Annotated in this window: 41 protein-coding genes (1 of these 41 running past the window's edge); 30 read left to right on the plus strand and 11 right to left on the minus strand. The window is 58.7% G+C overall.

The genetic code is table 11. The annotated features are described in order from the left end of the window. Positions 1-62 precede the first annotated feature (62 nt). On the minus strand, positions 63-4016 hold the full coding sequence (gene putA / locus VD17_RS26480) for a trifunctional transcriptional regulator/proline dehydrogenase/L-glutamate gamma-semialdehyde dehydrogenase (protein WP_046056414.1): 3954 nt from the start codon (positions 4014-4016) through the stop codon (positions 63-65). A gap of 464 nt (positions 4017-4480) precedes the next feature. On the opposite strand from putA, the gene putP reads away from it, so the two are divergent. The 9 genes from putP to VD17_RS26530 all read left to right on the plus strand — a co-directional run bounded on the left by putP (position 4481) and on the right by VD17_RS26530 (position 17561). Continuing rightward, positions 4481-5965 (plus strand): sodium/proline symporter PutP, encoded by a 1485-nt coding sequence (gene putP / locus VD17_RS26485; protein ID WP_046056415.1) that lies wholly within the window; start codon positions 4481-4483, stop codon positions 5963-5965. A 365-nt stretch (positions 5966-6330) separates the two neighbouring features. Next, positions 6331-8349 (plus strand): type VI secretion system Vgr family protein, encoded by a 2019-nt coding sequence (locus VD17_RS26490; protein ID WP_046056416.1) that lies wholly within the window; start codon positions 6331-6333, stop codon positions 8347-8349. Next, on the plus strand, positions 8339-9076 hold the full coding sequence (locus tag VD17_RS26495) for a DUF4123 domain-containing protein (protein WP_046056417.1): 738 nt from the start codon (positions 8339-8341) through the stop codon (positions 9074-9076). Before VD17_RS26490 ends, VD17_RS26495 begins: the two co-directional genes overlap by 11 nt. Next, complete coding sequence (locus VD17_RS26500) at positions 9076-13833, plus strand: RHS repeat-associated core domain-containing protein (RefSeq protein ID WP_046056418.1); 4758 nt, start codon at positions 9076-9078, stop codon at positions 13831-13833. Before VD17_RS26495 ends, VD17_RS26500 begins: the two co-directional genes overlap by 1 nt. Before the next feature lie 8 nt (positions 13834-13841). Beyond that, positions 13842-14252: a hypothetical protein gene (locus VD17_RS26505; protein ID WP_046056419.1), complete on the plus strand. Its 411-nt coding sequence runs from the start codon at positions 13842-13844 to the stop codon at positions 14250-14252. A 194-nt stretch (positions 14253-14446) separates the two neighbouring features. Beyond that, on the plus strand, positions 14447-14851 hold the full coding sequence (locus tag VD17_RS32760; RefSeq protein WP_259674598.1) for a hypothetical protein: 405 nt from the start codon (positions 14447-14449) through the stop codon (positions 14849-14851). Then, positions 14851-15267 (plus strand): hypothetical protein, encoded by a 417-nt coding sequence (locus VD17_RS26515; RefSeq protein WP_046056420.1) that lies wholly within the window; start codon positions 14851-14853, stop codon positions 15265-15267. Before VD17_RS32760 ends, VD17_RS26515 begins: the two co-directional genes overlap by 1 nt. A gap of 877 nt (positions 15268-16144) precedes the next feature. Further along, entirely contained in the window at positions 16145-16468 is a 324-nt protein-coding gene (locus VD17_RS26525) for a hypothetical protein (protein WP_046056422.1), read from the plus strand. Positions 16469-16724: 256 nt separating this feature from the next. Then, entirely contained in the window at positions 16725-17561 is an 837-nt protein-coding gene (locus VD17_RS26530; RefSeq protein WP_033055449.1) for a 23S rRNA (adenine(2030)-N(6))-methyltransferase RlmJ, read from the plus strand. Positions 17562-17685: 124 nt separating this feature from the next. Here the strand turns inward: VD17_RS26530 and msrA are convergent, their stop codons facing one another. The 5 genes from msrA to aceE all read right to left on the minus strand — a co-directional run bounded on the left by msrA (position 17686) and on the right by aceE (position 27830). After that, on the minus strand, positions 17686-18333 hold the full coding sequence (msrA, locus tag VD17_RS26535; RefSeq protein ID WP_033055450.1) for a peptide-methionine (S)-S-oxide reductase MsrA: 648 nt from the start codon (positions 18331-18333) through the stop codon (positions 17686-17688). A 214-nt stretch (positions 18334-18547) separates the two neighbouring features. After that, positions 18548-21241: a putative bifunctional diguanylate cyclase/phosphodiesterase gene (locus tag VD17_RS26540; RefSeq protein ID WP_046056423.1), complete on the minus strand. Its 2694-nt coding sequence runs from the start codon at positions 21239-21241 to the stop codon at positions 18548-18550. Positions 21242-21530: 289 nt separating this feature from the next. Then, the gene (locus VD17_RS26545) at positions 21531-22925 is read right to left on the minus strand and encodes an alkaline phosphatase D family protein (RefSeq protein ID WP_046056424.1); all 1395 of its coding nucleotides are present in this window, start codon (positions 22923-22925) and stop codon (positions 21531-21533) included. A gap of 280 nt (positions 22926-23205) precedes the next feature. Then, complete coding sequence (gene aceF, locus VD17_RS26550) at positions 23206-25173, minus strand: dihydrolipoyllysine-residue acetyltransferase (protein ID WP_046056425.1); 1968 nt, start codon at positions 25171-25173, stop codon at positions 23206-23208. A gap of 11 nt (positions 25174-25184) precedes the next feature. Next, a complete protein-coding gene (gene aceE / locus VD17_RS26555) occupies positions 25185-27830 on the minus strand; it encodes a pyruvate dehydrogenase (acetyl-transferring), homodimeric type (RefSeq protein ID WP_033055454.1) in 2646 nt (881 codons plus the stop codon). Positions 27831-28213: 383 nt separating this feature from the next. Here aceE and glnE point away from each other — a divergent pair, with 383 nt between their 5' ends. The 17 genes from glnE to VD17_RS26640 all read left to right on the plus strand — a co-directional run bounded on the left by glnE (position 28214) and on the right by VD17_RS26640 (position 48304). Then, on the plus strand, positions 28214-31153 hold the full coding sequence (gene glnE, locus VD17_RS26560) for a bifunctional [glutamate--ammonia ligase]-adenylyl-L-tyrosine phosphorylase/[glutamate--ammonia-ligase] adenylyltransferase (protein ID WP_046056426.1): 2940 nt from the start codon (positions 28214-28216) through the stop codon (positions 31151-31153). A gap of 349 nt (positions 31154-31502) precedes the next feature. After that, positions 31503-32537, plus strand: a complete 1035-nt coding sequence (gene waaF / locus VD17_RS26565; RefSeq protein ID WP_046056427.1) for a lipopolysaccharide heptosyltransferase II — start codon at positions 31503-31505, stop codon at positions 32535-32537. A gap of 1 nt (position 32538) precedes the next feature. After that, positions 32539-33600 carry a lipopolysaccharide heptosyltransferase RfaC gene (gene rfaC, locus VD17_RS26570; RefSeq protein ID WP_046056428.1) on the plus strand — a complete coding sequence of 354 codons (1062 nt, stop codon included), beginning with the start codon at positions 32539-32541 and terminating at the stop codon, positions 33598-33600. Continuing rightward, positions 33600-34721: a glycosyltransferase family 4 protein gene (locus VD17_RS26575; RefSeq protein WP_046056429.1), complete on the plus strand. Its 1122-nt coding sequence runs from the start codon at positions 33600-33602 to the stop codon at positions 34719-34721. The genes rfaC and VD17_RS26575 overlap by 1 nt, the downstream gene beginning before the upstream one ends. Beyond that, complete coding sequence (gene rfaP / locus VD17_RS26580; RefSeq protein WP_046056430.1) at positions 34721-35527, plus strand: lipopolysaccharide core heptose(I) kinase RfaP; 807 nt, start codon at positions 34721-34723, stop codon at positions 35525-35527. The genes VD17_RS26575 and rfaP overlap by 1 nt, the downstream gene beginning before the upstream one ends. After that, positions 35527-36261 (plus strand): lipopolysaccharide kinase InaA family protein, encoded by a 735-nt coding sequence (locus VD17_RS26585; RefSeq protein WP_046056431.1) that lies wholly within the window; start codon positions 35527-35529, stop codon positions 36259-36261. The genes rfaP and VD17_RS26585 overlap by 1 nt, the downstream gene beginning before the upstream one ends. Beyond that, positions 36258-37010, plus strand: coding sequence for a lipopolysaccharide kinase InaA family protein (locus tag VD17_RS26590; RefSeq protein ID WP_046056432.1), 753 nt, complete (start codon positions 36258-36260; stop codon positions 37008-37010). The genes VD17_RS26585 and VD17_RS26590 overlap by 4 nt, the downstream gene beginning before the upstream one ends. After that, positions 37010-38461, plus strand: a complete 1452-nt coding sequence (locus VD17_RS26595) for a lipopolysaccharide kinase InaA family protein (protein WP_046056433.1) — start codon at positions 37010-37012, stop codon at positions 38459-38461. Before VD17_RS26590 ends, VD17_RS26595 begins: the two co-directional genes overlap by 1 nt. Positions 38462-38672: 211 nt before the next feature. Beyond that, positions 38673-39008, plus strand: coding sequence for a YceK/YidQ family lipoprotein (locus tag VD17_RS26600; protein ID WP_080932079.1), 336 nt, complete (start codon positions 38673-38675; stop codon positions 39006-39008). Between the two features lie 71 nt (positions 39009-39079). Then, the gene (locus VD17_RS26605) at positions 39080-39958 is read left to right on the plus strand and encodes a DUF3800 domain-containing protein (RefSeq protein WP_046056435.1); all 879 of its coding nucleotides are present in this window, start codon (positions 39080-39082) and stop codon (positions 39956-39958) included. A 226-nt stretch (positions 39959-40184) separates the two neighbouring features. Next, entirely contained in the window at positions 40185-41942 is a 1758-nt protein-coding gene (locus tag VD17_RS26610; protein WP_008146248.1) for a carbamoyltransferase family protein, read from the plus strand. Further along, entirely contained in the window at positions 41926-43056 is a 1131-nt protein-coding gene (locus tag VD17_RS26615; RefSeq protein WP_046056436.1) for a glycosyltransferase, read from the plus strand. Before VD17_RS26610 ends, VD17_RS26615 begins: the two co-directional genes overlap by 17 nt. After that, positions 43056-43952: an antimicrobial resistance protein Mig-14 gene (locus tag VD17_RS26620; protein ID WP_046056437.1), complete on the plus strand. Its 897-nt coding sequence runs from the start codon at positions 43056-43058 to the stop codon at positions 43950-43952. Before VD17_RS26615 ends, VD17_RS26620 begins: the two co-directional genes overlap by 1 nt. An 8-nt stretch (positions 43953-43960) precedes the next feature. Beyond that, entirely contained in the window at positions 43961-45391 is a 1431-nt protein-coding gene (locus tag VD17_RS26625) for a PIG-L deacetylase family protein (RefSeq protein ID WP_046056438.1), read from the plus strand. Then, positions 45388-46344: a glycosyltransferase family protein gene (locus tag VD17_RS26630; RefSeq protein WP_046056439.1), complete on the plus strand. Its 957-nt coding sequence runs from the start codon at positions 45388-45390 to the stop codon at positions 46342-46344. Before VD17_RS26625 ends, VD17_RS26630 begins: the two co-directional genes overlap by 4 nt. A gap of 39 nt (positions 46345-46383) precedes the next feature. Beyond that, positions 46384-47151 (plus strand): glycosyltransferase family A protein, encoded by a 768-nt coding sequence (locus VD17_RS26635; RefSeq protein ID WP_046056440.1) that lies wholly within the window; start codon positions 46384-46386, stop codon positions 47149-47151. 4 nt (positions 47152-47155) lie between these two features. Continuing rightward, entirely contained in the window at positions 47156-48304 is a 1149-nt protein-coding gene (locus tag VD17_RS26640; RefSeq protein ID WP_080932078.1) for a hypothetical protein, read from the plus strand. 42 nt (positions 48305-48346) lie between these two features. Here VD17_RS26640 and VD17_RS26645 read toward each other — a convergent pair whose 3' ends face one another. Beyond that, entirely contained in the window at positions 48347-48988 is a 642-nt protein-coding gene (locus VD17_RS26645; RefSeq protein ID WP_046056442.1) for a toluene tolerance protein, read from the minus strand. Between the two features lie 115 nt (positions 48989-49103). On the opposite strand from VD17_RS26645, the gene msbA reads away from it, so the two are divergent. Both msbA and hldE read left to right on the plus strand, forming a co-directional pair. Then, the gene (msbA, locus tag VD17_RS26650; RefSeq protein ID WP_046056443.1) at positions 49104-50903 is read left to right on the plus strand and encodes a lipid A export permease/ATP-binding protein MsbA; all 1800 of its coding nucleotides are present in this window, start codon (positions 49104-49106) and stop codon (positions 50901-50903) included. Positions 50904-51149: 246 nt separating this feature from the next. After that, positions 51150-52574: a bifunctional D-glycero-beta-D-manno-heptose-7-phosphate kinase/D-glycero-beta-D-manno-heptose 1-phosphate adenylyltransferase HldE gene (gene hldE / locus VD17_RS26655; RefSeq protein WP_033055483.1), complete on the plus strand. Its 1425-nt coding sequence runs from the start codon at positions 51150-51152 to the stop codon at positions 52572-52574. Positions 52575-52683: 109 nt separating this feature from the next. Here hldE and VD17_RS26660 read toward each other — a convergent pair whose 3' ends face one another. The 4 genes from VD17_RS26660 to VD17_RS26675 all read right to left on the minus strand — a co-directional run bounded on the left by VD17_RS26660 (position 52684) and on the right by VD17_RS26675 (position 56202). Then, entirely contained in the window at positions 52684-53652 is a 969-nt protein-coding gene (locus VD17_RS26660; protein ID WP_046056444.1) for a hypothetical protein, read from the minus strand. Positions 53653-53684: 32 nt separating this feature from the next. After that, positions 53685-54497 (minus strand): aldo/keto reductase, encoded by an 813-nt coding sequence (locus VD17_RS26665; RefSeq protein ID WP_046056445.1) that lies wholly within the window; start codon positions 54495-54497, stop codon positions 53685-53687. Beyond that, the gene (locus VD17_RS26670; RefSeq protein ID WP_046056446.1) at positions 54494-55669 is read right to left on the minus strand and encodes an NAD(P)/FAD-dependent oxidoreductase; all 1176 of its coding nucleotides are present in this window, start codon (positions 55667-55669) and stop codon (positions 54494-54496) included. The genes VD17_RS26665 and VD17_RS26670 overlap by 4 nt, the downstream gene beginning before the upstream one ends. Positions 55670-55869: 200 nt before the next feature. Next, on the minus strand, positions 55870-56202 hold the full coding sequence (locus VD17_RS26675; RefSeq protein ID WP_008027887.1) for a DMT family transporter: 333 nt from the start codon (positions 56200-56202) through the stop codon (positions 55870-55872). Positions 56203-56305: 103 nt separating this feature from the next. Between VD17_RS26675 and VD17_RS26680 the strand changes: the two genes are divergently transcribed. Beyond that, positions 56306-57208: a LysR family transcriptional regulator gene (locus tag VD17_RS26680; RefSeq protein WP_046056447.1), complete on the plus strand. Its 903-nt coding sequence runs from the start codon at positions 56306-56308 to the stop codon at positions 57206-57208. A gap of 11 nt (positions 57209-57219) precedes the next feature. After that, a protein-coding gene (gene waaA, locus VD17_RS26685) for a lipid IV(A) 3-deoxy-D-manno-octulosonic acid transferase (RefSeq protein ID WP_046056448.1) crosses the window boundary here: on the plus strand, positions 57220-57671 show its beginning. The gene runs 826 nt beyond the window's last position; 452 of the gene's 1278 nt are visible here — the first part of the coding sequence; it begins with the start codon at positions 57220-57222; the stop codon falls past the right edge of the window.

The following is a 57671-nucleotide window of genomic DNA, read 5'->3' on the forward strand; positions in this document are numbered from 1 at the left end:
GCTCACTCCTACAGGGTTTTGCATTCCAGGCACCCATTGCGGATGCCCGGTCTTGTTGTGGTTTAGCCGATAGTCATCAAGCTCGCATTACCACCCGCCGCCGCAGTGTTAACGCTCAACGCCCGCTCGATCACCAGACGCTCCAGTGCAATGTTGGTTTCGCCTTGCGACAAGCCATGAACCCCAACAATTGCGCCAACACGCTTGGCCACTTGCTGGCAGACCGCACGCAGCTGATCGGAATGGCCGTGATGCAGAGCCGCATCAAACAGCACTTCGTCCTTGCTCCAGTCGGAAACCAGCTTGATCTTCGCCTGAACTTCCTTCGGCAGACGTGCGAACAATGCCTTGGTCAATTCAGCTTCCGGCCATACCGCCGAACCGCCGACGGCCAATACCGCCGCCAGTTGCGTCAGCAGATCGCCTTCGACTTCCGCCAGGCACAGCACGTGTTCGCGCGGCAGGATGGCGTAGCTGTTGCGCTCGCCGGTCGGGCCCGCCAGAACACGGGTGATCCCGCTTTGCGACTGCGCTGCGAACTGCACACACAGGGTGCTCAGGTCGGCAAACTTGTTGCTGTCAGCCCAGGCTTGCAGAGCCTTCAGCGGTTTGCTCATGGCATCACGCAGACGAACGTCCGGTGCCGTAATGGCATCACCGCGAGCGAAGGATTGTTCGATTGCATCGGTAGGGCGCGTCGACAGCAGGCGGTACAGGTACAACGGACCACCTGCTTTCGGGCCAGTACCCGACAGGCCTTCGCCACCGAACGGCTGCACGCCGACCACAGCACCCACGATGTTGCGGTTCACGTAGACGTTACCGGCGTTGACGTTGTCGATCACCTTGGCGATGGTCTCGTCGATGCGAGTGTGCACGCCCAACGTCAGGCCGTAACCGGACGCGTTGATCTGACCGATCAGTTGATCGATGTCTTTGCGCTTGTAGCGAACCACGTGCAGCACCGGGCCGAAGATCTCCCGTTGCAGCTCGTCGAAGCTTTCCAGTTCGATCAGGGTTGGCATCACGAAGGTGCCGCGTTTGACTTCTTCGGTGTTGGCGATTGCCACCTGGTACACGCTGCGACCTTTGTCACGCATGGCCTGGATGTGCTTCTCGATGCCGGCCTTAGCTTCGGCGTCGATCACCGGGCCGATGTCCACGGACAGGCGCTCTGGATTACCAAGACGGCATTCAGCCATGGCACCTTTGAGCATTTCGATGACACGGTCAGCGGAATCTTCCTGCAAGCACAGTACGCGCAGTGCCGAGCAACGTTGACCGGCGCTGTCGAAGGCCGAGGACACCACGTCGATCACAACTTGTTCAGTCAGTGCCGAGGAGTCGACGATCATCGCGTTCTGGCCACCGGTTTCGGCGATCAGTGGAATAGGGCGACCCTGAGCATCCAGACGACCCGCGACGTTGCGTTGCAGCAAGCGGGCGACTTCGGTGGAGCCAGTGAACATCACGCCTTTAACCCGATCGTCACCGACCAGACGAGCGCCAACGGTTTCGCCACGGCCCGGCAGCAGTTGCAGCACGCCTTCCGGAATCCCGGCTTCGAGCAGCAAACGCACGGCTTGAGCGGCCACCAGCGGGGTTTGTTCCGCAGGTTTGGCCAGGACCGGGTTACCGGCAGCCAGGGCAGCAGCGACTTGGCCGCTGAAGATTGCCAGCGGGAAGTTCCATGGGCTGATGCACACCACCGGACCCAATGGGCGGTGGGCGTCGTTGGTGAAATCGTTGCGAGCCTGAACTGCGTAGTAACGCAGGAAGTCCACGGCTTCACGCACTTCGGCGATGGCGTTGGCGAAAGTCTTGCCGGCTTCGCGAGCCAACAGGCCCATCAGCGGCTGGATCTCGCCTTCCATCAAATCGGCGGCACGTTCCAGAATCGCGGCACGCTCGGCGGGCGGAGTTGCCTGCCAGATCGGTGCAGCATTCAGGGCGCACTGGATCGCGTTGTCGACGTCTTCGACGGTCGCTTCCTGTACATGCCCAACCACGTCACGCAGATCGGACGGGTTCAAAACCGGCGCAGGGGTTTCGGTGCTGGACGCGCAACCGAGCATCGGCGCGGCTTTCCAGTTGTTATGAGCGGTGGCCAGCAAGGCGCAGGACAGCGAAGCCAGACGATGTTCGTTGGCCATGTCGATGCCGCTGGAGTTGGCGCGCTCGGTACCATAAAGATCACGCGGCAGCGGAATACGCGGGTGCGGCAGGCCGAAGCCGCCTTCCAGCGTCGCCATCTGCTCGATGCTGGCCACTGGATCGGCCACCAGCTCCTGAATCGAAATAGACTGGTCGGCGATGCGGTTGACGAACGAAGTGTTCGCGCCATTTTCCAGCAGACGACGTACCAGGTACGCCAACAGCGTTTCGTGAGTACCGACCGGTGCGTACACGCGGCACGGACGGTTCAGCTTGCCTTCGGAAACTTTACCTACAACCTGTTCGTACAGCGGTTCGCCCATGCCGTGCAGGCACTGGAACTCGTACTGACCGGGGTAATAGTTCTGACCGGCGATGTGGTAAATGGCCGACAGGGTGTGGGCGTTGTGCGTGGCGAATTGCGGGTAGATGACTTCCGGCACCGACAGCAGTTTGCGGGCGCAAGCGATGTAGGAAACGTCGGTGTAAACCTTGCGGGTGTAGACCGGATAGCCTTCCAGGCCTTCGACTTGGGCGCGTTTGATTTCGCTGTCCCAGTACGCGCCTTTTACCAGGCGGATCATCAGGCGATGACGGCTGCGACGAGCCAGGTCGATCACGTAGTCGATCACGTACGGGCAACGCTTTTGATAAGCCTGGATCACGAAACCGATGCCGTTCCAGCCGGTCAGTTGCGGCTCGAAGCACAGGCGCTCCAGCAGATCCAGCGACAGCTCGAGGCGGTCAGCTTCTTCGGCGTCGATGTTCAGGCCGATGTCGTATTGCTTGGCCAGCAGGGTCAGCGACAGCAGGCGCGGGTACAACTCGTCCATCACGCGCTCGTACTGGGCGCGGCTGTAACGCGGGTGCAGTGCCGACAGCTTGATCGAAATGCCCGGGCCTTCATAAATCCCACGACCGTGGGACGCTTTGCCGATCGAGTGGATGGCTTGTTCGTACGAGGCCAGGTACTTCTGGGCGTCGTGCTCGGTGAGTGCGGCTTCACCCAGCATGTCGTAGGAATAGCGGAAGCCTTTGGCTTCGAACTTGCTGGCGTTGGCCAGGGCTTCGGCGATGGTTTCGCCGGTCACGAACTGCTCGCCCATCAGGCGCATGGCCATGTCGACGCCCTTGCGGATCATCGGCTCGCCGCTCTTGCCGATGATGCGGCTCAAGGACGAAGTCAGGCCGGCTTCGTTGTGGGTGGCGACCAGTTTGCCGGTCAGCAGCAAGCCCCAAGTGGCGGCGTTGACGAACAGCGACGGGCTGTTGCCCAAGTGCGGGTGCCAGTTGCCGGTGCTGATCTTGTCGCGGATCAGGGCGTCACGAGTGCCTTTGTCCGGGATGCGCAGCAGCGCTTCGGCCAGGCACATCAGCGCCACGCCTTCCTGGGACGACAAGGAAAATTCCTGCAACAGGCCCTGAACAATCCCGGCACGGCCGCCGGCGCTCTTCTGATTGCGCAGTTTCTCGGCAATCGAGGCGGCGAGCTTGTTGGTGGCTTCAGCCATGGCGACCGGCAGGCGAGCCTGCTCGATCAGCATCGGCACCACTTCCGGCTCAGGGCGACGGTAAGCAGCGGTGATCGAAGCGCGCAGCACCGATTGCGGCAGGATGCTTTCAGCGAACTCCAAGAAGCACTGGTGCGCGTGGTCAGCGTGGACTTCGCCGGCGTCGTCAGCGTCTTTGCTGATCAAACCGCTCAGCTCGGTCAGGGTTGCACCACCCTCGAGTTTTTCCAGGTAATTGAAAATTGCCTGCTTGATCAGCCAGTGCGGCGTGCGATCAATCGAGGTCGCGGCAGCCTTGAGGCGCTCGCGGGTCGGGTCGTCAAGTTTGACCCCTAGGGTGGTGGTCGCCATATTTTTATCCTCATGTTTGCCACGACCGCGTGGCATCAGCTGGCGGCAAGATTAGCCGTGCAACCGTCGAGGTGCAACCGGGTGCAACCCTTTTTTTGTCGGAATTATAAGCAGCTCGTCAGGAAATAAATTCCGGTACGAACGTACCGCTCTTGCTTGGTGCTTTTGCTTCTAGCAAACCGATGGTACTGCCCTAAAAGGGAGCAAAAACAGGCTTATTTCAGGTAAATCCGACTAGGTGCAACTTATTCTCAAGAAACTGGTTGCACCTTATTTGCTTTGTTGAATAGCATTCGCGCCCAAGGTGCAACCGGTCAAAAAAGACAGGTGCACCGGCTGATGGCTTTCCTGGGGAAACATCAGTCATAAATGCGCGGACCCCGAAATCGTCTGAACAAACGTTGTCGTTTGTCGGCGGTTTCACACTCTGCCGCTACATAAAAACAAAGCCAGGGCATCACTTAATGAGCGTAAGCAATCCAACACTGATCACGTTCGTGATCTACATCGCAGCAATGGTGCTGATCGGCTTCATGGCCTATCGCTCCACCAACAACCTTTCTGACTACATTCTGGGCGGTCGCAGCCTGGGCAGCGTCGTGACTGCATTGTCCGCTGGCGCCTCCGACATGAGCGGCTGGTTGTTGATGGGCCTGCCGGGCGCTATCTACATGTCCGGTCTGTCCGAAAGCTGGATCGCCATCGGCCTGATCATTGGTGCTTACCTGAACTGGCTGTTCGTCGCCGGCCGTCTGCGCGTGCAGACCGAGCACAACGGCGATGCACTGACCCTGCCGGATTACTTCTCCAGCCGTTTCGAAGACAAAAGCGGCCTGCTGCGGATCATCTCCGCGGTCGTGATCCTGGTGTTCTTCACCATCTACTGCGCCTCCGGCATCGTGGCCGGCGCCCGTCTGTTTGAAAGCACCTTCGGCATGTCCTACGAGACTGCACTGTGGGCTGGCGCTGCGGCGACGATTGCCTACACCTTCGTCGGTGGTTTCCTGGCAGTGAGCTGGACTGACACCGTACAAGCCACGCTGATGATCTTCGCCCTGCTGCTGACGCCGATCATCGTGCTGCTGGCCACTGGCGGCATCGACACCACGTTCCTGGCGATCGAAGCACAAGATCCAAGCAACTTCGACATGCTGAAAAACACCACCTTCATCGGCGTGATTTCGCTGATGGGCTGGGGCCTGGGCTACTTCGGCCAGCCGCATATCCTGGCGCGTTTCATGGCGGCGGATTCGGTCAAGTCGATCGCTAAAGCTCGCCGTATCTCCATGACCTGGATGATCCTGTGCCTGGGCGGCACCGTGGCTGTCGGCTTCTTCGGTATCGCTTACTTCTCGGCGAACCCTGCCGTGGCAATGCCGGTTTCCGAAAACCACGAACGTGTGTTTATCGAACTGGCCAAGATCCTGTTCAATCCATGGGTTGCCGGTGTACTGCTGTCGGCCATTCTGGCTGCTGTGATGAGCACCTTGAGCTGCCAATTGCTGGTGTGCTCGAGCGCCCTGACCGAAGACTTCTACAAAACCTTCCTGCGTAAATCCGCTTCCCAGGTCGAGTTGGTCTGGGTCGGTCGCGCCATGGTGCTGCTGGTTGCCCTGATCGCTATCGGTCTGGCCGCTAACCCGAACAACCGTGTGCTGGGTCTGGTCAGCTACGCCTGGGCCGGTTTCGGCGCTGCGTTCGGTCCGGTTGTCCTGATCTCCGTGATCTGGAAAGACATGACCCGCAACGGCGCACTGGCTGGCATCCTGGTCGGCGCGATCACCGTGATCGTCTGGAAGCATTTCGAACTGCTGGGTCTGTACGAAATCATCCCTGGTTTCATCTTCGCCAGCCTGGCGATCTACATCGTCAGCAAAATGGGCGAGCCTACCAAAGGCATGCTTCAGCGCTTCGCCGCTGCCGAGGCAGATTTCCGCCTGAACAAGTGATGGGAATGAGCTGATGCTCTGACCTTTCGCCGAACATGAAAACGGCCCGCTTCCTTTTGGAGGCGGGCCGTTTTTTTGGCCTGCACAAATCTCGAATCCCTATTTGTCCCCTGTAGGAGTGAGCCTGCTCGCGATAGCGCCAGGTCAGTCGACATCAATGTTGAATGATTAACCGCTATCGCGAGCAGGCTCACTCCTACAGGGGGCGGTGGTGGTTTTGAGGGAGATGTCTGTAGCCAAACACACTGATTGTTGAAGGAAAAATCTCTAAAAAAGTAGGGCAAATCTGATTTCCCTGTCCCTCCATCAATGCCCCTTGTCGCTCATGCAGAATCGCCCGCCTTCATTCTGCAGAGACACATCGGATGTTCGCTCCTGCCAATCAACCGCGTTTCACGTTGACCATCGACGGCGTCCAGAATGAGCTCAAGGTGCTTGAGTTCACGGGCACGGAAGCCATCAGCCAGCCCTACCGTTTTGACCTGGAACTGGTCAGCGAACGGCCCGACATCGAACTCGAAAGCCTCCTGCATCGTCAGGCGTTTCTGAGTTTTGATGCGCAGGGTTCAGGCATACATGGTCAGATTTTTCGCGTTGGCCAAAGCGATTCCGGACAACGGCTGACGGGCTACCAAATCAGCCTCGTGCCGCGTCTCGCCTACCTGAGTCAGCGCATCAATCAGCGGATCTTCCAGCACAAAAGCGTGCCGGCGATCGTCGCGCAAATTCTCAAGGACCACGGCATCCAGCGTGATGCGTTCGAGTTTCGGCTCGGTAGCGACTACCCAGCGCGCGAGTACTGCGTGCAATACGCCGAAAGCGATCTGGCGTTCATTCAGCGACTGTGTGCCGAGATCGGCATTCACTACCACTTTCAGCACGGCTTCGACGGACATCTGTTGGTGTTTGGTGATGACCAGACGGTTTTCCCTCGTCTGCCCGAGCCGACGCTATACCTGCCGGGCAGCGGAATGGCGGCGGATGCGCCGGCCATCAAACGTTTCAACGTGCGACTGGAAACCCGGACGACAGCGGTAACCCGTCGCGACTACGACTTCAAAAAACCTCACCTGCAACTTGAAAGCCGCCTCGACAGTGAGCTGCGACCGGTGCTCGAGGATTACCACTTCCCCGGCCAATTCACTGACCGCGAACACGGCAAGCATCTGTCCCAGCGAGCACTCGAACGCCACAACGCCGACTTCCGTCAGGCCGAAGGTCGTGGCGACGAATCGGCGCTGGTCAGCGGGCATTTCCTACACCTGGCCGAGCATCCGCGCCAGGCATGGAATGACCTGTGGTTGATCACCGAAATCGAACACCGTGGCCGCCAGCCGCAAGTGCTGGAAGAGTCAGTCACCAGCGACAGCCCGGATGATTTCCAGGGCTACCGCAATACCTTTCTGGCAACACCGTGGGACGTTTCGTTTCGCCCTCCACTCGGGCCGGAAAAACCACGCATGCTCGGCTATCAACCCGCCGTGGTCACCGGCCCGACCGACAGTGAAATCCATTGCGACGAGTTCGGTCGGGTCAAGGTTCAGCTGGCTTGGGACCGCGACGGTCAGCTCGATGAACACTCCAGTTGCTGGCTGCGCGTCGCCACCGGCTGGGCGCACGATCGTTATGGCAGCGTGATGATCCCGCGAGTCGGCATGGAAGTGCTGGTGGGATTCGTCGACGCCGATGCCGATAAACCGCTGGTGATGGGTTGCCTGCCAAACGCAGCATCCCCGGTGCCACTCGATCTACCCGCCGACAAAACCCGCAGCATTTTCCGCAGCCAGAGCAGTCCCGGTGGCGGCGGTTACAACGAATTGCGCATCGAGGATCGCAAAGGTGCCGAGGAAATCTACCTGCGCGCCCAGCGAAACTGGACCCAGCACGTACTGAATGATCAACAAGTGCAGGTCGATAACGCCCGCAGCATTGTCGTCACCGGCACCGCTCGCCATGAGCTGAAGGCCGACGAGCACCGCATCACCCATGGCCAGCGCCAGACCGAGGTGAAGCTGGATGATCATTTGGTGGTCGTGGGTGACCGGCACATTCGGGTGACCAGTCAGGCGCTGAATGCCAGTCAGCAATTCCATGTCAGCGCCGGCCAGCAAGTGGTGATCGACGGCGGGGCCAGCGCGACGATTCAGGCGGGCGGGCAGTGGATCAACATCGGTCCCGGCGGGATCTTCAGCAGCGTACCGATTCAGGTGGGCGGGGCGTTGATGCCGGCCATGGCGGCGGCACCTGCATCGCCGGACACACCCTTGAAGCTCGTCGCCGCCCCGGCCGCGCTGCTGAGTGCCGCACAGATCCTGAGCCTGAAAAGCGACGCGCCGTTCTGTGAGGAATGTGAGCGCTGCAAGGACGGTGTCTGTGCAGCCTGATGCCTTGTCACCCCACGCCTGGTTGGATCGCCAACCGCTCAAGCCTTCCGAGCAGATGTTCGCGGTTTTCAGCAACGCGAGCGGCGCTGAACCGTTCAAAGCCTGGCAGCGTTCGATCACAGCTCAAGCACCCAGTCCGATCTGGGCCGATACCGCTTACGCCGAGTGGGAACCGGTAATGCCCTATGTCGGAATCGTCGCTGCTGGCAGTGAGTTTCTGGAATGGGTTGCCACCACTGAATCTCGGGATTGGGGCTGGCTGGCGGTTTCTACTGCCCCTCAGGAGGTGCTGGTCGAGCATCTTCGCAGCCTCACTCAAGTCCTTTTGCCCAACGGTAATGCGGTGTTTTTTCGGTTCTGGGACGGGCGCTATTTGCTGCCGATTCTTCAGTCCGCCGACGTTAACGCCACGCAGCTAATGCCTGTGATTGACCGCGTTTTAATCAGCGGCCAGCCGCTCGATATCGGTGGCAGTGCGTTGAAAACCTCCAGGGTTTTTCCGTGGTGGGAAGTTTCCGAATCGCTGCTCAAACACCTCGCCTCGGAGTCCGCAACAACCCGCATTAACAACTTGCTGATGTGGTTGAACGAGGACCGACCTGCTCTTTATGAGGCCTTTTCGGCGAGCGTATTGCGCCACAAGGTCGCGATCTTTCTGGAGGCGCCGGATCTGCCTCAAGCACCGAAATCAGCCTTGGTGGATTACTTGATAACGGAGCTGGACTGATGGATCAGATTGTACGGATCGAGCAGGAGCTCGACGGTTTCCCAAACACCCTTTCCCTTTACCGCGAACAGTTGAAGCACTGGCTCAGCCAGGCGGCGGATAAGGCCAGTCACGCGGCTGATTTGCCTTCGTTGATGGGCATGGAGCGGATCATAAGGTTCGGCAATGCCAGCACTGCGGTGAGCAGTGGCGACGACGATTTTTTCTCCTCCGTGGTGCAATGCCCGAAGGGTGGAGAGCTAGAGATCGAGAGCAAGTTTGAATCGGTTTATGACATTCCCGTGGGGAATATTCAGGTTGATGTGATTGCGCTTGAGAGCGGCGAAACGACGCTTGTCACGCTTGATGAAAATGGCAAAGGGACGTTCAAGGGGAGCGAGGGCAAGTTCTACCGCATTCACGTCCACAACGAAGTCACACCGCAGCAAGTTGAAGATCTTTTCTCTTCCTACAACGGCCTGACAAAGGAACTTGAGAAATGGCTGCGTGATGAATGGAAGACGTTTAAGCCGAAGTGGTCGGAATCTTCTTCGGTCGCTGTAGGCAATGGAATGCTCGCGGGTAGTTGGGCGGCAATCGAAGGTGTGTGGGACGGCATCGGCCTGCTTTCGGACATCCTCAAGGATCCCGGGAAGTTTGGTGATCGGTTGGGTGAGAGCGCCACAGAGCTGAAGAACCTCGCGAAAACCGCTCCGGATGTCATGGAAAAAGCCCAACTGCTGGCCAGTGACGAAGCGGCGCTGTGCCTGCTGTTACGCACCGCCAGCCTCTGGTTGGACATGCTGCCGCCCGGCGAGATCGCCGGCAAAACCGCCGAGGCTGTGTCGACGGTGGTGGTGCAACTGTTGATCGACATCCTGATTAGCATCGTTCTGACGTTCGCTGCAGCGGGAGCCGGTATCGCCTATTTGACGATGCGGTTGGCTAATCGAGCTGCGCAATTACTCAGCGCTGTTCTGCGCCTCGTCAAAGCGATTTTCACGATCATCAATAGCTTCATCAGCTACGTCGACCGCTACAAAAAAGTTGCCGCGAGGGGCATCGCGGCCGGTATGAAAAAAGGCCGGATGCAACTGCGCTGGGATGCCAGACGCAATACCACGCTCAAGCAAAACGAACACCACGACAACGTCCCGGATCAGGCTAAAAACCCCAACGGCGACAGCGCCGATTCCGTTGATAAAACCGCCACCAACAAATGCCCGGTCTCGATGGTCACCGGTGAAGAGCTGCTGACCCTCACCGACGGTGCACTGGACGGGATTTTGCCGTTCGATTTCACCCGGCTCTACCGCACCAGCGCGGCCGAGATCGACAACGGTTTAGGTTTTGGCTGGAGCCATTCGTTATCCCATCGCCTGGACATCGACGGCGATACGGTCATCTGGATCGACCACGAAAACCGCCGCACTACCTTCCCGTTGCCGAACAGTGCGCGCCCGGAAATTCACAACAGCCTGTCGCGCGCGGCGATTTTTCTGGGCGATCAGCCTGAAGAACTGATCCTCGCCCAGGCCGGTGACGAAACCCTTTTCTATCACTTTCAGAACGGTTGTCTGACAGCGATCAGCGACGGGTACGACAACCGACTGCGCATCACCCGCGACCGACAAGACCGCATCAAACGCCTCGACAACGGCGCTGGCCGCGCCTTGCTATTGCGCTATGACTGCAGCCATTTGGTCGCCGTCGAGTATCAGCGTTTTCAGCCGGCCGACACCTTCGACGAGGCCTGGCACACCGAACAGACGCTGGTCACGTATCACTACGACGAACGCGATCAACTGATCGAAGCCACCAATGCCGCCGGCGAAAGCGAGTGTTACGACTACGACGATCAGCACGTCATCTTGCAGCGGCAACTGACCGGTGGGGCGAGTTTTTTCTGGGAGTGGGAAAGGTCCGGCAAGGCTGCCCGATGTGTCCGCCATTGGGCGTCGTTTTCGCAGATGGATGCGCGTTACGTCTGGGATGACGAGGGCAGTGTCACAGTCCAGAACATCGATGGCAGTGAAGAGGTTTATGTCCACGACGACCGCGCACGGCTGGTGCGCAAGGTCGAGCTGGACGGTGGCGAGCACCTCAAGGCTTACGACGACAACGGTCGGCTGATTGCCGAGCAGGATCCGCTCGGCGCTGTCACTGAATACCGTTATGACGAGATCGGACGGCTGGTTGCGCTGATTCCGTCGGAAGACGAGCCGACGACCTACGAGTATCGCCACGGTTTCCTGCACGCACGGTTTCGCGGCAAAGCGCTGTGGAAATACCAGCGCAACGCCCAGGGTGACATCACGGAAGCGACCGATCCTGACGGTCATGTCACCCACTATCACTACGACGAAAAAGGTCAGCTGCTATCGATCCGTTACCCGGACACCAGCCGGCAGGTCTTCGTCTGGAACGCCTTGGGACAACTGCTCGAAGAGACCTTGCCGGACGGCGGTCAGCGGCGGTTTTCCTACGATGCGTTGGGGCGGCAGATTACCCGGCAGGACGAACACGGCGCCGTTACCCAGTACCAATGGGATGCCGTTGGCCGACTGATCCAGACGACTTTGCCTACCGGCGCCAGCCGCGCCTTCAGTTACAACGCCTACGGAAAAATCACCGCCGAACGCAATGAGCAGGGCCGCGTCACCCACTACGAATACGTCGACGATCTGCACCTGGTCAGCCGCCGGATCAATGCCGACGGCACCCAGCTGAAGTACCGCTACGACAACGCCCAGCTGTTGCTCACCGAGATCGAAAACGAATCTGGCGAAAAATATCTCCTGGACTACACGCCCAATGGCTTGATCCGACAGGAAACCGGCTTCGACGGCCAACGCACGGCGTACGCCTACGACCTCAACGGCCAGTTGCTGGAAAAAACCGAGTTCGGCGAGGACGGTTCACAGCTGGTAACGGCTTATCAGCGGGATTCGGCCGGGCGCCTGCTGGTCAAAACCCTGCCCGACGGCATCAAGGTGGAATACCGCTATGACCGCCTCGGCCGGTTGGTCAGCGTCGATGACGGTCACGACCATCCGCTGGAGTTCGAATACGACCAGCAAGACCGCCTGATTACCGAGCACCAAGGCTGGGGCTCGCTACGTTATGGCTATGACGCCTGCGGCCAGCTGAATCGCCTGCGCCTGCCGGACAACAGCAAACTCGATTACCACCACGCCAAGGGCGGTGCGCTGACGGCCATCGACCTCAACGGTGCGCGACTCACCACCCACCAATTCACCTTCGGCCGCGAACAGCAACGCCAACAGGGGCAGTTGCTCAGCGAATATGCCTACGACGATCAGGGCCGTCTGAAGGCCCACGCCGTCAGCCAACAGCAACAAGCGCTGTACCGCCGCGACTATGCCTACAGCGCCAACGGCAATCTCGACAGCATCGCCGACACCCGTCACGGCCAGCGCAGCTACCAATACGACCCGCTCAACCGCCTGACCCGCGTCCGCCACACCCGCGACGACCCACCGGAAAGCTTCGCCCACGACCCCGCCGGCAACCTGCTGATGCAAGACCGTCCCGGCGCCGCGACCGTCAAAGGCAATCGCCTGCTCATGCAAGGCGACCGCCATTACGACTACGACGCCTTCGGCAACCTGATCCGCGAGCGCCGCGGCACCGGGCAAAAACTCGTCACCGAGTACCGCTACGACTGCCAACACCGGCTGATCGGCGCCACCCTGCCCAACGGCAGCCAAGCAACCTACCGCTACGACGCCTTCGGCCGCCGCATCAGCAAAACCGTCGACGGCCAAACCACCGAGTTCTTCTGGCAAGGCGATAACCTCATCGCCGAAAGCAGCCGTGAGCATTACCGCAGCTACGTCTACGAACCCGGCAGCTTCCGCCCGTTGGCCATGCTCGACGGCAAAGGCTCGCGCAAGGCCTGCCCGTTCTACTACCAACTCGATCACCTGGGTACGCCGCAGGAACTCACGGATTACAGCGGCGACATCGTCTGGTCGGCGAAGTACAACGCCTACGGCAAAGTCTCTCGCCTAGCGTTTGGTGGGGGAGAGCAGCTCGAGCAACCGTTGCGGTTTCAAGGGCAGTACTTCGACGCCGAGAGTGGTCTGCACTACAACCGGCATCGGTACTATGATCCGGAGGTTGGTCGGTATCTGACGCCAGATCCGATCAAGTTGGCGGGTGGGCTGAACCAGTATCAGTACACGCCGAATCCGACGGGGTGGGTTGATCCGTTGGGGTTGAGCGGGAATTGCCCGCCGCCGAATAAGCTCCGGTGTGGGGCGCCGGATGATACGACTGGCGCTAGGGTGGATGAGGGTGAGCCGGCGCTGCCGAAGCCCAAACTAAGTGCTGCAGAGCTTGCCGAGAAAGAAGTTAAAAGATTAAACGACAGTCAAGGCATGCATATGGTTGGAAAACATAGTCCAGCGGTACCAGATGCTAAGTGGAAGCAGCGTGCTATTGATGGTACGGATCCGATAACTGGTAGAAGACCTTGGCACCAACGTGGTAATCCAAGCTCCAGATTTAGCAGTTGGGAGTTGATGCTCGAGGCTTACACTCTTGCAACAACGAGGACTGAGCGAGGGCTGTCTCGATTTACGGGGAAGGACGGAGAGGATAATAACATCGTTAGAATGAGGCTTCCGGGTGCCGGGGAGGGATATGTACCAAACACTAGGTCAAAGGAAAATCCAAGGCTTATTAAATTGGACGGCTTTGAAATGAAGTTTGATGATGCTGGTGTTCCATTTACGTTATATCCGATCAAGTGAGGAAGATTATGTTTATTGATCCTGGTACTCAGCAGCCATATATACCGACACCTTCATATTTTTTGGGTTGTTTCGATATTTATGATCGTGAAGAAACACTTGGAGAGGAGTTGGAGAAATTTAATCCAAATGACCCGTCGGACAGGGAAGAGTTAATACTCAAGTATTGTCTGGTTAGAAATCGTACCTATCGACACCGCTTTTTACTTTATAAGTGTTTGGAAAAGGCGCTTGAGGATAAAAACTACGACTTTCAGTCGCTTTTTAAGTACGACCCAGAGGCGTACTCCTCATTTCCCTGTGGGTGGGATGAAATGGAAAACACGAGAGCTTTTTTTGAAGATATTTATCGGTTGGCAACTATCGAGTGGAAAGAGGATCTTCAAAAGGCCAGTCTTGAAGACCCAGCGAGTTGGTAAAGAGTTTTAGTGATTTTTAGTTTAGTTGCTTCTGGTCCGTATTTGGCCAAAGGGGGCGGATTTATTTTTGCTGCCAGCTTCGAAGGTGCTGTTATAGAGCAACAAATAAATCCGTTCCCTTTTTGGTCGCCCGCTTTTTGGTCCGTATTCTTTTGTGTTCAGTTATGGTCGGTTTTTGAAAAATGATGTTATTAATGCCTATTAAAAAATTGATTTCTACACTGCGAACTATGTATAAGAATTGGGCGGATGGTTCGGGTTCTGCTGTTCAGCAACAAACCACTAGCTGCGAACTTCATGGTGAAAGCAAGAGGTGGAGAGCCGTTCCAAGCTCTAGGTTTATGAGCCATAGAGCGCAGTTGAATGCTTATAATGAAGCGATGACAAGGGAGGCTAGAAAAATGTCTCGTTTTACTGGGGAGGATAGCAAAGGAAATTTGTTAGTAAGAATGGAGGCTGAAAATGTAGGTGAGGGATATAAGCCTAATCCTTTAGATCCAGCCAATCCGCGTTTCATTCCTCAGATGAATGCCTTTGAAATGAAATTCGATTTTGAGACATTGCAGCCTATAGCGCTTTATCCGATAGAGAAAATCTAATGCTGATGCATCCGTATCTGAATGTTTCATATAACCCAAGCCTTGGGCACTTTCTCGGTGGGTTCGATATATATGATCGCGAGGAGAGTCTTGGGGTTGAGTTATCGGAGTACGATCCTGAGTGTCCTTCAGATAGAGAGTTTTTAATATCCCGGTTTATTGTCAAGCGCTTCGCTGCGTTGAGTTATCGACATAAGTTTGTTTTGTTCTTAGTGTTGGAAGAGGCTCTTGATAGTGATTCGAGTATTTTTTCTGAGATTTTGGAACATGATCCGATGTCTCCCTCCTCGCTCCCTCCTGGGTGGGATGAAATGGAAAATCCTAGGGCGTTTTTTGAAGATGTGTACCTTAAGTTGTCGGAGGCGTGGGTTGATGATCTTTATAAAGCGAGTCGGGAGGACTTTTCAACTTGGTGAGGCTAGTGCTTAAGCTAGTATGAATTTCTGAAGACTTAGATAGTAAATAAGTCTGTCCCATTTCTTATGAGTGATATTTAACGGGCTACTACTTTGAGAATAGTGAAATCTACTCGCTTTGATGATGTCGATCACGATGTTGGATATGAGTACCGTGGTTATAACTACGCCATACAGAACGAAGAGGATGTGTTTCTAATCAGAACTTACGATGACGAGCCCGGACAGGTAACGGTAGTACGTCCGACTGCGATGTCTAAAAACGCTAACCTTAAAAAGCTCGTTGAGTTCTTACAATCCGAGTTAGGAGTTTCCAAGATCTGTCTCTACAAGGGCGATTTGGGGATCTACGCCGAGATCGATCTTGATAGCTTGGTGTTTTTCTCCGTCTGAATTTGACGGTAAGAGAGTGGCAGGCTATTTACACACTCTGGGCCGAATTCTGTCGTTGCTGAGCGGCAGCTATAGGTGGTGGATTCAACAGGTGGCGAAATCAAGCCAGGCTTCAGTGAAGCCTTTCGCCGCGTTTGCTTTTTTGAGCGAAATTTCTGGGCAAGGTCTTCGGAAGTTTCCTTCAAGTCGTAGCGGTTTCCATGAACTGGTGTGAAATGTTCTCCATCGATAGTCTCTGGTGGTCACTGAAAATTCAGTGGCGGGGTGTAGGAACCCTTCAATACTAGAGAGGACGCTCTGGCGTCGACACCTGAATTGCGGCCATCAACATGCGTCCGTAAGATCAGTTGCGGCGGCTGTGTGCGGGCACGCTTCGGCGTGGTCGAGTTTGCTCTCTGGTCTCGATATTCCTACCCCGCGCATAGCTGCCACCCAAGCCTGTAGGAAGGCCGATGGTAGCTCCACTTCTACCAGAGGTTTAAAAATGAAAAGTCTTCACCCCGACCCACCCTACGAAAAACCAATCCCCCACCCCAAAAGCCGCTTCATGGCGCTCACCAGCAATTGCGACGACATGCCAACCCTGTTCGTCGACACCCAAGCGCCGCTGGATGTTTTGTATGACGCTGCCAGCTACCGAATTCGCGCCGTCACCCAAGTGATGGAGAACTTGTCCATGCGCGGTTCGATCGAGTGTCAGTCCTTCATTCTTAGTGATTTTGCTTTGCTCTGTGCCATTCCGTTGCGGGATGGGTGTGATGTGCTGGATGTGCTTGGACGGCGGTTGCGGGCGCGGTCTTCGGAGTAGCACCGGTCGGCTTTTGTGGCGAGGGAGCTTGCTCCCGCTCGGCTGCGCAGCAGTCGTAAGCCGGGCAGTGCGGTGTGTCAGGCATAACCAGATCTCAGGTTTTGGGGCTGCTTCGCAGCCCAGCGGGAGCAAGCTCCCTCGCCACAGGTTTTGTGTTCGGCCGGGGATTGTGGCTGTTGCGACTGTCCGCTCGGCTGTGAAGCCCTGACGTTCGCCGCCGTACAAGGTAAACTTCCCGCCCTTCGCAGGAGTAATCATGAATTATCGTCACGCCTTCCATGCCGGCAATCACGCCGATGTGTTCAAACACCTGACTTTGACCCGCATCATCGCTTTGATGTCGCGCAAGGAGCAGCCGTTTGCCTATCTCGACACTCACGCCGGCATTGGTCTGTATGACCTGCAGGGTGATCAGGCGAGCCGTACCGGTGAGTACCTGGAAGGTATTGCGCGTTTGTGGGATCAGCCGGATCTGCCGGCGTTGACCGCTGATTACATGAAGGTGCTGCACGACATGAACCCGGATGGCCAATTGCGCTATTACCCGGGGTCGCCGGAGTTGGCGCGGCGTCTGACGCGGCCGCAGGATCGGGTGATGCTCAACGAGAAGCACCCCGAGGACGGTGTGTTGCTCAAGGACAACATGGCCGGCGACCGTCGGGTAAAGGTGCATCTGGGCGAAGGCTGGCATGTGCCGCGTGCGATGTTGCCGGTGCAGGAGAAGCGGGCGGTGATGTTGATTGATCCGCCGTTCGAGCAGCTGGATGAGATGCAGCGCTGTGCGGCGTCGCTGAAAGAGGCGATTGGCCGGATGCGCCAAACCGTGGCGGCGATCTGGTACCCGGTGAAGGACCAGCGCATGTTGCGTCGTTTTTATCAGGACCTGGCGGGCACGGGCGCGCCGAAGTTGTTGCGCGTTGAGTTGCTGGTGCATCCGTTGGATACGCCGAACAGTCTGAATGGCTCCGGGTTGGCGATTGCTAATCCGCCGTGGGGGCTGGAAGAGGAATTGCGTGAACTGCTGCCGTGGTTGTCCAAGAAGTTGGGACAGACACAGGGTGGGTGGCAGATGGATTGGTTGATTGCCGAATAGGGTCAATCGACAAGCAAGATCAAAAGATCGCAGCCTCGTTTCACTCGACAGCTCCTACAGGGGAATGCATTTCTAAGTAGGAGCTGTCGAGTGAAACGAGGCTGCGATCTTTTGCTTTAAGCGGTCAAATCGGGCAAGTCACGCCTGTACCGCCAATCCCGCAATACCCTTCAGGGTTTTTGGCCAGGTACTGCTGGTGATAAGCCTCGGCAAAGAAGAACGTCGGCGCTTCGTCGATTTCAGTGGTGATCGTGCCTTTGCCAGCCTTGGTCAACTCGGCCTGGAACACTTGCTCGCTGTGCTTGGCGGCTGCCAACTGGGTCGGGTTGGTAGCGTAGATGACCGAGCGGTACTGCGTGCCGATGTCATTGCCCTGACGCATGCCCTGAGTCGGGTTGTGCAGTTCCCAGAACATCTTCAGCAGCGCTTCGTAGCTGACTTTTGCCGGCTCGTAGACCACCAGTACCACTTCGCTGTGGCCGGTCAGGCCCGAGCAGACTTCTTCATACGTCGGGTTCGGCGTAAAGCCGCCGGCGTAGCCCACCGCCGTACTGACCACGCCTTCGCGCTGCCAGAACTTGCGCTCTGCACCCCAGAAGCAGCCGAGGCCGAAGATCGCGAAATCCACGTCCATCGCGAACGGGCCGAGCAGCGGGGCGTCGTGGACGAAGTGTTTTTCCGGCACGGTCATTGGGGTTTCGCGGCCAGGCAGAGCTTGTTCTTTAGTCGGGAGCACGTTTTTGTTCACCAGAATTTCCGAGCGCAAGACCATGATCAGTCCCCTCAGTCAGGTTGAATGTAAATTGTCAGACACGCAGTTTGCCCAATGCCGTCCAGTTACGCACTACCCGTGTGCCCCTGTGGGAGCGAGCTTGCTCGCGATAGCGGCGTATCAGTGACATGGATGCTGACTGACACGCCGCTATCGCGAGCAAGCTCGCTCCCACAGGGATTGGCGGTGTTCCACAGGGATTTGCGGTGTGCTGTCAGGCGATCGGGCCGCGCGGATAGCGCTTGAGCTTTTCGATCAGCTCGGTGCCGGGGATCGGTCGGTCGAACAGGTAGCCCTGGCCGACGTCGCAACGGTGACGGCGCAGGAACGCCAACTGCTCGGCAGTTTCGATGCCTTCAGCCACGACCTTGAGTTTCAGGTTGTGGGCCATGGCGATCACTGCGGAGGTGATTTCCATGTCGTCCTGGTTGTCGGGGATTTCGTGAATGAAGCTTCGATCAATCTTAATGATGTCGATCGGGAATTTTTTCAAGTAACTGAGCGACGAGTAACCGGTGCCGAAGTCATCCATGGCCAGGGTCAGGCCCAGGCGCTTGAGCTGATCAAGCTGCAAGTGAGTGTCTTCGGTGGCTTCCAGCAGCAGGCCTTCGGTGAGTTCAAGCTCCAGCAGGTTTGCCGGCAGCGCTTCTTCTTTGAGGATGTTGGCGATGGACGACACCAGGTCCGGATCGGAGAACTGCTTGGGCGACAGGTTGATTGCCACCTGAAGATTGCCCAGGCCAGCGGCGGTCAGGTCTTTGCTCATGCGGCAGGCCTGGCGGGCGATCCATTTGCCGATGGGAATGATCAGCCCGGTTTCTTCGGCGACGCTGATGAACTGATCCGGGCGGATCATGCCTTTTTCCGGATGGTTCCAGCGCAGCAAGGCTTCCATTCCGAGCAGGCGACCGCTGCGCAGGCAGAGCTTGGGCTGGTAGAACACGTCCAGCTCGTTCTGGGTCAGGGCGCGGCGCAGGTTGTTTTCGACGAACAACTTGTAACTGGCTTCGGCGTTCAGCGCTTCGGTGAACACCTGGACCTGGTGTTTACCGTTGGCCTTGGCCTTGTGCAGCGCCAGACCGGCGTTGCGCATCAGGGTTTGCGGATCACGACCGTGCAACGGCGCGCAGGCCAGGCCCACGGAGCCGGTGACGCTGATCAGCTGGTTGTCGACGAACATCGGCTTGTCGAGGGTCGCCAGCAATTGATTGGCAATCTGTTGGCCCGCACGCAGGTCGGTGTCGTCCAGCAGCACGGCGAATTCGTTACTGGCGAACCGCGCCAGGCTGCCGCTCGGGCTCAGGCTGTTGCGCAGGCGTCGGGCCAGGCTGATTAGCAGTTTGTCACCGGTCTGGTGGCCGAGGCTGTCGTTGATTCGCTTGAAGTTGTCGATGTCCACCAGCAACAAGCTGATCGGGGTATCGCTGTCTCGGGCGAAACGTTCATCGAGGTTGCGAATGAAGGCCGGGCGGTTGCCGAGGTTGGTCAGGTTATCGGTATAGGCCAAACGCTCGATGCGCTGCTGAGCGAGCTTGTTCTGGGTGATGTCTTCGTAGATACCGATGTAATGCGTCAGCTCGCGGTTGTCGCCGTAAACCTTGGAAATCGATAACTGGCCCCAGTAGGGTTCGAGGTTTTTACGGCGGCTTTTGAACTCACCCTGCCAGCTGTTGCTCTTGGCCAGCGCCGAGTGCGCGTCGAACAACAGTTCGCTGAGGTTTTCCAGGGCAGGCAGTTCCGACAGCCGCTGGCCGTGGACTTCTTCGGTGGTGTACTGGGTGATCGCCGTGAAGCTCGGGTTGACGTATTCCACCACGCCATCGCAATTGACCAGCAAAAAGGCGTTGGCGCTTTGCTCTACCGCACGCTGGAACAGGTGCAGGGCGCTGGTGGCGGTGCGGCGGTTGTGGTTGTTGATGACTTGGGCAAACTGATCCGCCAACTCACCAGCGAAAGCAATTTCGTCCGATTGCCAGGCGCGGGTCGTGCCGGTCTGTTCCAGGCAGAGTACGCCGACCACTTGGCCATCGACGCGGATGCTGGCATCGAGCATGGCGTTCACATCACGCGAGCGCAGGTGTTCGGCCATTTCCCGGGTGCGCGGGTCGCGCAAGGCGTTGTGGGCGTCGATGGCGCGGCCGGTGTGCAAGGCCTCCACGTAGTCGGGGAAGTGACTGACGTCGATCGGCTCCGGCAGCAGGTATTCCTGGCTGGCGCGGTGATAGGCCGAAATCGGCACGAGCAGTGAACCTTCGAAATTCCACAGGCTGGCGCAGTCGATTTCGTAAATGTCACAGGCACTGCGGGTGATCAGTTCGGCGGCTTCTTTCAGGGAGTTGTTGCTGCTATAGCGCTGGCGGGTCAGCAGCAAAATCAAGTCTTGCTGGGCGCGCACCCGGTCCAGGTGCAGAAGCTGTTCCTGCTGGGCGCGCTGATTGAGTTCCAGGGCGATCTGTAGGCGAGAGTTCTGGGTTTCGAGGTCCAGGGCCGGCAGCAGTTGCTCGCCCTCGAACAGGCCGTCGACCACCAGCAGGTAGCCGCGCAGCAGGTGTCGATTGTGTTGTTTGTAGGCTTCGCCCAGTTCCAGCAGGTTCAAGGAACCGGCGGCGGTGTGCAGGGTGTAGCGGATCAGGTAATGCGGGCTTTCGGTGAGTTGCTGCTGAACCGCGTCATGCAGCTGATAGCGCGCTTCGGGTTCCATCAGGCTGGCGTAGGGCGAGCCGACCAGAGCACAGAGTTCCACAGCCGGCAGGCCGAACTGTCGTTCGCAATTGGGATCGAGAAACAGTAGCGCCCAACTCGCTTCATTCAGCCGTTCGAAACGAAGCATGCCGAGCCGCGAGGGCACAGGCAACTGCGTCACTACCTCGGCCACCATACGGCTGGCGGCATCGGGTTGGCTTTTCATATGGAGGGAAACTCGCTTCGAATAGGCTGATCGCGCCGGGCTCTCGCCCTCTTTACTGTTACCTGCGGCAAGGTTGCATCATTGCGACACTGACTGACAAGAGACATGAAGGCCAAGTGCTATAAGAATATGTCGGCCGGCGGCGGGATTTCTCCAATGGATGGCTAAAAGTAATCGTTTGGAGCCCTGTGGCGAGCGAGCTTGCTCGCGCTGGGCTGCGCAGCGGCCCAAAAATCTTGTGAGCGCTGCGCACTCAAGCGGGAGCAAGCTCCCTCGCGACAGGTTTGGTTTAACGCAAAGGAATGCCTACCGATTGCAGCAGTTGGCCATCCCGGTCGTGATAACTGACACGAACCTGTTCGGCATCGACGATCAAATGGGCAAAGTTGTCCTTGCTGACCACCTGGCTGGTCAGTTCATGCTGATAGTCGCCAGCGGCTGTTCGCGCCAATGGTTGATTGAGGATGAAGGTGGATGCCTTGGCGTACGGCAGCAGTTTGCTGTTGCACAAGGGTGAGGAAACGATGGTGTGCACCTCGAAGTCCGGGTCGTCGCTGTGGGTCAGACGACTCGTCAAAGAGCCGTGGACATCGCCGGAAACAAAGAAGACGTTCTTGATGCGGTGTGTACGAATTGTCTCCAGCAGCCGCAGACGCTGTTCGGGAAAAGCCTTCCACGCGTCATCGCCATGGGCTTTGCGGTCGGGGTAGAACATCACGCTGGTGACCACGAATTTGACCCTGGCCGGGGTGTGAATCAACCATTTGCACAAGGCCTGTTCCTGCGCTTCGTCGAGGATGCGTCGATCATTGGCCGACAGGTTGCGCCGGGTTCGACTGTCAGTGACAAACCATTCGATATCGCCTTCGGCGAATTGATACCAATAGTGTTCCAGTTTTCTATTTATTTGCCCGCCAGCAAGAAGTGCATGCGCCGGGCTATGACTGGCTTGATACACCTCATACGCCGCGATGGCGTTTTTATATAAATAGGCATCGGCCTTACTTTCGTTGGTGGGCCAATTGTCTTCAATTTCGTGATCATCGAGGATCATGTAAGTCGGCACGCCGGACATTAACTTTGCGATATTGGGTTGGGAAAACGCTGCTCGGTACTTACTGAGTATTTCCTTGTATTCCCGGTCGGGAGCAATGACGTTCAGATCATCGACATAGATTTGATCGCCGGTCATCAACATGGCGCTGATGGGCGGTTCGGCCTGCTGCGCCAGATTCGTGATCGAGGCGAAAATCCGGTCCCCCAGATGCGGTGCAGAGGGGACGCCAGCGGTCATGCGCAGGTATCGACATGAACCGACGATATAGGCCCGTGGAATCGTGGCTTTGCTGGACTGCGTGCGAAACCGGTAGATAGCGCGGGGCCATTGCAGCGGCAGCTCCTGGACCGTTTCCACGGTGTGCACCGGGCTCATGGGGCTGAACCAGCCTGCCTGGTATTGGTACTCGGTATCGGTGGCAAGGTCGTTGAGTGCAATCACATCGGACATATCACGCAAGATCGTCAACTTTGCAAATACACCTTTGGACCAGCGCTCTTCGCCCTGCCTGCGATAACGAACGCCTGCAAATGCCGGTGCATTGTTTTGAAGTTCGCCGCGCAAGAAGATGCGTGCGTGGTTAGTTGTGGTGTGGCCAATAATAGGGCCGACAGTCGGTTTGAACATGTTCGAATCCATTCGAATTAATGCTAACTAAGCAAAATAGGCTGATGAAGGTTTAACGATAATTAGTTGGACTGAGCTTAGTTATTGGCTTGCAAGAAATATCGAGCAGAAGTGGACTGGAGTTGTGGGCGACGTAAGCCGCGAATGTAGGAAAGGGGTGTTGGGTGACTTTCTTCAAGGCAAAAAAAGCCCCGCCAAACTGGCGGGGTTGAGGTACGAGCGTGGCGCTCGGAAAACGTGGAACGCGACGGGCCCTCCGGTGAAGGAGGGCCGATCGGTGTTACAGCAGGATGGTGCGGATGTCCGCCAGCAGGTCGCTCAGACGCTTGGTGAAGCGTGCAGCAGCGGCGCCGTTGATCACACGGTGATCGTAGGACAGCGACAGTGGCAGCATCAGTTTCGGCTGGAAGGCTTTGCCGTCCCAGACTGGCTGGATGGTTGCCTTGGAAACACCGAGGATCGCCACTTCCGGCGCGTTGACGATCGGCGTGAAGCCGGTGCCGCCAATGTGGCCGAGGCTGGAAATGGTGAAGCAGGCGCCTTGCATGTCGTCAGCGGTGAGCTTTTTGTCGCGGGCCTTGGCGGCCAGCACAGCGGCTTCGGCTGCCAGTTGCAACAGGCTCTTCTGATCGACGTTCTTGATGACCGGTACCAGCAGGCCTTCAGGGGTGTCGACGGCGAAGCCGATGTTCACGTACTTCTTGCGGATGATCGCTTTGCCGCTTGGTGCCAGCGAACTGTTGAAGTCCGGCAGTTCCTTGAGCAGGTGCGCGCAGGATTTGAGCAGCAGTGGCAGGATGGTCAGCTTGACGCCAGCCTTCTCTGCAACGGCTTTTTGAGCGATACGGAACGCTTCCAGGTCGGTGATATCAGCCGAATCGAACTGAGTCACGTGTGGAATGTTCAGCCAGCTGCGGTGCAGGCTCGACGCGCCGATTTGCATCAGGCGGGTCATCGGCACTTCTTCGATTTCACCGAAGCGGCTGAAGTCCACGACCGGAATCGGCGGGATGCCCGCGCCGCCGGTTGCGCCAGCAGCAGCGGCCGGTGCTTCCTTGGCCTTCTGCATCATGGCTTTGACGTAAACCTGCACGTCTTCTTTCAGGATGCGACCGTGCGGACCGCTGGCGCCGACAGCGTTCAGCTCGACGCCGAACTCGCGAGCCAGTTGGCGCACCGCAGGACCTGCGTGAACCTTGGCGCCCGGTTTGGCCGGTGCTGCAGCTGGTGCGGCCGGTGCCGGAGCAGCAGGCGCAGCGGCGGCTGGGGCTGGAGCTGAAGCGCTAGGAGCAGCAGCGGCCGGAGCCGGGGCAGCAGCAGGCGCAGCGCCTTTGACTTTCAGCTTCAGGATCAGGTCGCCAGTACCGACTTCGTCATCCAGCTTGATGGAAACGCTTTCCACCACGCCAGCGGCAGGCGATGGAATTTCCATGCTCGCCTTGTCGGATTCCAGGGTGATCAGCGACTGATCGGCTTCAACGGTGTCGCCGGCCTTGACCAGGACTTCGATGATCTTGGCCTTGCCCGAAGAGCCAATGTCCGGGACATGAATGTCCTGAACGCTGTCAGCAACCGGTGCAGCCGGGGCCGCAGCGGCTGGCGCTGGAGCAGCGGCAGCAGGTGCAGCTGCCTGAGCTGGCGCGGCCGCAGCCGGTGCCGCAGCACCTGCCACTTCCAGATCCAGGATCAGGTCGCCGGTGCCGACTTCGTCGTTAAGCTTGACGCTGATGGCCTTGACCACGCCAGCGGCGGGCGAAGGGATTTCCATGCTGGCCTTGTCGGATTCCAGGGTGATCAGCGACTGATCAGCCTCGACGGTGTCGCCGACCTTGACCTGGATCTCGATGATCTGGGCCTTGCCCGACGAACCGATGTCCGGCACGTGCACTTGCTGAACCGAAGCGGCAGCAGGCGCGGCAGCTGGAGCTGGAGCCGCGGCGGCAGGAGCAGCAGCCGGTTTCGCTTCAGCTTTTGGCGCCGGCGCAGCGGCAGCCGCAGGAGCCGCAGCAGCGGCACCTTCGACTTCCAGCTCCAGCAGTTCGTCGCCTTCTTTCAGGCGATCGCCCAGCTTCACTTTGATGCTTTTGACGATGCCGGCCTTGGGAGCAGGAATTTCCATGCTCGCCTTGTCCGACTCAAGCGTCAGGATGCTCTGGTCGGCTTCGACACGGTCGCCGACCTTCACAAATAGTTCGATTACTTCACCTTCACCGCTGCCGATGTCAGGTACGCGAATGAGTTCGCTCACAGAGTGTCTCCTCAGCAGTCCAGTGGGTTGCGTTTTTCCGGGTTGATCCCGAACTTGGCGATGGCTTCAGCCACCACTTTAGGTTCGATGTCACCACGGTCAGCCAAGGCTTCCAGGGCTGCCAACACCACGAAATGACGGTCGACTTCGAAGAAGTGACGCAGCTTCTTGCGGCTGTCACTGCGGCCGAAACCGTCGGTGCCCAGGACTTTGAATTCCTTGGACGGGACCCACTGACGAATTTGCTCAGCGAACAGCTTCATGTAGTCGGTAGACGCAATGACCGGACCTTGACGGCCGTTCAGGCACTCTTCGACATAGCTCAGTTTAGGTTTCTGGCCCGGGTGCAGACGGTTGCTGCGCTCTACGGCCAGGCCGTCGCGACGCAGTTCGTTGAAGCTGGTAACGCTCCACACATCAGCGCCGACGTTGAACTGTTCACGCAGGATTTTCGCCGCTTCGCGAACTTCGCGCAGGATGGTGCCGGAGCCCATCAGCTGAACGTGGTGCGCCGCTTCGCGGGTGTCTTCCTCGAGCAGGTACATGCCCTTGATGATGCCTTCCTCGACACCGGCCGGCATGGCTGGTTGCTGGTAGGACTCGTTCATCACGGTGATGTAGTAGAAAACGTCCTGCTGCTCTTCGGTCATCTTCTTCATGCCGTCCTGGATGATCACCGCCAGCTCGTAGCCGTAGGTTGGATCAAAGGTGCGGCAGTTCGGGATGGTGGCAGCCAGGATGTGGCTGTGACCGTCTTCGTGTTGCAGGCCTTCGCCGTTCAGCGTGGTCCGGCCGGCGGTGCCGCCGATCAGGAAGCCACGGGTACGGCTGTCGCCGGCAGCCCAAGCCAGGTCGCCGATACGCTGGAAGCCGAACATCGAGTAGAAGATGTAGAACGGCAGCATTGGCTGGTTGTGGCTGGAGTACGAAGTACCGGCAGCGATGAAGGAGCTCATGGCGCCCGCTTCGTTGATGCCTTCTTCGAGGATCTGGCCCTTTTTGTCTTCCTTGTAGAACATCACCTGGTCTTTATCGACTGGCTCGTAGAGCTGGCCGACGGACGAGTAGATGCCCAACTGGCGGAACATGCCTTCCATACCGAAGGTACGGGCTTCGTCCGGGATGATCGGGACGATGCGCGGACCGATTTCCTTGTCCTTGACCAGTTGCGCGAGGATCCGCACGAACGCCATGGTGGTGGAAATTTCACGGTCGCCCGAGCCGTCCAGGATGGCCTTGAGGGTATCCAGCGATGGCGTCGGGATGTCGAAGCTTTTGGCGCGGCGCTGTGGCACGAAACCGCCCAGTGCAGTGCGACGCTCGCTCAGATAACGGGCTTCGGCGCTGTTTGGCTCTGGCTTGAAGAACGGCAGGTTTTCCAGCTCGGAGTCTTTGACCGGAATGTCGAAACGATCGCGGAACAGCTTCAGGCTTTCAACATCAACTTTCTTGGTGTTGTGCGCAGTGTTCTTCGCTTCGCCGGCACCGGTGCCATAACCTTTGATGGTCTTGGCCAGGATGACGGTCGGTTGTTCTTTGTGGTTGACCGCTTCGTGGTACGCCGCGTAGACCTTGTACGGGTCGTGACCGCCACGGTTGAGTTTCCAGATCTCGTCGTCGGACAAGTCTGCAACCATCGCCTTGAGTTCTGGCGAGTTGAAGAAGTGTTCACGTACGAACGCGCCGTCTTTGGCTTTGTAGTTCTGGTACTCGCCGTCGATGACTTCGTCCATGCGGCGTTGCAGGATACCGTCGACGTCTTTGGCCAACAGTGGGTCCCAGAAACGGCCCCAGATGACTTTGGTCACGTTCCACTGAGCACCGCGGAACACGCCTTCGAGTTCCTGGATGATCTTGCCGTTGCCGCGAACCGGGCCATCAAGGCGCTGCAGGTTGCAGTTGATGACGAAGATCAGGTTGTCGAGCTTCTCGCGGCCAGCCAGCGAGATCGCGCCCAGGGATTCCGGCTCGTCACACTCGCCGTCGCCCAGGAAGCACCAGACTTTTTGCTTGCCTTCAGGGATGAAGCCACGGGCTTCCAGGTACTTCATGAAGCGTGCCTGGTAGATCGCCTGGATCGGGCCCAGACCCATGGATACAGTCGGGAACTGCCAGAAATCAGGCATCAGCCAAGGGTGCGGGTAGGACGACAGGCCCTGACCGTCCACTTCCTGGCGGAAGTTGTTCATCTGGTCTTCGGTGATGCGGCCTTCCATGAACGCACGGGCGTAAACGCCTGGCGAGGTGTGACCCTGGAAGTAGATCAGGTCGCCGCCGTGTTCGTCGGTCGGGGCCTGGAAGAAATAGTTGAAGCCGATGTCGTACAGGGTTGCGCTGGAGGCGAAGCTGGAGATGTGACCGCCCAGGTCAGAATCTTTCAGGTTCGTACGCATCACCATGGCCATCGCGTTCCAGCGTACCAACGAGCGAATGCGGCGTTCCATGAACAGGTCGCCAGGCATGCGTGCTTCGTGGGTAACGGGGATCGTGTTGCGGTATGGCGTGGTGATGGCGTAAGGCAATTGCGAACCGCTACGGGTTGCGAGTTCGCCCATACGGGTCATCAGATAGTGAGCGCGGTCTTCGCCTTCTTTGTCGAGAACCGATTCCAGGGCGTCCAGCCATTCCTGGGTTTCGACGGGATCGAGGTCTTGCATGGCTTGCTCCAGGGCGGAAAGGCTTCCAGAATCGGTTGCCTGAGTTTGCGACTGGCCTTGTGGGCAGACGATATAAATTCTTGGATTGCCGAGAGGTTGTTCCGGCGGCGTGTAGTTTTACTACAAATCATCGGGCATTTCAGCCTTTCGAATGTATATACGAGTAGTAAAACTACAGATGAGCGGCTTGTGGCCTCCAGCTGCGTTGTGAGAATAATCGTTAAGGTTGGTCTTTTGCCAACCAGAAAAGGTGAAAGCTTGATGCTGTCTGCCAAAAATAAAGAAATTTCAGCTATTTCTAACCTTTGTTCGACAGTCGATCAGGTAGTGCATTCTCGCGAATCACTACATGCAGCCCTCTACACGCCGATCAAGGATAGACCATGAGCCTCCCTTCGCTTGCCGAACTGCCCGGCATCCTCCTGCCGTTTGTCACCCGCGCCGAGCAGTCGTTCCGTGCGGCCGTCGCGGTGCTTCCCGACGATCATGGTCTGGCCGGCTGGACGCCTGAACGCTGGGCGCAATTCGCCCGGGTCACCGCTGCCAGCGACTTCGTGATTGAACAAAGTGTCCGCGACCCGCTGATGTTGCTGGAGCTGGTGCAGTCCGGTGAGCTGGACCGAAGTTTTGCGCCCGGCGAGCTGTGCGCGCAGATTGCGGCAGCGGTGAATGCCGCGGAAACCGACGATGGGCTCGGTCGCGCTCTGCGTCGTCAACGTACCCGTCATCAAGTGCGGATCATCTGGCGCGACCTGAATCGTCAGTGCGATTTGATCCAGACCTGCCGCGACCTCTCGGACATGGCCGATGCCAGCATCGATCAGGCCTATCAGTGGTTGTACTCGCGGCATTGTCAGCAGTTCGGCGTGCCGACGGGCCGGCGCAGCGGCGAGCCGCAGCAAATGGTCATTCTCGGCATGGGCAAGCTCGGCGCGGTGGAGCTCAACCTGTCGTCGGACATCGACCTGATCTTCGCCTATCCCGAAGGCGGCGAAACCGTCGGGGTCAAACGCTCGCTGGATAACCAGGAATTTTTCATCCGTCTCGGCCAGCGCCTGATCAAGGCTCTGGACCCGATGACCGTCGACGGTTTTGTTTTCCGCGTCGACATGCGCCTGCGGCCTTACGGTTCGGCCGGCGCATTGGTGTTGAGCTTCAACGCGCTGGAGCAGTATTACCAGGATCAGGGCCGTGACTGGGAACGCTACGCGATGATCAAGTCGCGGGTGGTGGCCGGCGATCAGGTGGCCGGTGCGCAATTGCAAGACATGCTGCGGCCGTTCGTTTATCGGCGTTATCTCGACTTCTCGGCGATCGAAGCGCTGCGCACCATGAAGCAGCTGATCCAGCAGGAAGTCCGGCGCAAGGGCATGGCCGACAACATCAAACTCGGCTCCGGTGGCATTCGTGAAGTCGAATTTATCGCCCAGGCATTCCAGCTGATCCACGGTGGCCGCGACCTGAGCTTGCAGCAGCGACCTCTATTAAAAGTATTGAGCACGCTGGAAGGTCAGGGTTACCTGCCGCCAGCGGTGATCAGTGAGCTGCGCGAAGGCTACGAATTCCTGCGCTACACCGAACACGCGATCCAGGCGATTGCCGACCGCCAGACCCAGATGTTGCCGGACGGCGCTCAGGATCAGGCGCGCATTGCCTTTATGTTGGGTTTTGACGATTGGTCGGCTTTCCATGAGCGGCTGATGTATTGGCGCGATCGCGTGGCCTGGCACTTCGGTCAGGTGATCGCCGATCCCGACGAAGAGGAAGGTACCGAAAGCGAAGTGGTGGTCGGCGGTGAATGGCTGCCGTTGTGGGAAGAGGCTCAGGATGAAGAGGCCGCTTGCCGTCAGTTGGAAGAGGGCGGTTTCGTCGATGCTTCCAAGGCTTTGAAAGCCTTGGCTGGCTTGCGCAGCAGCCCGCAATTGCGCGCGATGCAGCGCTTGGGGCGTGAGCGTCTCGATGCCTTCATTCCGCGGTTGCTGGCTCAGGCTGTCGAACACGCCAATCCGGATCTGGTGCTGGAAAGAGTATTGCCGCTGGTGGAAGCCGTGGCCCGACGTTCCGCGTACCTGGTGTTGCTGACCGAGAATCCCGGCGCGCTGCGACGCTTGTTAACCTTGTGTGCCGCGAGCCCGTGGATCGCGGAACAGATCACCCGCTTCCCGCTGCTGCTCGACGAATTGCTCAACGAAGGTCGGCTGTTCAAACCGCCGCTGGCGCCGGAACTGGCCGCCGAGTTGCGCGAGCGTTTGACGCGGATTCCCGAAGATGACCTCGAACAACAGATGGAAGCCTTGCGACATTTCAAACTGGCGCACCGCTTGCGCGTCGCCGCTTCGGAAATCGCCGGCAGCCTGCCGTTGATGAAGGTGAGTGATTACCTGACCTGGCTTGCTGAAGCGATCCTCGAACAAGTGCTGGCCCTGGCCTGGCGCCAGACCGTGAGTAAATACGGCACGCCGAAGCGCACCGACGGCACCTTGTGCGATCCCGGCTTCATCATTGTCGGTTATGGGAAAGTCGGCGGTCTGGAACTGGGGCATGGTTCGGACCTGGACCTGGTGTTCATCCACGATGGCGACCCGCAGGCGGAAACCGACGGGCCGAAGCCTATCGACGGCGCGCAATTTTTCACCCGGCTGGGGCAGCGGATCATTCACTTGCTCACGGCCCAGACCAACTCCGGTCAGCTGTATGAAGTGGACATGCGTCTGCGGCCGTCCGGTGCGTCGGGGTTGTTGGTGAGTTCGCTCGGTGCGTTTGCGCGGTATCAGGAAAATGAAGCCTGGACCTGGGAGCATCAGGCGCTGGTGCGGGCGCGGGTGCTGGTGGGCAGCCCGGACGTCGGCCAGGCGTTCGAGAAAGTCCGCGCGGCGGTATTGGGCAAGCCGCGGGACCTGGCGACCTTGCGCCAGGAGGTCAGCGAGATGCGCGCCAAAATGCGCGATAACCTCGGCAGTAAGAGCACCGCGGCCGGCACCGGAGCAAATGCCTTCGAGGCCACGGCGCCGTTCGATCTCAAGCAGGACGCCGGAGGTATCGTCGATATTGAATTTATGGTGCAATACGCGGCCCTGGCGTGGTCCGAATCGCACCCGCCATTGCTGCGCTGGACTGACAATATCCGCATTCTGGAAGGGCTGGAGGAGGAAGGGCTGATGCCCGCCGAAGACGCCAGCCTGTTGCGCGAGGCCTATAAAGCCTATCGCTCCGCCGCTCACCGGCAGGCCTTGCAGAAGGACGCCGGGGTAATACCGGGCGACCAGTTCGTGGACGAACGGCGGCAGGTAGTACGGATCTGGCGCGAGCTGGGGCTAAGCTGAAACCGGATAGTTGAAACACCCAATACCCATGTGGGAGCGAGCTTGCTCGCGATGATGCCGTCACATTCGACATTGATGGTGACTGTCACGCCGCTATCGCGAGCAAGCTCGCTCCCACAGTAGTTCTGCGGTGTTTTGTAGATTGAAGTAGCTAAGCTGCACCGCACTGGATGTGCACCAATACCCAATGTGGGAGCGAGCTTGCTCGCGATGAGGCCGTCACATACAACATTTATGCTGACTGTCGCGCCGCCCGGAGCAAGCTCGTTCCCACAGTAGATCTGCAGTGTTTTGTAGAATTCTCGAGGCGGGGAGGCGTATGCCTCCCCGGCTCGTTTATGGAAACCACATGAAAATTCTGATCGTTGGGCCCAGTTGGGTCGGTGACATGGTGATGGCGCAGACACTGTTTCAGTGTCTCAAGCAGCGCCACCCGCAATGCGAAATCGACGTGCTGGCCCCCGAGTGGAGCCGGCCGATTCTTGAGCGCATGCCCGAAGTACGCCAGGCCTTGAGCTTTCCGCTCGGTCACGGTGCTTTGGAGCTGGCGACGCGTCGGCGCATCGGCAAATCCCTGGCCGGCCAGTACGACCAGGCGATCCTGCTGCCCAATTCCCTGAAGTCGGCATTGGTGCCGTTCTTCGCCGGCATCCCGAAACGTACCGGCTGGCGTGGCGAGTTCCGCTACGGCCTGCTCAATGACGTGCGCACGCTGGATAAAGAACGTTACCCGCTGATGATCGAACGCTTCATGGCCTTGGCTTACGAGCCCGGTGCCGAGCTGCCGACACCTTATCCACGGCCGAGCCTGCAAATTGACCCGGTGACGCGCGAAGCAGCAATGGCCAAATTCGGCCTGGCTCTCGACCGCCCGGTGTTGGCGCTGTGCCCCGGTGCCGAATTTGGCGAGTCCAAGCGCTGGCCGTCCGAGCACTATGCCAAGGTTGCCGAAGCGAAGATCCGCGAAGGTTGGCAAGTCTGGCTGTTCGGTTCGAAAAACGATCACGCTGTCGGCGAAGACATCCGTTCGCGGCTGATTCCCGGTTTGCGTGAAGAGTCGGTGAACCTCAGCGGCGGCACCTCCCTGGCCGAAGCCATCGACCTGATGTCCTGCTCCGACGCGGTGGTGTCCAACGACTCCGGCCTGATGCACGTCGCCGCTGCGCTGAATCGCCCGTTGGTGGCGGTTTACGGCTCGACGTCGCCGGGTTTCACGCCGCCACTGGCCGAGCACGTCGAGATCGTGCGCCTGGGCATCGAATGCAGCCCCTGCTTCGATCGCACGTGCCGCTTCGGTCATTACAACTGCCTGCGCCAGCTCATGCCGCAAGCGGTGAACGAAGCCTTGCAGCGTTTGCAAGGCACTGTGGTCGAGGTCAAATAGTTTGCGGGTACTGCTGATCAAGACTTCTTCGCTGGGCGACGTGATTCACGCGTTGCCGGCGCTGACCGACGCGGCACGGGCGATCCCCGGCATCCAGTTCGATTGGGTGGTGGAAGAAGGTTTCGCCGAAATCCCGACCTGGCACCCGGCCGTGGGCAAGGTGATTCCGGTGGCGATCCGTCGCTGGCGCAAAAACATCTGGCAGACCATCAAGAGTGGCGAATGGAAGCGCTTCAAGCAAAGCGTTCGCGCCAACAAATATGACTTGGTGATCGATGCCCAGGGCCTGCTGAAAAGTGCGTTGCTGACTCGATACGCCAAAGCCCCGGTGGCCGGGCTGGATAAAAATTCGGCCCGCGAGCCGATTGCCGCACGCTTCTATTCCCGGCGTCTGGCCGTGGCCCGTGGGCAACACGCGGTGGAGCGAGTGCGTCAGCTATTTGCCGTGGCCCTGGGTTACGACCTTCCAAAAGGCTTGGGCGATTACGGCCTGAATGTCGAGCGACTGGTGGAATTGCCGCGCAAGAATCCTTACGTGGTGTTCCTGCACGGCACCACGTGGGACACCAAACACTGGCCGGAAGCCTACTGGCGCGAGTTGGCCGAGCGCGTTGGCTATCTCGGTGTCGCGGTGAAGCTGCCGTGGGGTAATCCGATCGAGAAAGCCCGGGCCGAGCGCATCGCCAAAGACATGAGGCACGTCGAAGTGCTGCCCAAGCTGAACCTGGCGGGTGTCGGCAAAGTGCTGGCCGGCGCGCAAGCCTGCGTGGCGGTGGACACCGGTCTCGGTCACCTCGCCGCAGCGCTCGACGTACCGACGCTGTCGCTGTTCGGCCCGACCAACCCGGGCCTGACCGGTGCCTACGGTAAAGCGCAGATTCACATCGCCAGCGATTTCCCCTGCGCACCGTGTATGCAAAAGAAATGTACGTATCAACCGACGGCCGAAGATGCCCGTCAGTTTGACCTTAAACGCGAGTGGCCCCTGTGCTTCACGCGTCTGAATCCCGAGCGTGTCGCGACCCGACTGAGCACGTTGTTACTGGCTGAGGACCTGCGCTGATGCAATTGGCATTCGTCTTGTACAAGTACTTTCCATTCGGGGGCTTGCAGCGCGATTTCATGCGCATCGCCCTGGAATGTCAGCAGCGCGGCCATCAGATTCGGGTCTACACGCTGATCTGGGAGGGCGACATTCCGCCGGGCTTCGAAGTGTTGGTGGCGCCGGTCAAGGCGTTCTTCAATCATCGACGCAACGAGAAACTCAGCGAATGGATGGAGGCGGATCTGGCCAAACGTCCGGTGGACCGTTTGATCGGCTTCAACAAAATGCCGGGCCTGGACGTCTACTACGCCGCCGACGGCTGCTTCGAAGACAAAGCGCAAAACCTGCGCAACTCGCTGTACCGACGTTGGGGCCGCTACCGGCACTTCGCCGAGTACGAGCGTGCGGTGTTCGCCAAGGATGCCAAGACCGAAGTGCTGATGATTTCCGAAGTCCAGCAACCGCTGTTCATCAAGCATTACGACACGCCGCTTGAACGCTTCCATCTGCTGCCGCCAGGTATCTCTCAGGACCGTCGTGCGCCGGCCAATGCCGCCGATATTCGTGCCGAATTCCGTCGCGAATTCAGCCTGAAAGACGATGATCTGCTGCTGGTGCAAATCGGCTCCGGGTTCAAGACCAAGGGCGTGGATCGCAGCCTCAAGGCGCTGGCCGCATTGCCCGCTGATCTGAAGAAACGCACCCGGCTATTTGTAATTGGCCAGGACGACCCCAAATTGTTCCAGATGCAAAGCGCCACATTGGGGCTCGGCGAAAACGTGACGTTCCTCAAGGGCCGCAGCGACATCCCGCGTTTTCTGCTCGGAGCCGATCTGTTGATTCACCCGGCGTACAACGAAAACACCGGGACTGTGTTACTCGAAGCCCTGGTGGCCGGGTTGCCGGTGCTGGTGAGCGCGGTGTGTGGTTACGCCCATTACATCGCCGAGGCCGACGCCGGTCTGGTGCTGGACGAACCTTTCGATCAGGCGCAGCTGACTCAGTACCTGACCGGCATGTTGAACGACGCTCAAGCACGGGCGGCCTGGAGCCGCAATGGTCTGGCCTTTGCCGAGACGGCCGACCTCTACAGCATGCCGCAGCACGCGGCCGATGTGATTCTGGCGGAGCACGCTTAATGAAGTTGATGCTGGCTGAACCGTTCAAGAGCCTCTGGGCCGGACGCGACCCGTTCGCTGAAGTCGAGGGCCTCCAGGGCGAGGTATACCGCGAACTTGAAGCGCGCCGGACCCTGCGTACCGAAGTCAATGGCAATGGCTTTTTCGTGAAGATCCACCGTGGCATTGGCTGGGGCGAAATCTTCAAGAACCTGCTCACCGCCAAGTTGCCGGTGCTCGGTGCCGGCCAGGAATGGAAGGCTATTCAGCGTCTGCAAGAAGTCGGCGTGCCGACCATGACCGCCGTGGCTTATGGCGAGAAGGGCAGCAACCCGGCGGACCAGCATTCGTTCATCGTCACCGAAGAGCTGGCGCCCACGGTCAGCCTCGAAGATTTCAGCATCGACTGGGTCAAGCACCCGCCAGAGCCAAAACTCAAGCGTGCACTGATCGCCGAAGTTGCGCGTATGACCGGCATGATGCACCGCGCTGGCGTCAACCATCGCGACTGCTACATCTGCCACTTTCTGCTGCACACTGACAAACCGGTGACAGCCGATGATTTCAGGCTCTCGGTGATCGACCTGCACCGCGCCCAGACCCGCCCGACGATTACCCAGCGCTGGCGCAACAAGGACCTGGCCGCGCTGTATTTTTCGGCACTGGACATTGGCCTGACCCGTCGCGACAAATTGCGTTTCCTCAAGGGTTATTTCCAGCAGCCCCTGCGCCAGATACTGAGCGAGGAAGCCGGGTTGCTCGCCTGGCTCGAAGGCAAAGCAAACAAACTTTACGACCGTAAACAGCGATACGGGGATGCGCTCTGATGGCGGGTTGGAAACTGGAGCCTGAGTACAGCGATCTGGCAGAAGATTTCGGCAGTCTTGAGGCTGTGTTTGCGCTTGAGGGTGAACGCCTGACACGCGACCTGTTGTCCGAGGTCATTCGCGTCCAGCGCAATGGCGTCAACTATTACGTCAAACGCTACGTGGGTGCGGGCAAAGGTCTGCGTCGCTACCTGGGTAAACCCCGGGTGAAAGCCGAATGGCAGAATCTCAAGCGCTTCGCCAAGTGGGGCATTCCCACCGCCGAAGTGGTGGCCTGGGGCCTGGAACGTCGCGGTGCGGCGTACGATCGCGGGGCAATGATCACCCGTGAGCTGCCGCATACCGAAGACTTGTCGGCGTTGGCCGAGCGGCATGATCCAAAGCTGGCGGACCGCGCCTGGGTCGATAACGTCAGCCGGCAGCTGGCGGGTTATACCCGGACCATGCACGACCACCGCTTCACTCATAACGATTTGAAGTGGCGCAACCTGCTGATCGACGATGACGCCAGGCTGTTTCTGATCGACTGCCCCAATGGCGATTTCTGGCGCGGCTTCTGGCTCAAGTACCGGATCACCAAGGACCTGGCCTGTCTGGACAAAGTCGCCAAGTATCACTTGTCGGCTACCCAGCGCCTGCGCTTTTACCTGCAATACCGCCAGTGTGATCGGCTGAATCCCGCCGACAAAAAACGGATCCGGCACGTGGTGAGATTTTTCGAGGGGCGCGAATGACTGATTTTCTGGCGGCTGAAGACCGTGCGCTGCTTGAGCGTCACGGCCTAGGCACCTTCGACGCACTCTGGGCCAAGCAGCTCGACGCTGTGGATGAACCCAACACTGCTCGCGGTGGCTGGAGCAGCGTGTTTCGGCTGGATCTGGAAGGTCATGGTTACTACCTTAAACGCCAGAGCAACTACCAGATGCGCACCTTGCATGCGCCCTTTGGCGAGCCAAGCTTTGCCCGTGAATTTCGCAATATCAGTCGCTATGAAAAGTTCGGTATTCCAGCGCTGAAGGCGGCGTTTTTTGGTGAGCGCAAAGTCGACGGCGAAGTCCGGGCGATTCTGCTGACCCGTGCCCTGGATGGTTGGGATGACCTGGATTCGCTGTTGCAGCGTTGGTCGGACCTGAGTTCGGCGCAGCATTCGGCCATTCTGAAGGCCTGTGGGCAATTGGCTCGGCGCCTGCACGGCGCGCGTCAGGTTCACGGTTGCTTCTACCCCAAGCACATTTTTCTCCAGGCCACCGGCAACGGTTACCTGGCCCAACTGATCGACCTGGAAAAGACCCGGCCGTTGCTGTTTGGTCTGCGTGATCGGGCCAAAGACCTGGAGCCGTTGGTGCGTCGGGCGCCTGAGTGGAGCGAAGCGCAGTTGCGCGAGCTGCTGGCCGCCTATCTGGATCAATCGCAAGACAGTTCGCTGATAGACAGCTGGCTTACGCGCCTGAGCGCGCGGCGCAGTCATAAGGAGACGCGCTGATGCGTTTGTCCGAGCTGAAAAACGCTGGCCGCAGTCCAAGCCTGCCGTTGAACATTCCACTGGCCGATGCCGCCGGCCCTGCCGAGCTGCAGTTGCTGAATCTGTTGCGGGTGTTGCCGGGGCAGCGTTATGTCGGTGCGGGCATCTGGCGCGGGCGACCGGTGCTGGCCAAGTTGTTGGTCGGCAGCAAAGCGGCGCGGCATTTTCAGCGTGAGCTGGACGGCGTGCGGTTGCTGGCGGCTCAGGGGTTGACCACGCCGTTGCTGCTGGCTGATGGCCTGAAAGACGGCGAAGGCGGTTGGCTGCTATTCGATTTCCTTGAAGGCGCCGAAAGCCTTGGGGATGCCTGGGAACGGGTCGAGCACTTGCCGATGCTGGCGGATGAGCAATCGGCGGTATTGGCCGATGCGCTGGGTGCGATTGGTCAATTGCACCGCAAGGGCCTGTGGCAGGAAGACCTGCACCTGGACAACCTGCTGCGCCAGGGCGGTCGACTGTATTTGATCGACGGTGCCGGAATCCGCACGGAGACGCCGGGCCAGCCGCTGTCGCGACAGAAAGTCCTGGAGAATCTCGGGGTGTTTTTCGCCCAGTTGCCCAAGACGCTGGAACCCTACACCGAAGAGTTGCTGGTGTATTACCTGCTGAGCAACGGCGAGCATGCCTTGCCGATGGAAGCGTTGCAGAAGCAGATCAGCAAGGTTCGCACCTGGCGACTGAAGGACTTCCTGATCAAGGTCGGCCGCGAATGCACGCTGTTCAGTGTCCAGCGCGGCGCGTTCGGCTTGCGGGCGATTCGCCGCGAGGAAGAAGCGGCGATGCTGCCGGTGCTGGCGCAGGCCGATGCGTTGCTCGATCAGGGCCATCTGTACAAGACCGGCGGCGCGGCGAGCGTCGGCAAGGTCGAGGTCGCCGGTCGCACGCTGGTGATCAAGCGCTACAACATCAAGGGTTTTGCCCACTGGCTCAAACGCTTCTGGCGTCCGAGCCGTGCCTGGCATTCCTGGCGCGAAGGCAATCGCCTGGCGTTTCTCGGCATCGCCACGCCCAAGCCGTTGGCGTTGCTGGAGCAGCGTTTTCTCTGGTTGCGCAGTCGGGCTTATCTGGTGACCGAGTATTTGCCGGGACCGGACATCATCGAGCGGTTTGCGCCTTATGTTGAAAGCGGTGAGGCACCGGAAGCCGAATTGCTGGCACTGGATCATTTGTTTGCCGAGCTGATTGGCGAGCGGATCAGTCACGGGGATTTCAAGGGGCATAACCTGTTCTGGCAGCACGATCGCTGGGCGCTGATTGATCTGGATTCGATGTGTCAGCACGCCTCGCTCAACAGCTTCGCCCCGGCCTATGCGCGGGATCGGGCAAGGTTCATGCGTAACTGGCCTGAGAGCAGTGCGCTGTATCAGGTCATTGATCAGCGTCTTCCCCAAGATATCTCTAGCGCTGCCTGAATCCCTTCGCGAGCAAGCTCGCTCCCACACGGGATCTGTGTCGCAACGCAGAACCACTGTGGGAGCGAGCCTGCTCGCGATGGGGCCAGAACAGCCACCCAAGATTAAGGGACAGGTTCTTATGAAATGTCCTACATGATCTACAGAGCCCATGAACTGTGCCCTGAATAGCCGCGATGCTAGTTTGCCTGACGTTCACGGAGGGCAGATTTTGACGATAAAAATGACGGTGTTACTGAGTACTTTTGCACTGGTTTTATCAGGCTGCGGGACCGCTGTTACGGTGTTGCAGGATGACGAAGATTCGGCTCGTAGCCTCAGAAAGCAAAAGACCTACTGTCAATCCATACCGCGTATCTACAGCGGCCTGGCTTACGACTTTTGCGTATTAAATGCAGCGCCTGATCCCACGGGTATTCTTTTGCCGTTCGTATTGGTGGATTTCACCCTCTCGGGTGTTTTCGACACCGTCCTCCTGCCTTATACGGTTTACCGGCAAGCTACCGACGGCAATATCAGTATTTACTGGCGAGCAGGCCGCGGGTAACTCTTTTGTATTCCGGCGTGTCAGTGCCACACCTAACGCACTTGGCTCGAAGAACAAAAGGTGAATAGTTCGTGTCGACCCCAATTTTGCCCTCTCAACAGTTTTTCCTTTTTGAAAACGAAAGCGAAGCTGAAACTAATGTTGAGGCGCAAAAGCTTTTACCTCCGTCCGGGAGGTACAGCGATTTCATAATCTATGTGGATGAGAGCGGCGATCATGGGATGCAAACATTAGATCCAAACTACCCAATGTTTGTGCTGGCATTTTGTGTGTTTCATAAAAGGCATTATTGCGAAAAGGTTATTCCTGCCCTTCAGAAGTTCAAATTTAATCATATGGGTCATGACCTGATCGGTCTGCATGAATTGGAAATTCGAAAAGAAAAGGGAGCGTTCTCTAGTCTTTTCACATCAAGGCAGCACAAACATGCCTTTCTCGATGAATTGACGGGAATCATTGAGGCCAGCAATTTCGTCCTGATCAGCTGCGTTATCGACAAAGCCGCTCTTCGCGAAAAGCAAGGTCCTGTCCACAATCCTTATCATGTCGCGCTCGGATTCTGCCTTGAAACGCTTTATGAGTATTTGCAGGAAAAGAATCAACAGAGTGTTTTAACTCATGTGATTTTCGAGCGTCGAGGGAAGCGGGAGGATAATGAGCTTGAACTGGAGTTTCGTCGCATGTGCGATGGCGCGAACAGATTGGGCATACAACTGCCGTTCGACATCGTATTTGCAACCAAACAAGTGAATTCCACGGGGTTACAACTAGCGGATCTTGTTGCAAGACCCATTGGTATGAGCGTTTTGCGGTCGGGGCAAGAAAATCGTGCCTTTGACGTGCTCAAGCGCAAGTTCTACTGCAGTGGTGGGCGTAACAATGTGGGAGAGGGTTTCGAGAATTGGGGGTTAAAAATTTTCCCTCTCTCAGAAAGCGAAAAGCCCCGGTGAAACTCACCGAGGCCACAACGCCGACCGGGATCCCCCAGTCCATTTGCGCAGGAGTCTATGTCGAGGTCCGTCATCTGTCAACGCGCCAGCTTGCGACTCCGGCTAGAGGCTTGCCGTCGCTTTTAAGCTATAATCCCGCCCTTTAGCTGCCACTCGCCCATTGCGAGGGCACATTAATCTTTGAGGCGCCTTGCGCCTGCATGCAGACTAAAGAGGCTAGACCCCTGTGGCATTGACGATTCTTGGCCTGTCCGGCGCCCTTAGCCATGATCCTTCCGCAGCGTTGTACATCGACGGCAAGCTGGTCGCGGCGGCTGAGGAAGAGCGCTTTGTGCGCGATAAACATGCAAAGAACCGCATGCCTTACGAGTCGGCGAAGTTCTGCCTCGAGCAGGCCGGCATCAAGCCATCCGACGTTGATGTGGTAGCGATTCCGTTCGCGCCGATCAGCCTGTTCGGCAAGGCTCGCTGGCATTACGCCAAGCGTTACTGGTACGCCCCGGACCGCGCGCTCGACGCGATCCTGATGGGTAACCGTCGCTACAAGCGCTATCGCAACAAGATTGTCTGGTGCCTCGAGCAATTGGGTTTCGATCCGAAGAAAATCAAGATCGAGCCGGTCGAGCATCACCTGGCCCACGCCTCCAGCGCTTATCACTGCTCCGGTTTCAAAGAGAAAACCGCGATCCTCGGGATCGACGGCAAGGGTGAGTACGCCACGACCTTTTTCGGTTACGGCGAAAACGGCAAGATCCACAAGATCAAGGAATTCTTCGATCCGGACTCCCTCGGCGGCCTGTACGGCGCGATCACCGAGTTCCTCGGTTTCGAGATGCTCGACGGTGAGTTCAAGGTCATGGGCATGGCGCCGTATGGCGATGCCAGCAAGTACGATTTCTCGCGCCTGGCTTCGTTCGAGAACGGCGAGCTGGTGATCAACACCGACTACGCCAACGTCATCGGCCTGCGTCGTTATAAAGAGAAGGGCAAAGGTTTCTACTTCTCGCCGAAGCTGATCGAGTGGCTGGGTCCCAAGCGCGAAGGCGACATCGCCGACGAGCCGTACATCCACTACGCCGCGAGCATGCAAGCGCTGTTCGAAAAGATCTCGCTGCAGATGATCGACCATTACCTGGGCGACGTGCTCAAGGAAACCGGCAAACTGGCCTTCGCCGGTGGCTGTGCGTTGAACGTCAAGCTGAACCAGAAAATCATCGCCCGCGATGACGTTAAAGAACTGTTCGTGCAGCCTGCGTCCGGCGATGCCGGCACCGCGGTCGGCGCGGCGGCCTATGTGTCCCACGCCCGTGGTGTGCCGGTCGAGAAGATGGAACACGTCTACCTCGGCCCGTCGTACACCAACGAAGACGTGCTCGCCGCGTGTGCCCGCCACCCGAGCAAGCCGGTATGGCGCAAGCTTGAGAACATGCCGGAAAACATCGCCAAAATCATGGTCGATGGCAACCCGGTGGCCTGGTTCCAGGGCCGCATGGAATTCGGTCCGCGCGCCTTGGGCGGTCGTTCGATCATCGGTTGCCCGAGTGCAACTGGCGTGGCTGACCGCATCAACCACCAGATCAAGTTCCGCGAGCGCTGGAGGCCTTTCTGCCCGTCGATGCTCGACACCGTTGCACCGCAGATGATCAAGATCGATCACCCGGCGCCGTTCATGACCTTCACCTTTGAAGTGGCGGAAGAGTGGAAGACCCGCGTGCCGGAAGTCGTCCATGAAGACGGCACCTCGCGAGCCCAGGTGCTCAAGCGCGAATACAACCCGCGCTACTACGACATGATGAAGGCGCTGGAAGTGCTGACCGGTAATGGCGTGTCGCTGAATACCTCGCTCAACCGTCGCGGCGAGCCGATGATCTGCTCGCCGACGGACGCCCTGAACATGTTCTTCGGTTCCGATCTACAGTATCTGATCATGGAAGACATCCTGGTGGTCAAAGAGGGCGCGGACGCATATGACACGCTCGGCTGAACGCCATGTGCTGCAGTTCTGTCACGGCTATGACGGGCCGTTTCTGGACTGCGCCCGGCAGTACGCCAGCCTGTTCGCGGGGACCGGGTATCGAGTGACCACGGTGTTTTTGACCGGGGCTGCCGATGCTGAAGTCGCCGCGGGCTGTGCTTCCGATGAAGTGCTGTTCATGGAATACAGCTCCAAGGCCATTCGTGGCCTGAAGCTGGGCGCCATCAGCGATCTGCGCAAGATCGCCGCCTCGCGCAATTTCAGCTTTTGCATCGCCCACCGTTTCAAGCCTATTTATATCGCCTTGCTCGGCACGTCGTTGCCGGTGATTGGCGTGCATCACGCGTTTGACGATTACAAACGCGGCACACGCAAACTCTTCGCGAATATTTTCCGCAAGCGCCTGAGCCTGCTCGGGGTTTCCGATGCCGTGCGCGACGACATGCGCCATTGCCTGCCGAAGTGGCCGGCGGCGCGGATTCAGACGCTCTATAACCGTATCGATGTGCAGACCTTGCAGGACACCCAGGTGTCGGTTCGCGAGGCCCGGGAAACCCTCGGCCTGGCGCCGGATGCCTGGGTTGTCGGCAATGTCGGACGGCTGCATCCGGACAAGGATCAGACCACGCTGCTGCACGGTTTTGCCGCGGCGTTGCCGGGTTTGCCGGCCAGCAGCCAGTTAGTGATTCTCGGTGCCGGTCGACTGGAACAGGACCTCAAGGCCCTGGCCCGTGAGTTGGGTATCGGCGACCGCGTGCTGTTTCTCGGTCAGGTGCCTGAGGCTCGGCGTTATTTCCGTGCCTTCGATGTGTTTGCCCTGAGTTCCGATCACGAGCCGTTCGGCATGGTGCTGCTGGAGGCCATGGCTGCCGGTGTGCCCTTGCTCGCCACGGCGTGTGGCGGGGCGAAAGAAGTGGTCGAGGGCGTCGGTATTCTGTTTCCGCTGGGCGATGCCGAACACTTGGCTCAAGGGCTGCAACATCTGGCCGCGATGGACGAGCAGCAACGTCACCAGTGCGCCGAGCTGATGCTCGATCGCTTGCGTGAGCGCTTCTCCGACCGCGCGGTGCGCGATGCTTTCTGGCGTTTGCCGCACGTTACCGAACTGGCGCCGAGGGGCTGATGCTCAACCGATTTCAAGGCTGGCGTGAACGTGGCTGGGCGGTAGTCGACGCCTCGACATATGCTCAAGCCTGGCAACGTTATGGCGGCAGCGTCGCCACTCATCCCGTGGTGGTCGAGCGGCTTGCGCAGTTGGCCGACATTCCTGTGCGCTACCTGGCCTGGGAGCAAAACGGTGAAGTCAAAGCCGCGATCCCGACCTGGGGCCGCGACCTCGCCTTGTCCAAGGACGTGCTCAAACGCTGCGGTAAAAAAGGCCTGTTCGACCTCGGTAATGCCGAATTCATCCTGCCGGCCGCTGCCGATGCACAAGCGCCGCTGCGTCATCGTGGGCGTTACCTGTCGGCGCTGAATGAAGGACGCTTCACCGGCATCAAGTTGCAGGCTGAACAGCTGGCGATGGCCCGCACTCCCGAAGAGCTATCGAAGAAGTTTCGCTACAACCAGCGCCGTGAATTGCGATTGCTGGAAGAAGCGGGTGGAGTGGTCCGGCCGGTCGCGGAGTTTTCCAGCAGTGAACTGGCGGCGATCTATTGCGACCTGTTCCAGCGTCGCTGGGGTTTCCCGGCGACGGGGGCCGAGCGCATGGCTGAGGTCATCGAGTTGCTGCGTGATTTGTTGATCGGCTCGGTGATTTTCCTCAACGATGCGCCGATAGCGATTCAACTGGTCTACCGTGTCGAGACACCGCAGTGGATCAGCGTCGAGTACATCAATGGCGGCGTCGATCCCGAAACCCGCGAATTCAGTCCGGGCAGCGTGCTGAGTTTTCTCAATACGCAAAGCGCCTGGGAGCATGCCCGGGCGTTGAACAAACCGCTGCGCTTTTCTTTCGGTCGCGCCGATCGTGAATACAAGGATCGCTGGTGCAATCCTGTGCCGGTATTCACCGTATGAGTCAGCCCATGAACCGCAAACAGCAATTGCTCAAGCGCCATCGGCGCAACAAACGCATTGGTCTGCTCGTCGCGCTGGTGCTATTGATTGCCATGGGCGTGCTGGTGACCTGGTGGCTGCCGCTGGTGCTCGCGGTTCTGGGCTGGATTGCCCACGAGGCCTGGTTCGCCGACCACCTGTTTTATTCGCCCAAAGACGATTACCAATACAGCTTTCCACCGTACACCCAGCAGCCCAAGGTTCACCTTGACGGTGAGCGTTTGCGCCTGGACGACGGTGTCATGCTGGTCGACGACGCCACTCTGGTTTTGGCGCTGCGGATAAAAAGCACCTGGCTGGGGCGCTTCATCGATCCCGTGGTCGAGTTGTCGGGGGGGGATAACCCGGACCGACAAACCTTCGAGCGTGGTGTGAACGGCCTGCGTTACCTCAACCTCAGTGGTCAGGCGCAGGTTCTGTCACAAGGTGAGTTACGCCTGCGTGGGCGTTTCTGCCGACTGCTGGGTGAGCCGGTGCTCAGGGCGTTCGAGCATCCGGATTACAGTCGTCAACGGGTGATGGTGATCGCGCCCCACGCCGACGATGCCGAGTTGGCTGCATTCGGTTTGTACAGCAGCGCCAGTCAAAGCTGGATCGTGACCTTGACCGCCGGTGAAATCGAGGCAGAGCACTATCAGCAAATGGGGCTCAATGGCGTCGAAGCGTCCCGGTTGAAAGGCTCGCTTCGTGCCTGGGATAGCATCAGCGTGCCGCTGTGGGGCGGCGTACCTCAGGAACGCTGCATTCAGTTGGGGTATTTCTGCCTGCAATTGTCCGCCATGCAAAGCGCGCCGGCCGAGGCCGTGGTGTCCCGTGAGGCACAGCTTGGCGATACCCGATATTTTCGACGGTTCAATCCGTTTGCCCTGGGCAGTGACGTCGATGGCATACCGTCCTGGAACAATCTGCTGGCCGACCTGAGTGAGTTGATCGAGCGTATCCAGCCTCAGGTCATCGTTTTGCCACATCCGCGTTTCGACCCGCACCCAGACCATCTATGCTCACAGCAAGCGGTGATGCAGGCACTGAGCGGTACAGCCTGGCAGCCCGAAACCTTGTTGCATTACGCTAATCATCTACACGACAACGATCGCTGGCCAATGGGTGATGCCAGCACCGGCGTGACACTGCCGCCACAGATCAATAATCACGAACCGTTGCGGCCCTGGGCGCTTTGTCTGTCGACCGAAAAGCAGTGGCACAAGGCTATGTCGTTGGGCATGATGCACGACCTTCAGCCCCGACTTCCCCTCAAGCGTCTACTTCGCCGGGCGATCCAGCGTTGTCTGGCGGCCCGACACTGGCCGGCTTTCGGCGAAAACGAGTTCTTCCGTAAAGCGGTGCGACGCCACGAATTATTTTGGGTCCAAGAGCTGTCTGGAAAGAGAGAGACCAATTGAAAGTTCTGTTTCTGGTGCAGAAAGAGCAGCGAGCGATCCTCGATCGACTGTATGACGGTATCGCCGAGCACTGCGACTGCGACAAGCGCGAGCTGACCAGCGCGGAGCAGGACGACTTGCGTGGATACTTTCGCAAGCACGTCGATGTGACCCGTTACGACCGGATTGTTTTTTTCCTGCGCTTCAAAAAAGAAATCAGACAGGTGAGGTTCATCCAGACCCTGCCCAATCTGGTTATTCTGGAACACGATGCGTACCAGAATTACATCCCGTGCAAGTACACCGGCAAGTTCAGTGCGCATTACCGCAAGCTACCCTGGGCGCGGGTGATCAGCTCGGGTTTCATGGTCAGCCAGCGCTTGCGTGAGGAAGGGTTTGACGCGCATTTCGTGCCCAAGGGCTACGATCAGGCGCTGTTGCAAAACTGCCAGCGTGAACGGGATATCGAGCTGGGTTTTGTCGGCAGTCTCAACAGCGTGGCGTATGCCGGACGCAAGGCCATGCTCGAGTCCGTGGCCGAAGTGGAGAACCTGCTGATCACCCGCACCAAGTCGGGTGAGGAATACTGCGAGACGTTGAGCCGGATCCGTTACTTCGTGAGTGCCGACGTCGGCATGGGCGAATACATGATCAAGAATTTCGAGGCCATGGCCTGTGGTTGTGTGCTGTTTGCTTACGATCAAGGGGAAGCAGAGAATCGCGCGCTAGGATTCGTCGATATGCACAACATCGTGCTCTATCGAACCCGCGACGAACTCAGGGAAAAACTGGCGGTGTTGCGCGAGTCCCCACAGCTGACCGAGACCATTTCATTGGCCGGACAGGCTTTGGTAGAACAGCGTTACACGTTCCGGGCTGTAGGGCATGCGATTGTCGACGCCCTGCGTGCGCCGCTACGCGATCATGTCCCGCTGGGCTGGAAAGAAAGATTACGCTTGTCGCTGGGGCTGTGAAGCCGGGTGATTAAACAACCAATGGTGCGGTGCAAATAAATGCTGTTCAGCGAGACTAGCGACATTTCGGTAGTAATCACTAGTTGCGGTCGCTTCGATCTGTTGAAGCGTACCCTCGAGACGTTTGACCGGTACAACACGGCTCCCATCCGTAAAGTGTTCATTACAGAGGACTCCGGCGACAGCGCCGTAGAGGCCTGTATTCCAGAGCACTGGAGGGCGCATACCCAGTTCTTCATCAACAAGCCACGCCTGGGCCAGTTGCGATCCATCGACGCCGCTTACGCTCAGGTGCAGACATCGTGGATTTTCCACTGTGAAGACGACTGGGATTTCTACCGCGAAGGGTTCATCGAAGAGTCCCAATGCCTGCTGGAGGAAGATCCGCAGGCATTGCAAGTGTGGCTGCGCAGCTTCAATCATGACCTGATGGTTCACAGTCCTTACGTGTTCCTGAGTGAGCGTAAAGTCAGCCATGGCATTCCTTTCTACGTGCTGGGCTCGCAAAAAGCCGAGTGGCAAGGTTTTTCCTTTAATCCAGGGCTGCGCCGTCGTGCGGATTACTTGTTGCATGCACCATTTTCCGGATTTTCCGGGGAAAAAGACTTGTCGCGTCTGTATGCTGGCGAAAATCGCTATGCGTTGATTCTGGAAAACGACGCGGTATTGCACACCGGTTTCGGTGAGCATGTGGTGGTTCCGAAGGAGCGGGAGAACAAATTACGACGTAAACGTCTCGATCGGCTGAAGCTGATCGCAGCTCTTATCTTGGGTCTGGCAATAGGTTGGGTGGTCCATGGAATTTAGCGGCATGAAGCCAGGAAAGAACACCATGGCGTATTTCGGAACGGTGCTCTGTCTGTTTCTTTTGAGTTTTGTGGTGGGCTGGTCGTCGAAGTGGACCAATAACCTGTTCTACGCCCTGATGGCATTGCCGGGCCTGGTCTTCCTGATCAAGGAGCGCGGTGCGGGCTTGCTCAAGGAGCCGCTGGCGTGGGGCTGGCTGGCGTTCATTCTATGGTTTCTGGTGCCTGCGACGATTGCAGGGCAGATGCAGTTCTACAAACACGTCTTCTATGTACTGATGTTCGTCATGGTGGCCGGCGCCCTTACCGATCCGCAGTTCTTCCGCAGCGCGGCGTTTATTCGCGCTCAGTTCTGGATCCTGACGTTGTACATTTTCAGCAGCGCGCTCTACGGTTGGGCAACCGGTGAATTCGCCATCGGCGGCCGGGTGGCGATACTTCCGGCACGCTTGGAGAACGTCATCTACGCCAGCATTTGGCTGTTCTGTGCGTTGGCGTTGGCGCTGCCAATCTGGCTCAGGGAACGAAAGTATATCGAAGGTGGCCTGGCCATCGTTTTGTCGGTGTTCGCGGTAGCCTTCGTCCTGCAGACGCGTACTGCGTTTGTGGGGGCCGTGTTCCTGTTTGGCATCTGGTTGCTTTACGGCATTTACCTCAAGCCGCGGCTGGTTGGCACTGCGGTGGCGATTGGCGCGGTCGTTTTAGGCCTGCTGTTCCTGATGGTGCACAACGAAGCCTGGTTCCAGTCCCTCTGGACTCGAGGCGATTCGTACCGTATCGAAATCTTTCATATCATGGTCGGCGAGTGGCGCCAGTGCGGCTGGGCCCTGGGCTGCGGCATCAACTTTCACACCGCCCAGGTGCTCGATGGCTGGATGCCGATTCAGCATCCGCACAACATTTTCGTAGCACTGGGGCTGTACAGCGGCGGGGTCGCGTTGGCGTTGTTCGTAGCGTTGATGGCCGCAAGCCTTTGGCAGGCCTGGCGCCTGCGCGACGCGTGGGGGATGTACCTGGCGTGTGCGCTGGTGATGCTGAATTTCGATGGCAGTTTGCTGATCGGTAACCCTGATGAGTTGTGGCCGCTGGTGCTGTTGCCCGCCGCGATGATCCTCTCTCGCGTGCTGAAGGCGCGACAACCCGCGCTGGCGTAATGCATGGCCTTCGCCTCCTCCCCGGAGGCGAAGGCAGTCAGATCATTTTTGCAGGGCGACGCTCAACTCTTCCGGGGAGCAGATGCTCTGGGTCTGGCCATAATGGTGCATGAAAACTTCGCCGCGACCGTCGAGCAGCCATTGCCGATCTTGCGGGTAACGCACCATATGCTTGAAGTTGCGCAGCCGCAGAGTCTTGCGCAACGGACGGCGATACACCCGCATGTCGGCGATGTCGATCAGGCCCAACTGATGTTCGGGTGTGAGCACGATGTTGCCCAGGTGCGCCGAGCGAAAGTAAATCCCCCGCTCATGCAAGGTGGCCATGAAGACCCCTAATTGACCGCGCAACGGATCGGCATCGCCCTGGATGTCCAGCAGCTGACGCAGGGTCTGGCCTGGCAGTGGATCGTAGTGCACGGCATCGCGCTCGATACTCGCAATACGGTAAACCTGACGAATCGACGGACAGGGGATGTGCCGTTCACGCAACGCATCGCAGTTGTCGGCAAAGCGTTTGGCGTACGGGTACCACGCGGCCGACGTCAGCAGGCGTTTGCGGCGAAACAGTTTGAGTATTGAACCGTCCGTCAACCGCAGAACCTTGTCCCCCGAACCATCCGCTTCAAGGACTTGTGCTCCCTCGCGCAGGGCGAGATATCGGGTGTGATCAAGCGCTTGCATCAATACTCCGGGTTGGGCGCCGTGAGGCATGGATAGCCGGCCATGTTACCGCAGCTCAGCGACTAAAATGGCCTGTGTTACACTCGCGGGCTCTTTTCTCATACAACGGGTTCTCATGACCAGCCCTGATTCGCCTGCGCCGTCGAGCTTGAAGATTTACCTGCGCCTGCTGTCGTATGTGCGCCCGTACTGGGGCATGTTTGCCATCAGTATCGTCGGCTTTGTGATTTTTGCCTCGACGCAGCCCATGCTCGCAGGGATTCTCAAATATTTCGTCGATGGCCTGAGCAACCCCGAAGCGGTGCTCTTCCCGACTGTTCCCTATTTGCAAGACTTGCAGTTGCTGATGGCGGTGCCGCTGCTGATCATCCTGATCGCTGCCTGGCAAGGCCTGGGGTCTTTCCTGGGTAACTATTACCTGGCCAAAGTCTCCCTTGGGCTGGTCCACGACTTGCGTGTCGAGCTGTTCAACAAGTTGCTGGTATTGCCCAACCGTTATTTCGACACCCATAACTCCGGGCACCTGATTTCGCGCATCACCTTCAACGTGACCATGGTCACCGGTGCTGCCACGGACGCCATCAAAGTGGTCATTCGTGAAGGCCTGACTGTGGTGTTCCTGTTTGCTTACCTGTTGTGGATGAACTGGAAACTGACCCTGGTGATGCTGGCGATCCTGCCCATCATCGCGATCATGGTGAGCAGCACCAGCAAAAAATTCCGCAAGCAGAGCAAGAAGATCCAGGTGGCGATGGGCGACGTGACTCACGTGGCCTCCGAAACCATCCAGGGCTATCGCGTGGTGCGCAGCTTCGGCGGCGAGAGCTATGAAGAGCGTCGTTTCGCCGAAGCCAGCCAGGGCAACACCGACAAACAACTGCGCATGACCAAGACCGGTGCGGTCTACACGCCCATGCTGCAATTGGTGATCTATACCGCCATGGCGGTGCTGATGTTCCTGGTGCTGTTCCTGCGCGGCGATGCCACCGCCGGTGACCTGGTGGCCTACATCACCGCGGCGGGTCTGTTGCCCAAGCCGATTCGGCAGTTGTCGGAAGTCAGCTCGACAATCCAGAAAGGCGTGGCCGGTGCCGAGAGCATTTTCGAGCAACTGGACGTCGAGCCAGAGATTGACCAGGGCACCGTCGAGCGCGATCGCGTCAGCGGTCACCTGGAAGTGCGCAACCTGAGCTTCACCTATCCAGGGACCGAGCGTGAAGTGCTGAAGAACATCAGCTTCACGGCGGCACCGGGGCAAATGATCGCCCTGGTCGGTCGCTCGGGTAGCGGCAAGTCGACCCTGGCCAGCCTGATTCCGCGTTTCTATCACCACGAAACCGGCGAAATCATGCTCGATGACGTGGAAATCGAAGACTATCGTCTGCGCAATCTGCGTCGGCACGTGGCGCAGGTGACGCAGCATGTGACCTTGTTCAACGACACCATCGCCAACAACATCGCCTACGGTGACCTGGCCGGCGCACCACGTGCCGACATTGAAAAGGCCGCGACGGATGCTTACGCGATGGACTTCATCTCGGAGATGCCGCAAGGCCTGGACACCCAGGTCGGCGAAAACGGCGTGTTGCTGTCCGGTGGCCAGCGTCAGCGCCTGGCGATTGCCCGGGCCTTGTTGAAGAATGCACCGTTGCTGATTCTCGACGAGGCAACGTCGGCACTCGATACCGAGTCCGAGCGGCACATTCAGGCGGCACTGGATCAGGTCATGAAAGGTCGCACCACGCTGGTGATTGCTCACCGGTTGTCGACCATCGAGAAAGCCGACCTGATCCTGGTCATGGACCATGGTGAAATCGTCGAGCGCGGCACCCACGCTCAATTGCTCGCGCAAAATGGCTACTACTCGCGCCTGCATGCGATGGGCCTCGATGCCCCGGTAGGCGACATCGCCTGACCCCACAAAAGGGGTGAGCCTGGCTCACCTCTTTTGCACACCCTGCGTGCAATGCGCTCGGTGATGGGTATCCAGACTTTACCCTTCTTGGCCAAGCCTGAATAAATCTGCGCACCGCGGTCGGATTTTCTGATCAATAAATGAGCAGAAAGCCCCGCCGAATCATCCCGTTGCAGCCGTCACACAAGCCCACGCCAACCCTGTGTTAATATCGCGCCCCTGTTCATTTTGTATGTGGGTTGCTCCATGAAGTTGTCCATGCCGCGATTCGATCAAGCCCCTGTCTTGGTGGTCGGCGATGTCATGCTCGACCGTTACTGGCATGGTGGTACCTCACGGATTTCCCCTGAGGCGCCAGTACCGGTAGTCAAGGTCGAGCAAATCGAGGACCGCCCGGGCGGTGCCGCCAACGTTGCGTTGAACATTGCCGCCCTCGGTGCACCGGCCTCGCTGGTCGGCGTGACCGGCGACGATGAAGCCGCCGACAGCCTGGCCAATAGCCTCAAGGGCGCTGGCGTGCGGGCGTTGTTCCAGCGCATCGCGCACCAGCCGACCATCGTCAAGCTGCGGGTCATGAGCCGTCACCAGCAACTGTTGCGTATCGACTTCGAAGAACCTTTCGCCACCGACGCGTTGGCGTTGGGCGAGCAAGTCGACGAATTGCTCGAAGGCATCAAGGTGCTGGTGCTGTCCGATTACGGCAAAGGCGCGCTGAAAAACCATCAGGTGCTGATCCAGGCGGCACGTGCCCGTGGCATTCCGGTGCTGGCCGATCCCAAGGGCAAGGATTTCTCGATCTACCGTGGTGCGAGCCTGATCACCCCGAACCTCAGCGAATTCGAAACCATCGTCGGCGGTTGCGCCGATGAGCACGAGCTGGTGAGCAAAGGCGCGCAGCTGATGCACGACCTCGATCTCGGCGCGTTGCTGGTGACCCGCGGCGAACACGGCATGACCTTGCTGCGTCCGGATCATCCGGCGCTGCACCTGCCAGCCCGTGCCCGTGAAGTGTTCGATGTGACCGGTGCCGGCGACACGGTGATTTCCACCCTGGCGGCCGCCATTGCCGCTGGCGAAGAACTGCCTCACGCGGTGGCGTTGGCCAACCTGGCGGCGGGTATCGTGGTCGGTAAACTGGGTACGGCAGCCATCAGCGCACCGGAACTGCGTCGCGCCATCCAGCGTGAAGAAGGTTCCGAACGCGGTGTACTCGGCCTTGAGCAGCTGTTGCTGGCGGTCGATGATGCGCGTGCGCATAAAGAGAAGATCGTCTTCACCAACGGCTGCTTCGACATCTTGCACGCCGGCCACGTGACCTACCTCGAACAGGCGCGGGCCCAGGGCGATCGCTTGATCGTTGCGGTCAACGACGATGCGTCGGTCAGCCGCCTGAAAGGGCCGGGTCGTCCGATCAACAGCGTCGACCGTCGCATGGCCGTACTGGCAGGTCTGGGCGCCGTGGATTGGGTGATCAGCTTCGCTGAAGGCACCCCGGAAAACCTGCTGCGCGAGGTCAAGCCGGATGTGCTGGTCAAGGGCGGGGACTACGGAATCGAGCAGGTCGTCGGTGCGGACATCGTGACCGCTTACGGCGGAACGGTGAAAGTGCTGGGGCTGGTGGAAAACAGCTCGACTACCGCGATTGTCGAGAAAATCCGCAAGTCCGAGTGATGCCAGAAAAGATCGCAGCCTCGTTTCACTCGACAGCTCCTACATTGAAATGCGATTCCCTGTAGGAGCTGTCGAGTGAAACGAGGCTGCGATCTTTTGATTTTTGCTTTTAGGAGCTGACTTTTTTACGCGGTACGATTCTCTTCAGCAATTGCTTCGCCTTCCCACGCAACCGCGCTAAACCGGAGTCCTTCCCCGGCGGGCTCAACCCCTGTTGCCGCACCCAATCCTTCCAGCGAATCCGCTCATCCCTCACCAGCCAGCCTTCCTGCCGGGCAAAACTCTCTGCCAGGTACAACCCGCGCGTACTCGCCGGGTACAGCTGATCTTTTTTCAAGGTATAGAGCTCGGCCATCGGCTGGCCGTCCTGCAGTGGCATCAGATACAAATCGGGACGTTTGCGATCGAGGCGGGCCACCAGTTGATCGCCTTCCAGTCGTTCGTCGACATGAAACAGGCTCAGGGATTTGGCTTCCTTGGGCACGTCCAGGCGCAAGTCATAGATCAATTGCAGCGAGGCCGTCGGCAAATGCACGTAAGCCCGTGGGCGTTCGATCAACTGCATCTTGGCACAACGCACCGGCCGCGCCGAACCGGACAACGGCGTCAGGCGAAACGGCAGGGCTTCGCGATAATGCAGCGCGGACGAGTAGGGCGCCGGCAGCCAGGTGTCGTTGAAGCGCCCGCCGAGCCAGCCTTCCGGGGTCTCCAGCAGGCACTCTTCGGCAATTTCCTGAATCGCGGTGTGCAGCGGCAGGTTCAGCTCATGGGCGGGCACGTAACCGGAGATCAGCTTGAGCACCACGTCGCCACGGTCTTGCCGACGCTGGCGCACCAACACCCAGTAATCGCGGTTCTGCCAATGCAGGGTCAGGCGCACCGAAACCCCGAGGTTGGCCAGCTCAAGCGAAAACCGCTGAGTGTCGGCTACCGTCACCGGGCGGCGACGTTGCAGCGTCTGGGAGAAATTGAGCGGCATCCCGACGCTTTGATAGCTCAGGCCTTCGGGAGTCGCTTCGACAAATAACGGCAGGGTCTTGAAGTTGCTCGGGTTCTTTCTTATGAGCGTACGCGGCATGTCGGCTCCTGCTTAAGGCCGCGTGGGCGGCATCAGTTTCTACGTAGGACCTGGGCAACGGTCGCGACGTTATGGGCGAGGTGCAGCGGATTAATGGTCCCGACAATAGCACTGGCAACACCCGGATGTTCAAACAACAACTCGAAGCTGGCGCGCACCGGGTCGACGCCCGGGCTCAGGCAAACATGACCGCTGGCGAGGGCTTTTTTGACCAGAATGGCTTTGCCGTGAGCAGCAGCATAGTCAATGACCGGCTTCTCGTTCTGTTCGTTCAGATTGTAGGTGACCATCGCGCAATCACCTTGTTCCAGAGCCTTCAAACCACCTTCGACGGTTTTTCCGGAAAAACCGAAGCCGCGAATCTTGCCTTCACTCTTTAACGCCGCGAGGGTCGCATAGACTTCGCTGTCGTTGAGGATCGCCAGGTCGTTGCCGTCGGAGTGCACCAGCACCAGATCGATGAAGTCCGTTTCCAGTCGTTGCAGACTACGTTCCACCGACAGCCGGGTATGAGCGGCGCTGAAGTCATGATGGGACTGACCGTCGGCAAACTCTTCGCCGACCTTGCTGACGATCACCCAATCCTGACGCTGACCCCGCAGCAACGGACCGAGGCGTTCTTCGCTGCGGCCATAGGCCGGGGCAGTGTCGATCAGGTTGATACCCAAGTCGCGCGCGAGTTTGAGCAGCATGCGCGCTTCGTCGTCATCGGGAATCTGGAAACCGTTGGGGTACTTCACGCCTTGGTCGCGGCCGAGTTTTACCGTGCCCAGGCCCAGTGGCGAAACCAGCAGGCCGGTGCTACCCAGCGGGCGATGCAGATCGTGCAAGGTCGGTTGGCTCATGGCAGCAATTGCTCCCAGGCAGGGACGCCCATCGGCGGTTTTGGCAGGTCGGGCAGTGGGGCAGAATTACTCGGCTGGATGCCGTCGCGCTGCAAGGACGCGATGACGCGATCAGCAAAGTCCGGAGCCAGTGCCAGTTTGGTTGGCCAACCGACCAGCAGCCGGCCCTCTTCGGCAAGGAATGCATTATCAGGACGGGTCAGTCCCGATTGCAGTGGCTCGGCGCGATCCACTCGAAGAGTGGCCCATTGCGCTGTGCTCAGGTCTATCCATGGCAGCAACTGGCCAAGTTCTTTCTGCGCGGTGGCGATTTGCTCGGAGGGTTCGCGGGCGACACCTTCGGCTTCAGCGATATCGCCGCCCAGATACCAGACCCACTGACCATCGGCGGCCGGATGGGTGGTCACGGTAATGCGCGGCTTGGTGCCGCCGCCCAGGCAGTGGGCATACAGTGGTTTGAGGCCCGGGCCTTTGGCGATGATCATGTGCAGCGGCCGGCGTTGCATGGCGGGCTGGCTCAGCCCCAGCGCTTCGAGCAGCGCTGCCGTACCGGCACCGGCGCTCAAGACGATGCGCTGGGCGCGGATTTCGCGCTCGTCGACTTTGAGGCCGACCAGAACGCCACCTTCCAGCAACGGTTCGATGTTCTGACCGGCGAGCAAACCATCACCCGCCAGATCGGCCAGGCGCTGGATCAGGCTCGGCACGTCAATCACCAGTTCCGCCAGGCGATAGACCTTGCCCTTGAAGCGCTTGTCTTGCAGGGCGGGTGGCAGTTGCTCGCCCTTGACCTGATCGACACGGCCGCGCACGGCCTTGCTGGCGAAGAAACTGGTGAGGTTGCCGGCGATCGTGCCGGGGGACCAGAGGTAATGGGCTTCGGACAGCAGGCGCACGCCGGTCAGGTCCAGTTCGCCGTCACCGGCCAGGGCTTCACGCCAGCGCCGAGGCATGTCGGCGATGGCTTCCGAGGCACCGGTCAAGGCGCCATGCAATGCGTACTTGGCGCCGCCATGGATGATGCCTTGGGATTTCACGCTTTGCCCGCCACCGAGGCTGGCGCTTTCCACCAGCACGGTCGAAAAACCCTGGCGGCGCAGGCGCGCATTCAGCCAGAGGCCGGCGACACCAGCGCCGACAATCAGAACGTCGGTGGAAATAACGGATGGCATGCAGCGACCTCAGTGTTCAAGACGAGGGCGCAGTATACAGACTCGACGAAGAGGGGATTTGTTGGTGATCAACAGGGCAAATGCAAATCCCTGTGGGAGCGAGCTTGCTCGCGATAGCGGTGAGTCAGTCAACATTGATGCTGAATCCAATACCGTCATCGCGAGCAAGCCCGCTCCCACAATGGATCGTATTCCAGGTCTTAGTGCCCGGCGGTTTTGGAAAATAGTTGGATCACTACGACGCCCAGTACGATAAGCGCCATCCCCAGCATCGCTGGCACATCCAGCTTCTGCCCGTAGATAAACAGTGCCGCGACGCTGACCATCACGATCCCCATGCCGGCCCACACGGCGTAAGCCACGCCCACCGGAACGCTGCGCACCACCAGCGTGAGCATCCAGAAGGCGATGCCATAACCGACAATAACCAGAATCAGCGGCAGCGGGGTGCTGAAGCCTTTGACCGCTTTCATCGAAACGGTGGCGATCACTTCGGCGCAGATGGCAATGGCCAGGTAGTAGTAAGCGGTCATGGGTGCATCCTCGTGTGAAGTGTTGCTTTCTGAGGTCGGCATTCTAGAGATTCTCCAGATGCGGTAAAGTCATTACCTATCTGTTATGAAGATGGGTTTAGCCATGAACACGCAATGGAATCTGGAGCAGCTGCGGCTGTTTGTCAGCGTAGCGGAGCAGCGCTCGTTTTCGGCGGTGGCGCGGGATCAGCGCAAGGCGCAGTCGGCGGTCAGCAGTTCGATTGCGCTGCTGGAAGAGGACCTGGGTGTCAGCCTGTTCGACCGCAGCAGCGGCCGCCAGCCGAAACTCACCGAGGCCGGCAATGCCTTGCTGGAAGAGGCGCGGGAAGTGCTGCGCCAGTGCGAACGCCTGAACGGTCGGGCGCTGGCCATGATGCGCGGCCAGGAGGCTCGTTTGCGTGTGGCCCAGGATGAGGCGATGCCTTATCAGCCGATCATCGAAAGCTTCGAAGCGCTGGCCGAAAAATTTCCCAGCCTTGAAGTGCAACTGACCAGCGCGGCCCAAGGCGATGTGGCGCGCAAACTGGTGGAGCGGCGTGCCGATTTGGGCTTGCTGTTCTATCACGATCAGATTCCCGAGGCCCTTGAGCGGCGGGTGGTGGGCAGCGTTGAAATGGTGACGGTGTGCGGTGTTGGGCATCCATTGGCCAAGCAGAAGCAGATTGATTGCCAGCAAATGGCGCAGCATCGGCAATTGCTGATGTCCACGCAGTCCAGCGTCTACCCCGGCAGCGAGCCGGCCAGCCCGCAAGTCTGGCGGGCCGACAGTTTCTACGTGATGGCTGAATGGCTGGTGCGCGGGCTCGGCTGGGCCTGGCTGCCGCGCCACGTGGTGCAGTACCCGGCGTATCAGGACCTGATGGTCGAACTGGTCAGCGAATGGACCCCACCAGCGCTGGTGGTTGAGCTGGTCTGGCGCCGCGATGAGCCTCTGGGTCCGGCAGCTCGTTGGTTGGCCGAACGTTTTGCCGTGCACTTGCAGACGATCGGTGAAAAAAGCCGATAAACTCCGCCGCCATGAATAGAACTCTCTACACCGCGCTGTTTTACCTGGGGCTGCCACTGGTAGCGATTCGGCTGTGGCTGCGTTCGCGCAAGGCGCCGGCGTACGCCAAGCGCATTGGCGAACGTTTCTCCCTCGGGTTACCGGCGATGAAAACGGGCGGCATCTGGGTGCACGCGGTGTCGGTGGGCGAAAGCATTGCCGCGGCGCCGATGATTCGCGCCTTGCTGCAACGTTATCCACAGTTGCCCATTACCGTGACCTGCATGACCCCGACCGGTTCGGAGCGCATCCAGGCGCTGTTCGCCAATGAGCCGCGTATCCAGCACTGCTATTTGCCTTACGACTTGCCTTGCGCAGCGAAGCGATTCCTTGATCGGGTCCAGCCGAAACTGGCGGTGATCATGGAGACCGAACTGTGGCCCAACCACATTCACCAATGTGCGAAGCGCGGCATTCCGGTGGC

Source organism: Pseudomonas fluorescens (assembly GCF_000968015.1).
Classification (GTDB): Bacteria; Pseudomonadota; Gammaproteobacteria; order Pseudomonadales; family Pseudomonadaceae; genus Aquipseudomonas; species Aquipseudomonas fluorescens_W.

Bases quoted from the DNA above. Each gene is read 5' to 3' on its own strand.
- VD17_RS26620 (WP_046056437.1), top strand. From the start codon at position 43,056: ATGCTCAACCGATTTCAAGGCTGGCGTGAACGTGGCTGGGCGGTAGTC.
- msbA (WP_046056443.1), top strand. From the start codon at position 49,104: ATGACCAGCCCTGATTCGCCTGCGCCGTCGAGCTTGAAGATTTACCTG.
- VD17_RS26625 (WP_046056438.1), top strand. From the start codon at position 43,961: ATGAACCGCAAACAGCAATTGCTCAAGCGCCATCGGCGCAACAAACGC.
- VD17_RS26575 (WP_046056429.1), top strand. From the start codon at position 33,600: ATGCAATTGGCATTCGTCTTGTACAAGTACTTTCCATTCGGGGGCTTG.
- putP (WP_046056415.1), top strand. From the start codon at position 4,481: ATGAGCGTAAGCAATCCAACACTGATCACGTTCGTGATCTACATCGCA.
- aceE (WP_033055454.1), bottom strand. From the start codon at position 27,830: ATGCAAGACCTCGATCCCGTCGAAACCCAGGAATGGCTGGACGCCCTG.
- VD17_RS26530 (WP_033055449.1), top strand. From the start codon at position 16,725: ATGAATTATCGTCACGCCTTCCATGCCGGCAATCACGCCGATGTGTTC.
- VD17_RS26490 (WP_046056416.1), top strand. From the start codon at position 6,331: ATGTTCGCTCCTGCCAATCAACCGCGTTTCACGTTGACCATCGACGGC.
- VD17_RS26545 (WP_046056424.1), bottom strand. From the start codon at position 22,925: ATGTTCAAACCGACTGTCGGCCCTATTATTGGCCACACCACAACTAAC.
- VD17_RS26615 (WP_046056436.1), top strand. From the start codon at position 41,926: ATGACACGCTCGGCTGAACGCCATGTGCTGCAGTTCTGTCACGGCTAT.
- VD17_RS26505 (WP_046056419.1), top strand. From the start codon at position 13,842: ATGTTTATTGATCCTGGTACTCAGCAGCCATATATACCGACACCTTCA.
- VD17_RS26525 (WP_046056422.1), top strand. From the start codon at position 16,145: ATGAAAAGTCTTCACCCCGACCCACCCTACGAAAAACCAATCCCCCAC.
- VD17_RS32760 (WP_259674598.1), top strand. From the start codon at position 14,447: ATGCCTATTAAAAAATTGATTTCTACACTGCGAACTATGTATAAGAAT.
- VD17_RS26515 (WP_046056420.1), top strand. From the start codon at position 14,851: ATGCTGATGCATCCGTATCTGAATGTTTCATATAACCCAAGCCTTGGG.
- VD17_RS26660 (WP_046056444.1), bottom strand. From the start codon at position 53,652: ATGCCGCGTACGCTCATAAGAAAGAACCCGAGCAACTTCAAGACCCTG.
- VD17_RS26645 (WP_046056442.1), bottom strand. From the start codon at position 48,988: ATGCAAGCGCTTGATCACACCCGATATCTCGCCCTGCGCGAGGGAGCA.
- hldE (WP_033055483.1), top strand. From the start codon at position 51,150: ATGAAGTTGTCCATGCCGCGATTCGATCAAGCCCCTGTCTTGGTGGTC.
- VD17_RS26500 (WP_046056418.1), top strand. From the start codon at position 9,076: ATGGATCAGATTGTACGGATCGAGCAGGAGCTCGACGGTTTCCCAAAC.
- VD17_RS26640 (WP_080932078.1), top strand. From the start codon at position 47,156: ATGAAGCCAGGAAAGAACACCATGGCGTATTTCGGAACGGTGCTCTGT.
- putA (WP_046056414.1), bottom strand. From the start codon at position 4,016: ATGGCGACCACCACCCTAGGGGTCAAACTTGACGACCCGACCCGCGAG.
- waaF (WP_046056427.1), top strand. From the start codon at position 31,503: ATGAAAATTCTGATCGTTGGGCCCAGTTGGGTCGGTGACATGGTGATG.
- VD17_RS26670 (WP_046056446.1), bottom strand. From the start codon at position 55,669: ATGCCATCCGTTATTTCCACCGACGTTCTGATTGTCGGCGCTGGTGTC.
- VD17_RS26585 (WP_046056431.1), top strand. From the start codon at position 35,527: ATGGCGGGTTGGAAACTGGAGCCTGAGTACAGCGATCTGGCAGAAGAT.
- VD17_RS26540 (WP_046056423.1), bottom strand. From the start codon at position 21,241: ATGAAAAGCCAACCCGATGCCGCCAGCCGTATGGTGGCCGAGGTAGTG.
- VD17_RS26595 (WP_046056433.1), top strand. From the start codon at position 37,010: ATGCGTTTGTCCGAGCTGAAAAACGCTGGCCGCAGTCCAAGCCTGCCG.
- VD17_RS26635 (WP_046056440.1), top strand. From the start codon at position 46,384: ATGCTGTTCAGCGAGACTAGCGACATTTCGGTAGTAATCACTAGTTGC.
- msrA (WP_033055450.1), bottom strand. From the start codon at position 18,333: ATGGTCTTGCGCTCGGAAATTCTGGTGAACAAAAACGTGCTCCCGACT.
- VD17_RS26675 (WP_008027887.1), bottom strand. From the start codon at position 56,202: ATGACCGCTTACTACTACCTGGCCATTGCCATCTGCGCCGAAGTGATC.
- rfaP (WP_046056430.1), top strand. From the start codon at position 34,721: ATGAAGTTGATGCTGGCTGAACCGTTCAAGAGCCTCTGGGCCGGACGC.
- VD17_RS26590 (WP_046056432.1), top strand. From the start codon at position 36,258: ATGACTGATTTTCTGGCGGCTGAAGACCGTGCGCTGCTTGAGCGTCAC.
- VD17_RS26665 (WP_046056445.1), bottom strand. From the start codon at position 54,497: ATGAGCCAACCGACCTTGCACGATCTGCATCGCCCGCTGGGTAGCACC.
- glnE (WP_046056426.1), top strand. From the start codon at position 28,214: ATGAGCCTCCCTTCGCTTGCCGAACTGCCCGGCATCCTCCTGCCGTTT.
- VD17_RS26680 (WP_046056447.1), top strand. From the start codon at position 56,306: ATGAACACGCAATGGAATCTGGAGCAGCTGCGGCTGTTTGTCAGCGTA.